Annotated in this window: 55 protein-coding genes (1 of these 55 only partly in view); 26 read left to right on the top strand and 29 right to left on the bottom strand. The window is 71.7% G+C overall.

Annotation, left to right across the window (positions count from 1 at the left end; all coding sequences use genetic code 11):
• Positions 1–4: 4 nt before the first annotated feature.
• The 6 genes from typA (at position 5) to ABT095_RS02640 (ending at position 7908) form a co-directional block, all read left to right on the top strand.
• A complete protein-coding gene (gene typA / locus ABT095_RS02665; protein WP_350527416.1) occupies positions 5–1906 on the top strand; it encodes a translational GTPase TypA in 1902 nt (633 codons plus the stop codon).
• A gap of 151 nt (positions 1907–2057) precedes the next feature.
• Entirely contained in the window at positions 2058–3692 is a 1635-nt protein-coding gene (locus ABT095_RS02660) for a peptide ABC transporter substrate-binding protein (protein WP_350527415.1), read from the top strand.
• Positions 3693–3758: 66 nt separating this feature from the next.
• Positions 3759–4682, top strand: a complete 924-nt coding sequence (locus ABT095_RS02655; RefSeq protein WP_350527414.1) for an ABC transporter permease — start codon at positions 3759–3761, stop codon at positions 4680–4682.
• A gap of 58 nt (positions 4683–4740) precedes the next feature.
• Positions 4741–5703, top strand: a complete 963-nt coding sequence (locus ABT095_RS02650; RefSeq protein WP_350527606.1) for an ABC transporter permease — start codon at positions 4741–4743, stop codon at positions 5701–5703.
• Positions 5704–5720: 17 nt separating this feature from the next.
• On the top strand, positions 5721–6785 hold the full coding sequence (locus ABT095_RS02645) for an ABC transporter ATP-binding protein (RefSeq protein ID WP_350527413.1): 1065 nt from the start codon (positions 5721–5723) through the stop codon (positions 6783–6785).
• A complete protein-coding gene (locus tag ABT095_RS02640; protein WP_350527412.1) occupies positions 6775–7908 on the top strand; it encodes an ABC transporter ATP-binding protein in 1134 nt (377 codons plus the stop codon). The genes ABT095_RS02645 and ABT095_RS02640 overlap by 11 nt, the downstream gene beginning before the upstream one ends.
• Positions 7909–7963: 55 nt before the next feature.
• Here the strand turns inward: ABT095_RS02640 and ABT095_RS02635 are convergent, their stop codons facing one another.
• The 10 genes from ABT095_RS02635 to ABT095_RS02590 form a co-directional block, all read right to left on the bottom strand.
• Positions 7964–9028 (bottom strand): ABC transporter ATP-binding protein, encoded by a 1065-nt coding sequence (locus ABT095_RS02635; RefSeq protein ID WP_350527411.1) that lies wholly within the window; start codon positions 9026–9028, stop codon positions 7964–7966.
• Between the two features lie 19 nt (positions 9029–9047).
• Positions 9048–10115: an ABC transporter ATP-binding protein gene (locus ABT095_RS02630; protein WP_350527410.1), complete on the bottom strand. Its 1068-nt coding sequence runs from the start codon at positions 10113–10115 to the stop codon at positions 9048–9050.
• A gap of 67 nt (positions 10116–10182) precedes the next feature.
• Positions 10183–11160, bottom strand: a complete 978-nt coding sequence (locus ABT095_RS02625; RefSeq protein ID WP_350527409.1) for an ABC transporter permease — start codon at positions 11158–11160, stop codon at positions 10183–10185.
• A 145-nt stretch (positions 11161–11305) separates the two neighbouring features.
• Positions 11306–13075 (bottom strand): ABC transporter substrate-binding protein, encoded by a 1770-nt coding sequence (locus ABT095_RS02620; RefSeq protein WP_350527408.1) that lies wholly within the window; start codon positions 13073–13075, stop codon positions 11306–11308.
• 109 nt (positions 13076–13184) lie between these two features.
• Complete coding sequence (locus tag ABT095_RS02615; protein ID WP_350527407.1) at positions 13185–14210, bottom strand: ABC transporter permease; 1026 nt, start codon at positions 14208–14210, stop codon at positions 13185–13187.
• Positions 14211–14748: 538 nt separating this feature from the next.
• Entirely contained in the window at positions 14749–16476 is a 1728-nt protein-coding gene (locus ABT095_RS02610; RefSeq protein WP_350527406.1) for an ABC transporter family substrate-binding protein, read from the bottom strand.
• A gap of 232 nt (positions 16477–16708) precedes the next feature.
• Positions 16709–19057 (bottom strand): peptidoglycan binding domain-containing protein, encoded by a 2349-nt coding sequence (locus ABT095_RS02605; RefSeq protein ID WP_350527405.1) that lies wholly within the window; start codon positions 19055–19057, stop codon positions 16709–16711.
• Positions 19058–19400: 343 nt separating this feature from the next.
• Positions 19401–19829: a DUF6113 family protein gene (locus tag ABT095_RS02600; protein WP_350527404.1), complete on the bottom strand. Its 429-nt coding sequence runs from the start codon at positions 19827–19829 to the stop codon at positions 19401–19403.
• A complete protein-coding gene (mshB, locus tag ABT095_RS02595; protein ID WP_350527403.1) occupies positions 19826–20707 on the bottom strand; it encodes an N-acetyl-1-D-myo-inositol-2-amino-2-deoxy-alpha-D-glucopyranoside deacetylase in 882 nt (293 codons plus the stop codon). Before mshB ends, ABT095_RS02600 begins: the two co-directional genes overlap by 4 nt.
• A 27-nt stretch (positions 20708–20734) precedes the next feature.
• Positions 20735–20929, bottom strand: a complete 195-nt coding sequence (locus tag ABT095_RS02590) for a DUF2304 family protein (RefSeq protein WP_350527402.1) — start codon at positions 20927–20929, stop codon at positions 20735–20737.
• A gap of 222 nt (positions 20930–21151) precedes the next feature.
• Between ABT095_RS02590 and ABT095_RS02585 the strand changes: the two genes are divergently transcribed.
• The 4 genes from ABT095_RS02585 (at position 21152) to ABT095_RS02570 (ending at position 26297) form a co-directional block, all read left to right on the top strand.
• Positions 21152–23266, top strand: coding sequence for a S9 family peptidase (locus tag ABT095_RS02585; protein WP_350527401.1), 2115 nt, complete (start codon positions 21152–21154; stop codon positions 23264–23266).
• Positions 23267–23395: 129 nt separating this feature from the next.
• Entirely contained in the window at positions 23396–24337 is a 942-nt protein-coding gene (locus ABT095_RS02580) for an ABC transporter ATP-binding protein (protein ID WP_350527400.1), read from the top strand.
• A complete protein-coding gene (locus ABT095_RS02575) occupies positions 24334–25056 on the top strand; it encodes an ABC transporter permease (RefSeq protein WP_350527399.1) in 723 nt (240 codons plus the stop codon). Before ABT095_RS02580 ends, ABT095_RS02575 begins: the two co-directional genes overlap by 4 nt.
• A gap of 8 nt (positions 25057–25064) precedes the next feature.
• On the top strand, positions 25065–26297 hold the full coding sequence (locus ABT095_RS02570; RefSeq protein WP_350527398.1) for a sensor histidine kinase: 1233 nt from the start codon (positions 25065–25067) through the stop codon (positions 26295–26297).
• An 8-nt stretch (positions 26298–26305) separates the two neighbouring features.
• On the opposite strand, the gene ABT095_RS02565 is transcribed toward ABT095_RS02570, so the two are convergent.
• On the bottom strand, positions 26306–26449 hold the full coding sequence (locus ABT095_RS02565; protein ID WP_350527397.1) for a hypothetical protein: 144 nt from the start codon (positions 26447–26449) through the stop codon (positions 26306–26308).
• Positions 26450–26720: 271 nt separating this feature from the next.
• Between ABT095_RS02565 and ABT095_RS02560 the strand changes: the two genes are divergently transcribed.
• Positions 26721–27326 (top strand): response regulator, encoded by a 606-nt coding sequence (locus ABT095_RS02560; protein ID WP_350527605.1) that lies wholly within the window; start codon positions 26721–26723, stop codon positions 27324–27326.
• A 10-nt stretch (positions 27327–27336) separates the two neighbouring features.
• Here the strand turns inward: ABT095_RS02560 and ABT095_RS02555 are convergent, their stop codons facing one another.
• Both ABT095_RS02555 and ABT095_RS02550 read right to left on the bottom strand, forming a co-directional pair.
• Positions 27337–28206 (bottom strand): transglutaminase family protein, encoded by an 870-nt coding sequence (locus tag ABT095_RS02555; RefSeq protein ID WP_350527396.1) that lies wholly within the window; start codon positions 28204–28206, stop codon positions 27337–27339.
• Between the two features lie 47 nt (positions 28207–28253).
• Positions 28254–29264: a GNAT family N-acetyltransferase gene (locus tag ABT095_RS02550; RefSeq protein ID WP_502884800.1), complete on the bottom strand. Its 1011-nt coding sequence runs from the start codon at positions 29262–29264 to the stop codon at positions 28254–28256.
• A gap of 128 nt (positions 29265–29392) precedes the next feature.
• Here ABT095_RS02550 and fdxA point away from each other — a divergent pair, with 128 nt between their 5' ends.
• Together fdxA and dapC are read left to right on the top strand one after the other, a co-directional pair.
• Positions 29393–29716 (top strand): ferredoxin, encoded by a 324-nt coding sequence (fdxA, locus tag ABT095_RS02545; protein WP_350527394.1) that lies wholly within the window; start codon positions 29393–29395, stop codon positions 29714–29716.
• Between the two features lie 17 nt (positions 29717–29733).
• Positions 29734–30885, top strand: coding sequence for a succinyldiaminopimelate transaminase (gene dapC, locus ABT095_RS02540; protein ID WP_350527393.1), 1152 nt, complete (start codon positions 29734–29736; stop codon positions 30883–30885).
• A gap of 219 nt (positions 30886–31104) precedes the next feature.
• On the opposite strand, the gene ABT095_RS38820 is transcribed toward dapC, so the two are convergent.
• Positions 31105–31818, bottom strand: a complete 714-nt coding sequence (locus ABT095_RS38820; RefSeq protein ID WP_502884799.1) for a hypothetical protein — start codon at positions 31816–31818, stop codon at positions 31105–31107.
• Between the two features lie 366 nt (positions 31819–32184).
• Positions 32185–33153 carry a hypothetical protein gene (locus tag ABT095_RS02530; protein ID WP_350527392.1) on the bottom strand — a complete coding sequence of 323 codons (969 nt, stop codon included), beginning with the start codon at positions 33151–33153 and terminating at the stop codon, positions 32185–32187.
• A gap of 284 nt (positions 33154–33437) precedes the next feature.
• On the opposite strand from ABT095_RS02530, the gene dapE reads away from it, so the two are divergent.
• Positions 33438–34511, top strand: coding sequence for a succinyl-diaminopimelate desuccinylase (gene dapE / locus ABT095_RS02525; protein ID WP_350527391.1), 1074 nt, complete (start codon positions 33438–33440; stop codon positions 34509–34511).
• Between the two features lie 87 nt (positions 34512–34598).
• Positions 34599–35423 (top strand): LOG family protein, encoded by an 825-nt coding sequence (locus tag ABT095_RS02520; RefSeq protein ID WP_350527390.1) that lies wholly within the window; start codon positions 34599–34601, stop codon positions 35421–35423.
• A gap of 11 nt (positions 35424–35434) precedes the next feature.
• Here the strand turns inward: ABT095_RS02520 and folP are convergent, their stop codons facing one another.
• Complete coding sequence (gene folP / locus ABT095_RS02515; RefSeq protein WP_350527604.1) at positions 35435–36247, bottom strand: dihydropteroate synthase; 813 nt, start codon at positions 36245–36247, stop codon at positions 35435–35437.
• A 167-nt stretch (positions 36248–36414) separates the two neighbouring features.
• On the opposite strand from folP, the gene ABT095_RS02510 reads away from it, so the two are divergent.
• Together ABT095_RS02510 and ABT095_RS02505 are read left to right on the top strand one after the other, a co-directional pair.
• A complete protein-coding gene (locus ABT095_RS02510) occupies positions 36415–36834 on the top strand; it encodes a DivIVA domain-containing protein (RefSeq protein WP_350527389.1) in 420 nt (139 codons plus the stop codon).
• Entirely contained in the window at positions 36831–37403 is a 573-nt protein-coding gene (locus tag ABT095_RS02505) for a DNA-3-methyladenine glycosylase I (RefSeq protein WP_350527388.1), read from the top strand. Before ABT095_RS02510 ends, ABT095_RS02505 begins: the two co-directional genes overlap by 4 nt.
• Before the next feature lie 36 nt (positions 37404–37439).
• Here the strand turns inward: ABT095_RS02505 and ABT095_RS02500 are convergent, their stop codons facing one another.
• The gene (locus ABT095_RS02500; RefSeq protein WP_350527387.1) at positions 37440–37859 is read right to left on the bottom strand and encodes a VOC family protein; all 420 of its coding nucleotides are present in this window, start codon (positions 37857–37859) and stop codon (positions 37440–37442) included.
• Positions 37860–37893: 34 nt separating this feature from the next.
• Positions 37894–38694: an enoyl-CoA hydratase-related protein gene (locus ABT095_RS02495; RefSeq protein WP_350527386.1), complete on the bottom strand. Its 801-nt coding sequence runs from the start codon at positions 38692–38694 to the stop codon at positions 37894–37896.
• Between the two features lie 308 nt (positions 38695–39002).
• Between ABT095_RS02495 and ABT095_RS02490 the strand changes: the two genes are divergently transcribed.
• Positions 39003–39170, top strand: coding sequence for a DUF3117 domain-containing protein (locus tag ABT095_RS02490; RefSeq protein ID WP_014137929.1), 168 nt, complete (start codon positions 39003–39005; stop codon positions 39168–39170).
• A gap of 92 nt (positions 39171–39262) precedes the next feature.
• Here the strand turns inward: ABT095_RS02490 and ABT095_RS02485 are convergent, their stop codons facing one another.
• The gene (locus tag ABT095_RS02485; RefSeq protein WP_502884811.1) at positions 39263–39937 is read right to left on the bottom strand and encodes an O-methyltransferase; all 675 of its coding nucleotides are present in this window, start codon (positions 39935–39937) and stop codon (positions 39263–39265) included.
• Between the two features lie 280 nt (positions 39938–40217).
• On the opposite strand from ABT095_RS02485, the gene sigE reads away from it, so the two are divergent.
• The 6 genes from sigE to ABT095_RS02455 all read left to right on the top strand — a co-directional run bounded on the left by sigE (position 40218) and on the right by ABT095_RS02455 (position 44567).
• On the top strand, positions 40218–40928 hold the full coding sequence (gene sigE / locus ABT095_RS02480; protein WP_502884798.1) for an RNA polymerase sigma factor SigE: 711 nt from the start codon (positions 40218–40220) through the stop codon (positions 40926–40928).
• Positions 40925–41962, top strand: coding sequence for a zf-HC2 domain-containing protein (locus ABT095_RS02475; RefSeq protein ID WP_350527384.1), 1038 nt, complete (start codon positions 40925–40927; stop codon positions 41960–41962). The genes sigE and ABT095_RS02475 overlap by 4 nt, the downstream gene beginning before the upstream one ends.
• A 146-nt stretch (positions 41963–42108) precedes the next feature.
• On the top strand, positions 42109–42528 hold the full coding sequence (locus ABT095_RS02470; RefSeq protein WP_350527383.1) for a sec-independent translocase: 420 nt from the start codon (positions 42109–42111) through the stop codon (positions 42526–42528).
• Between the two features lie 200 nt (positions 42529–42728).
• The gene (locus tag ABT095_RS02465; RefSeq protein ID WP_350527382.1) at positions 42729–43418 is read left to right on the top strand and encodes a hypothetical protein; all 690 of its coding nucleotides are present in this window, start codon (positions 42729–42731) and stop codon (positions 43416–43418) included.
• Between the two features lie 36 nt (positions 43419–43454).
• Positions 43455–43985 (top strand): hypothetical protein, encoded by a 531-nt coding sequence (locus tag ABT095_RS02460; protein ID WP_350527381.1) that lies wholly within the window; start codon positions 43455–43457, stop codon positions 43983–43985.
• Positions 43986–44105: 120 nt separating this feature from the next.
• Positions 44106–44567, top strand: a complete 462-nt coding sequence (locus ABT095_RS02455) for a hypothetical protein (RefSeq protein WP_350527380.1) — start codon at positions 44106–44108, stop codon at positions 44565–44567.
• Between the two features lie 64 nt (positions 44568–44631).
• On the opposite strand, the gene ABT095_RS02450 is transcribed toward ABT095_RS02455, so the two are convergent.
• From ABT095_RS02450 to ABT095_RS02430, 5 genes are all read right to left on the bottom strand, one after another.
• Positions 44632–45792: an Mrp/NBP35 family ATP-binding protein gene (locus ABT095_RS02450; RefSeq protein ID WP_350527379.1), complete on the bottom strand. Its 1161-nt coding sequence runs from the start codon at positions 45790–45792 to the stop codon at positions 44632–44634.
• 67 nt (positions 45793–45859) lie between these two features.
• Complete coding sequence (locus tag ABT095_RS02445) at positions 45860–46402, bottom strand: DUF1003 domain-containing protein (protein WP_350527602.1); 543 nt, start codon at positions 46400–46402, stop codon at positions 45860–45862.
• A 76-nt stretch (positions 46403–46478) separates the two neighbouring features.
• Positions 46479–47777 carry a magnesium transporter MgtE N-terminal domain-containing protein gene (locus tag ABT095_RS02440; RefSeq protein WP_350527378.1) on the bottom strand — a complete coding sequence of 433 codons (1299 nt, stop codon included), beginning with the start codon at positions 47775–47777 and terminating at the stop codon, positions 46479–46481.
• Positions 47778–47876: 99 nt separating this feature from the next.
• Positions 47877–48695: a MerR family transcriptional regulator gene (locus ABT095_RS02435; protein WP_350527377.1), complete on the bottom strand. Its 819-nt coding sequence runs from the start codon at positions 48693–48695 to the stop codon at positions 47877–47879.
• A 67-nt stretch (positions 48696–48762) separates the two neighbouring features.
• On the bottom strand, positions 48763–49323 hold the full coding sequence (locus ABT095_RS02430; RefSeq protein WP_350527376.1) for a pyridoxamine 5'-phosphate oxidase family protein: 561 nt from the start codon (positions 49321–49323) through the stop codon (positions 48763–48765).
• Positions 49324–49459: 136 nt separating this feature from the next.
• On the opposite strand from ABT095_RS02430, the gene ABT095_RS02425 reads away from it, so the two are divergent.
• Positions 49460–50389, top strand: a complete 930-nt coding sequence (locus ABT095_RS02425) for a DMT family transporter (protein WP_502884797.1) — start codon at positions 49460–49462, stop codon at positions 50387–50389.
• Between the two features lie 7 nt (positions 50390–50396).
• Here ABT095_RS02425 and corA read toward each other — a convergent pair whose 3' ends face one another.
• Positions 50397–51512 (bottom strand): magnesium/cobalt transporter CorA, encoded by a 1116-nt coding sequence (gene corA, locus ABT095_RS02420; RefSeq protein WP_350527375.1) that lies wholly within the window; start codon positions 51510–51512, stop codon positions 50397–50399.
• Between the two features lie 384 nt (positions 51513–51896).
• Between corA and ABT095_RS02415 the strand changes: the two genes are divergently transcribed.
• Positions 51897–52550, top strand: a complete 654-nt coding sequence (locus tag ABT095_RS02415) for a suppressor of fused domain protein (protein ID WP_350527374.1) — start codon at positions 51897–51899, stop codon at positions 52548–52550.
• Between the two features lie 116 nt (positions 52551–52666).
• On the opposite strand, the gene ABT095_RS02410 is transcribed toward ABT095_RS02415, so the two are convergent.
• The 4 genes from ABT095_RS02410 to ABT095_RS02395 all read right to left on the bottom strand — a co-directional run.
• Positions 52667–53266: a MarC family protein gene (locus tag ABT095_RS02410; protein WP_350527373.1), complete on the bottom strand. Its 600-nt coding sequence runs from the start codon at positions 53264–53266 to the stop codon at positions 52667–52669.
• Between the two features lie 72 nt (positions 53267–53338).
• Positions 53339–54199, bottom strand: coding sequence for a PHP domain-containing protein (locus ABT095_RS02405; protein ID WP_350527372.1), 861 nt, complete (start codon positions 54197–54199; stop codon positions 53339–53341).
• A gap of 70 nt (positions 54200–54269) precedes the next feature.
• On the bottom strand, positions 54270–54908 hold the full coding sequence (locus tag ABT095_RS02400) for a DUF6758 family protein (RefSeq protein WP_350527371.1): 639 nt from the start codon (positions 54906–54908) through the stop codon (positions 54270–54272).
• Positions 54909–55159: 251 nt separating this feature from the next.
• Positions 55160–55263 carry the 3' portion of a DUF8834 family protein gene (locus tag ABT095_RS02395; RefSeq protein ID WP_350527370.1) on the bottom strand. It continues 43 nt past the right edge of the window, so 104 of the gene's 147 nt are visible here — the last part of the coding sequence; its start codon lies beyond the right edge, outside the window; its stop codon occupies positions 55160–55162.

The following is a 55263-nucleotide window of genomic DNA, read 5'->3' as shown; positions in this document are numbered from 1 at the left end:
AGGCATGCCCACGCGCAATGACATCCGCAACGTCGCCATCGTCGCCCACGTCGACCACGGGAAGACCACCCTCGTCGACGCGATGCTGAAGCAGGCCGGCGCCTTCGCCGCCCACCAGCAGCTCGACGACCGGATGATGGACTCGAACGACCTGGAGCGCGAGAAGGGCATCACCATTCTCGCGAAGAACACGGCGGTCAAGTACCACCCCAAGGACGGCGGCGCGCCGATCACCATCAACATCATCGACACCCCGGGCCACGCCGACTTCGGTGGCGAGGTCGAGCGTGGTCTGTCGATGGTCGACGCCGTCGTGCTGCTGGTCGACGCCTCCGAGGGCCCGCTGCCGCAGACCCGCTTCGTGCTCCGCAAGGCGCTCTCCGCCCGCCTCCCCGTCATCCTGTGCATCAACAAGACGGACCGCCCGGACTCCCGGATCGACGAGGTCATCAACGAGACCTACGACCTGTTCCTGGACCTGGACGCCGACGAGGACCAGATCGAGTTCCCGATCGTCTTCGCCTGCGCCCGTGACGGCGTCGCCTCGCTGACCAAGCCGGAGAACGGCACCGTCCCGGCCGACTCGGACAGCCTGGAGCCGTTCTTCTCCACCCTGCTGGAGCACGTCCCGGCCCCGACCTACGACGAGGACGCGCCGCTCCAGGCCCACGTCACCAACCTGGACGCCGACAACTTCCTCGGCCGCATCGCTCTGCTCCGCGTCGAGCAGGGCTACCTGAAGAAGGGCCAGACCGTCGCGTGGATCAAGCGTGACGGCTCGATCCAGAACGTCCGCATCTCCGAGCTGATGATGACCGAGGCGCTCACCCGCAAGCCGGCCGAGCAGGCCGGCCCGGGCGACATCTGCGCCGTCGCCGGCATCGGCGACATCATGATCGGCGAGACCCTGGCCGACCCGGAGAACCCGGTCGCGCTGCCGCTGATCACGGTCGACGAGCCCGCCATCTCGATGACCATCGGCACCAACACCTCGCCGCTGGTCGGCAAGGGCGGCTCCGGCAAGGGCGCCGACGCCAAGTCGGCCGTCAAGGACCGCAAGGTCACCGCGCGCCAGGTGAAGGACCGCCTGGACCGCGAGCTGATCGGTAACGTCTCGCTGCGCGTGCTGGAGACCGAGCGTCCGGACGCCTGGGAGGTGCAGGGCCGTGGTGAGCTGGCGCTCGCCATCCTCATCGAGACCATGCGTCGCGAAGGCTTCGAGCTGACCGTCGGCAAGCCGCAGGTCGTCACCCGCGAGGTCAACGGCAAGACCCACGAGCCGGTCGAGCGCCTGACCGTCGACGTGCCCGAGGAGCACATGGGTGCCGTCACCCAGCTCATGGGCATCCGCAAGGGCCGGATGGACAACATGTCCAACCACGGCTCGGGCTGGGTCCGGATGGAGTTCGTCGTCCCGTCCCGTGGTCTGATCGGCTTCCGCACCGAGTTCCTCACCAACACCCGCGGCACCGGCATCGCGCACTCGATCCACGAGGGCTACGAGCCGTGGTTCGGCACCCTGACGACCCGTAACAACGGCTCGCTGGTCGCCGACCGCTCGGGTGTCGTCACCGCCTTCGCGATGACCAACCTGCAGGAGCGCGGCGTGCTCTTCTGCGACCCGGGTACCGAGGTGTACGAGGGCATGATCGTCGGTGAGAACTCGCGCTCCGACGACATGGACGTGAACATCACCAAGGAGAAGAAGCTCACCAACATGCGTTCCTCGAACGCCGATGTTGCCGAGTCGATCGTCCCGCCGCGCAAGCTCTCGCTGGAGCAGTCCCTGGAGTTCTGCCGCGAGGACGAGTGCATCGAGGTGACCCCGGAGACCGTGCGCATCCGCAAGGTCGTCCTGGACGCCAAGGACCGCGGCCGCACGGCCTCGCGCGCCAAGAAGGCCTGACCTTCCGTCAGCCCGTCGGGCCCACAGTCCTCGCGACTGTGGGCCCGACGGCGTTTCAGGCGGCACCCATCCGGCGGTACTGCGGTCGCGCCGCCGTCGCCCGGCCCTTCTCATGGGGTGTGATGCGTCATACATCCCGAGGAGGAGTTCCATGCCTGCAGCTGTCCGAGTGCGCTGGGCCGTGATCGCGGCAACATCCGTGGCCCTGGTGGCCACCGGGTGCAGCAGTAGTAAGAGCAGCAGCGGTGGCGGCGGAAATGCCAGCGGCATCGTCCAGGCGTGGTGGGGTGACCCGCAGAACCCGCTCGAGCCCGTCAACACCAACGAGGTGAACGGCGGCGCGGTGCTCAACATGATCTTCACGGGCCTGGTCGCCTACGACCCCAAGACCAGCAAGCCCAGCAACGCCAACGCCGACTCGATCACCTCGTCCGACCAGCAGAACTGGACGGTCAAGCTGAAGCCGGGCTGGAAGTTCAGCGACGGCACGACGGTGACCGCGAGCTCCTACGTGGACGCCTGGAACTACGGCGCGCTCGCCACCAACAAGCAGCTGAACAGCAGCTTCTTCCAGTACGTCCAGGGCTATGACGACGTCGCGCCCGCCAAGGGCAGCCCCAAGGCCCAGACCATGTCCGGCCTCAAGGTCGTCGACGACAACACCTTCACCGTCGCGCTGACCCAGAAGTTCTCCACCTGGCCCTCGACCCTGGGCTACTCGGCCTTCTACCCGGTGCCCAAGGCCTTCTTCTCCGACCATGCGGGCTACCTCAACAAGCCCATCGGCAACGGCCCGTACGAGATCACCTCGTGGACGCGCAGCCAGAAGATGCAGCTGCGGCCCTTCGCCGGCTACAGCGGCGACCAGAAGGCCAAGAACGGCGGGGTGGACCTCAAGGTCTACACCGACACCAACGCCGCCTACGCGGACCTCCAGGCGGGCAACCTGGACATCGACAACGGCATCCCGAACAGCGCGCTGAAGACCATCCAGACCGACCTCAACGGCCGGTACCTGAACGTCCCGGCCGGCATCATCCAGACCATCTCCTTCCCGCTGTACCAGCCGCAGTGGAGCACCGACGGCGCCAAGCTCGTCCGCCAGGGCCTCTCGATGGCGATCGACCGGCCCACCATCACCAAGGTCGTCTTCAACGGCACCCGCACCCCGGCCACGGACTGGACCTCGCCGGTGCTCGGCGCGGCCGGCGGCTACAAGGAAGGGCTCTGCGGCGACGAGTGCACCTTCAACGCGGCGAAGGCCAAGCAGCTGATCCAGCAGGGCGGCGGCATCCCCGGCGGCCAGCTGACCATCAGCTACAACGCCGACGGCCCGCACAAGGAGTGGGTCGACGCGGCCTGCAACAGCATCAACAACGTCATGGGTGACACCAAGTCGTGCGTCGGCCGGCCGGTGGGCACCTTCGCGGACTTCCGCAACCAGGTCACCACCAAGCAGATGACCGGTGCCTTCCGGACCGGCTGGCAGATGGACTACCCGCTGATCCAGGACTTCCTGCAGCCGCTCTACTTCACCAACGCCTCGTCGAACGACTCGCACTACAGCAACCCGCAGTTCGACGACCTGGTGAGCAAGGCCAACGCCAACGGCGACCAGGCGGCGGCCGTCGGCCAGTTCCAGGACGCCGAGAAGCTGCTGGTCACCGACATGCCGGTGATCCCGCTCTGGTACCAGAACGGCACCGTCGGCTGGTCCTCGAAGGTCTCGAACGTGACGCTCGACCCGTTCAGCGTCCCGGTCTACAAGGACATCACCGTCAAGTAGTCGGCAGCGGCGGCTGGGCCCGGTGGGTCCGGCCGCCGCCTTTCCGGCGGCCCCCTGGAGGTTCGCATGGGACGCTACGTCATCAGACGCCTGCTCCAGATGATCCCGGTGTTCATCGGGAGCACCTTCCTCATCTTCGTCATGGTCCACGCGCTCGGTGACCCGGTGAACGCGCTCTTCGGGGACAAGGCCCCGGACCCGGTCATCGCGGCACAGATCCGTGAGCAGTACAACCTCAACGACCCGCTCTGGCTCCAGTACCTCAAGTACATGGGCAAGCTGTTCACCTGGGACTTCGGGAACACCTTCAGCGGCCAGTCGGTCACCTCGCTGCTGGCCATCGCCTACCCGGCGACGATCAAGCTCACGGCGGTCGCCTTCACCATCGAGGTGGTCTTCGGCATCGGCTTCGGCCTGATCAGCGGGCTCCGCCGCGGCGGGATCTCGGACAACAGCGTGCTGGTCCTCACCCTGGTCGTCATCTCCATCCCGACCTTCGTCACCGGTTACGTGCTGCAGTACCTGCTGGGTGTGAAGTGGAACTGGTTCCCCGCCACGGCCGGCGAGGACCTGACGCTGGACTCACTGATCATGCCCGGCCTGGTGCTGGCCTCGGTCTCGCTCGCGTACGTCGCCCGGCTCACCCGGACGACCGTCGCGGAGAACTCCAAGGCCGACTACGTGCGCACCGCGACGGCCAAGGGCCTGCCGCGCCGCCGGGTCGTGATCAACCATCTGCTGCGCAACTCGCTGATCCCGGTCGTCACCTTCCTCGGTACCGACCTGGGCGCGCTGATGGGCGGTGCGCTGGTGACCGAGCGGATCTTCAACATCCACGGCGTCGGGTTCTACCTGTACCAGGGGATCGTCCGCCAGAACACCAACACCGTGGTCGGGTTCGTGACCATCCTGGTCATCGTCTACCTGGCCGCCAACCTGCTCGTCGACCTGCTCTACGCGGTCCTGGACCCGAGGATCCGGTATGCCTGACCAGGACAAGTACAACGAGTCCGACCCGCTCGCGGAGGCCGGCAACGAAGAGCTGGACATGCCGAGCGCGGTGGAGAGCCGGCAGTTCGACCTCGGCACCATGGAAGCGCAGACTTTAATCAAGGCGGAGCGGTTGGAGGACCACCCGGAGACGCCGACCGTCGACGAGCGGGTCGAGGCGCGCAGTCTCTGGCAGGACGCCTGGCGGGACCTGCGCCGGAACCCGATCTTCATCATCTCCGGGCTGCTGATCATCTTCCTGGTCGTGATGGCGATCTGGCCGGGCCTGTTCACCTCGGTGGACCCGCTCAAGTGCGACCTGTCGAAGTCCCAGCAGGGCGCCGAGTCGGGGCACCCGTTCGGCTTCGACAACCAGGGCTGCGACGTCTACTCCCGTACCGTCCACGGTGCCCGCGCCTCCATCACGGTCGGCGTCTGCGCCACCGCCGGAGCCGCGCTGACCGGCACCGTGCTGGGCGGTCTGGCCGGCTTCTTCGGCGGCTGGACGGACTCGGTCATCTCGCGGGTCGCCGATGTCTTCTTCGGCATCCCGATCCTGCTCGGCGGTCTGGTCTTCCTCTCGGTCGTCCCGAGCAAGTCGATCTGGATCGTGGTGGCCTTCATCGTGGTGCTCGGCTGGCCGCAGCTCGCCCGCATCGGCCGGGGCGCCGTCATCACCGCCAAACAGCAGGACTACGTGACGGCGGCGAGAGCGCTCGGGGCCGGCAACGCCAGGCTGATGCTGCGGCACATCCTGCCCAACGCCGTCGCACCGATCATCGTCGTCGCCACCATCGCACTGGGGACCTACATCGCGCTGGAGGCCACCCTGAGCTTCCTCGGGGTCGGGCTCAAGCCGCCGACGGTCTCCTGGGGCATCGACATCTCCTCGGCCGCGGAGACCTTCCGCAACGCGCCCCACACGCTGCTGTACCCGGCCGGGGCGCTCAGCCTCACCGTGCTGGCGTTCATCATGCTCGGTGACGCGGTCCGTGACGCTCTCGACCCCAAACTGCGCTGAGAGAGGCCAGACCAGCCATGAGTACCAGTCTGAGCAGTCCGTCGCACGCCCCCCGGGGGGAGACGGTCGACACCCAGGACGCTCCGCTGCTCGACGTCCGCGACCTGCACGTGGAGTTCCGGACCAGGGACGGTGTGGCCAAGGCCGTCAACGGGGTGAACTACTCCGTGCGGGCCGGTGAGACGCTCGCGGTGCTGGGCGAGTCGGGCTCCGGGAAGTCCGTCACCGCGCAGGCCGTCATGGGCATCCTGGACAGCCCGCCCGGCCACATCACCGAGGGCGAGATCCTCTTCAAGGGCCGCGATCTGCTCAAGCTGGGTGCCGAGGAGCGCCGCAAGGTCCGCGGCGCCCAGATGGCGATGATCTTCCAGGACGCGCTGTCGGCGCTGAACCCCGTGCACAGCGTCGGCGCGCAGCTCGGCGAGATGTACCGGGTGCACCAGGGCGCCTCCAAGAAGGACGCCAAGGCCAAGGCGGTCGAGCTGATGGACCGGGTGCGCATCCCGGCCGCCAAGCAGCGGGTCGGCGACTACCCGCACCAGTTCTCGGGCGGCATGCGCCAGCGCATCATGATCGCCATGGCGCTGGCCCTGGAGCCGGACCTGATCATCGCCGACGAGCCCACCACCGCCCTGGACGTCACCGTGCAGGCGCAGGTGATGGACCTGCTCGCCGAGCTGCAGGCCGAGTACCACATGGGCCTGATCCTGATCACCCACGACCTCGGCGTGGTCGCCGACGTCGCCGACAAGATCGCCGTGATGTACGCCGGCCGGATCGTCGAGACCGCCCCCGTGCGCGAGCTCTACGCCCGGCCCGCGCACCCGTACACCCGGGGGTTGCTGGACTCCATCCCCCGCCTGGACCAGAAGGGCGAGGAGCTCTACGCGATCAAGGGCCTGCCACCGAACCTGTTGCGGATCCCGCCGGGTTGCGCCTTCAACCCCCGCTGCCCGCGCGCCCAGGAGATCTGCCGGCAGGAGATCCCCAAGCTGTTCCAGGTGACCGAGGACGACGGGACGGAGCCGGCCGGGCGTGGCAGCGCCTGCTTCTTCTGGAAGGAGACCCTCCATGACGAGTAACGGAGCCAGCGCACTGGGTGCTCCAGTGCCGCAGTCGGCGGCGTTCGAGAAGGAGGTGGCGTCCGGCGAGCCGATCCTCGAGGTCCGCGACCTGGTCAAGCACTTCCCGCTGACCGAGGGCATCATCTTCCGGAAGCAGGTCGGCGCGGTCAAGGCCGTGGACGGCGTCTCCTTCGACCTGGTCCAGGGCGAGACGCTCGGCATCGTGGGGGAGTCGGGCTGCGGCAAGTCGACGCTGGCCAAGGTGCTGATGAACCTGGAGCCGGCCACCAGCGGCTCGGTCCGGTACAAGGGCCAGGAGATCTCCAAGCTCTCGGGTGCCGCCCTGAAGGCCGTCCGCCGGAACATCCAGATGGTCTTCCAGGACCCGTACACCTCGCTCAACCCCCGTATGACGGTGGGTGACATCATCGGCGAGCCGTACGAGATCCACCCGGAGGTGGCCCCGAAGGGGGAGCGGCGCAGGGCCGTGCAGGACCTGCTGGACGTGGTCGGGCTCAACCCGGAGTACATCAACCGGTACCCGCACCAGTTCTCCGGCGGGCAGCGCCAGCGGATCGGCATCGCCCGCGGGCTGGCTCTGAAGCCCGAGATCATCATCTGCGACGAGCCGGTCTCGGCCCTGGACGTCTCGGTGCAGGCCCAGGTGATCAACCTGCTGGAGAAGCTGCAGGACGAGTTCAACCTGTCCTACATGTTCATCGCCCATGACCTCTCGATCGTCCGGCACATCTCCGACCGGGTCGGCGTGATGTACCTGGGCAAGATGGTCGAGCTCGGCACCGATCTGGAGATCTACGAGCACGCCACCCACCCGTACACCCAGGCGCTGCTCTCGGCGGTGCCGGTGCCGGACCCGACGGCGCGCGACTCCCGGGACCGGATCGTGCTGGAGGGCGACGTCCCCTCGCCGGCCAATCCGCCCTCCGGCTGCCGGTTCCGGACGCGGTGCTGGAAGGCCCAGGAGATCTGCGCGGTGGAGGAGCCCCCGCTGATCGTCCGGCCGGGGCTCCAGCAGCTGGCGGCGCACGACTCGGCCTGTCACTTCGCCGAGGAGCGCGAGATCGAGCTCAGCGCGGAGGAACGGCTCGGGAAGCCGGACCCGAACGCGCAGGAGCAGTAGGAAACCCCGGAGGGGCGAGGAACCAGGTTCCTCGCCCCTCCGGGGTTCGTGCCGCTTACTTCGCGTCGCGCGGGGCCGGGACGGCCGCCGCCCCCTCCTCGGGGAAGTGGCAGGCCGTCAGGTGGCCCTCGGCGTTGCCGGAGAGCTGGACCAGCGGCGGCTCCTCCGTCACGCACTTGTCCTGCGCCTTCCAGCAGCGGGTGCGGAAGCGGCAGCCGGACGGCGGGTTGATCGGGGAGGGCACGTCGCCGTTGAGGCGGATCTGCTCGCGGTGGTCGTCCGGGTCGGCCTCGGGGACGGCGGAGAGCAGGGCGTGGGTGTACGGGTGCCGGGGGCTCTCGTACAGCGACTTGCGGTCGGCGATCTCGACGATCTTGCCGAGGTACATGACCGCGACGCGCTGCGAGAAGTGCCGGACGACCGCGAGGTCGTGGGCGATGAAGAGGAAGGCGATGCCGAGGTCCTTCTGCAGCTCCTGCAGCAGGTTGACGACCTGGGCCTGGATCGAGACGTCCAGGGCCGAGACCGGCTCGTCGGCCACGATCAGCTTCGGGTTGAGCGAGAGCGCGCGGGCGACGCCGATGCGCTGGCGCTGACCGCCGGAGAACTCGTGCGGGAAGCGGTTGTAGTGCTCGGGGTTGAGACCGACGGTCTCCAGCAGCTCCTGGACCCGGCGCTGGACGCCCTGCGGCGGGTTGATGCCGTTGATCTCCATCGGCGCGCCGATGATCGCACCGACGGTCTGGCGCGGGTTCAGCGAGGAGTACGGGTCCTGGAAGATCATCTGGATCTCGGACCGGATCGGAGCGAGCTCCTTGCGGTTCGCGTGCGAGATGTCCTTGCCCTGGTACTTGATGGTGCCGGCCGTGGGCTCGTAGAGCCGGGTGACCAGGCGGCCCAGGGTCGACTTGCCGCAGCCGGACTCGCCGACCAGGCCGACCGCCTCCTGGGCGGAGACGGTCAGGTCCACGCCGTCGACGGCGTGCACGGCGCCGACCTGGCGCTTGAACAGGAAGCCGTCCATCACGGGGAAGTGCTTCTGCAGCCCGGAGAGCTCCAGCAGGGTCTCACCGGCAGGGGTCTTGGCGCCGGCCTTCTCGAGGGTCAGTTCGTTGCTCATGGTGGTTAACCGGTCCCTCTCAGCCGAGCCGCGGCTGGATCTGGTCGATGAAGATGTCCTGCTTCTGCCCGGAGGACAGGTGGCAGGCGGTGGCGTGACCGCCCTGCGGGGAGAGCGGCGGGCGCTCGGAGGTGCACTTGCCGCCCACGACCTGCTCCATGTGGTCGCAGCGCGGGTTGAACGGGCAGCCCGTCGGCAGGTTGATCAGGCTCGGCGGGGTGCCGCGAACCGGGGTCAGCGGGACGTCGACCGGGCCGGAGAGGCTGGGCATCGAGGAGAGCAGGCCCCAGGTGTAGGGGTGCTGCGGCTTCTTGAGGACCTCGCGGACGGTGCCGCGCTCCACGGCGCGACCCGCGTACATCACCATGACGTTCTGCGCGGTGCGGGCCACCACGCCGAGGTCGTGGGTGATCAGGATGATCGCGGTGCCCATCTCCTGCTGCAGGTCCTTGAGCAGGTCGAGGATCTGCGCCTGGACGGTCACGTCGAGCGCGGTGGTCGGCTCGTCGGCGATGACCAGGGCCGGGTTGCAGACCAGCGACATGGCGATCATCGCGCGCTGGCGCATACCGCCGGAGAACTGGTGCGGGTAGTTGTCCACCCGGGTCTTGGGCTGCGGGATGCCGACCTTGGTCAGCATCTCGATCGCGCGGTCCCGGGCCTCGGACTTGCTGGCGCCGGTGTGCTTCTGGAAGGTCTCGCCGATCTGCTTGCCGATCGTGTGGAACGGCGAGAGCGCGGTCAGCGGGTCCTGGAAGATCATCGACATGGTGTGGCCGCGGAGCTTCTCCAGCTCACGGTTGGTGGCCCCCACCAGCTCCTGGCCCTGCAGCTTGATGGACCCGGTGATCTCGGTGTTGACCGGGTTGTGCAGGCCCAGGATGGCCAGGTTGGTCACCGACTTGCCGGAGCCGGACTCACCGACGATGCCGAGGGTGGTGCCCGCCTCCAGCTCGAAGGAGAGGTTGTCCACGGCCCGGACCACGCCGTCCTCGGTGCTGAAACGGACCGAGAGGTCGCGGACGGAGAGGAAGGACGAGCTGCCGCCGGAGGCGGTCGCTCCCTCGGGCTTGGCCTGGGTGGTCATGGACAGGGCTCCTCGGTGTGGTACGTGAGGTCGGAACTGCGGGGCGGCCAGGTGTGTCGGCCGGGGGTCAGGCCAGACGGATGCGCGGGTCGATCATGGCGTAGACGGCGTCGACGATGATGTTGAACAGCACGATCAGGAAGGACGCCACCATGGTGACACCGACCAGCATCGAGAGGTCCGACTGCTTGTACGAGTCGATCGCCAGGCCGCCGAGGCCGTGCAGGTTGAACGTGGTCTCGGTGATCACCGCGCCGCCGAGCAGGACACCGAGGTCGATGCCGAAGACGGTGACGATGGTGCCCATCGCGCCGCGCCAGGCGTAGCGCAGGAAGACCGCACGGCCCGACATGCCCTTGGCGCGCGCCGTCCGGACGTAGTCCTCGGAGAGCTGCTCGACCATCGAGGAGCGGGTCATACGGGTGTAGTTGGCGGTCCAGATCAGCGAGAGAACGATCCACGGCACCAGGAGACCGCCGGCCCAGCCCAGCGGGTCCTCGGTGAAGTTCACGTAGGTCGGCAGGCTCAGCCAGTCGGTGGAGTAGCAGAACGCCCAGAGGGCCAGCGGGCCGGCGACGTAGATCTGCATCGAGGAGGCGAGCAGCGAGGCGGAGCTGGCGATCTTGTCCACGGCCTTGCCCTGCTTGAGGGCGGCCAGCATGCCGGTGCCGACACCGAAGATGACGAAGATGATCGCGGAGCCGATGGTCAGCGACAGCGTGGTCGGGAACCGGTCGAGCAGCGTGTGGGTGATCATCTCCTTCTTGTCGAAGGAGTAGCCGAAGCAGGGGGCGCTGCAGTGGCCCGCCGAGTAGTCACGCCCGACGAAGATGCTCGTCAGCCAGTCCCAGTACTGCTCGGGGACCGGCTTGTCCAGGTTCATGCTGTGCCGGATGAGGGCCAGGTTCTCGGGGGTGCAGACCTTGCCGCAGGAGAGGCGCGCCGGGTCCGCCGGGATGGCGAAGAAGAGCGCGAAGGTGACCATGCTGATGATCAGCAGGATGACGATGGCGCCGAGTGAACGGCGGACGAGGAAACGGAGCATGGGTCGGGCTCTCCTGATCGGGGCGCCGGCTGCGAGTGCGGTGGGCGGAGCAGGGCGGGTGGGGCAGATGGGCCGGAGGCCGGGGCCCGGCGCGCCAGGGTGAGGCGCGCCGGACCCCTGCCGGGGTTACCGCGAGGTGCTGAGATCAGCTCTTGACGAAGATGTTCAGCGGGTACTGCAGGCCCTGCATGGAGTCGAAGGTGACGCCACCGAGGTTGGAGCCGTACAGGCTCAGCGAGCGCTGGTACACGTCCGGGATGGAGACGGCCTTCTTCTGCAGCATCTGGTCGATCTTCGCCCAGGCCTTGCCCTGCTCGGTCTGGTCGGCGATCTTCACCGCGGCGTCGATGGCCGAGTTGATCTCGGGGTCGTTGACGTGCGCGTAGTTCGAGGCGCCGTCAGCGATCGCGCGACCGTCCCAGACCGGCTGCAGCGAGGTGTAACCGGTCGGCCAGTCGGCGCCCCAGCCACCCCAGTACAGGTCGTACTCGTTCTTCACGACACCGATGGCGTCGTAGTAGGTCTTCGGGTCGAGCGGCTTCGGGACGAACTTGAAGCCGGCCGCCTCGAGGGCGATGCGGATCGCCTCGGTGACCTTCTGGTTGGTCGGGGTGTTGTTGTAGGCGTAGACGATCGTCTGGCCGGACTTGCCCGCGTCGGCGAGCAGCTTCTTGGCGGCCTCCGGGTCACCCTGCGGCTTCTTCAGGGTGTCGAACGGGTCGGACGCCTCGTAGCCGAGGACGGTCGGGCTCATGTAGGTCGTGGCGTAGTCACCGTAGCTGGTGCCACCCTCGATCTGACGGGTCTGCTGGTGCGGGAAGGCCCGGATGAGCGCCTCGCGGACCTTCGGGTCCGTGATGCGGGTGTTGTTGATGAAGTAGTAGTCCACGTACGGCGTGAGGCCGTTGAGGGTACGGTCCTTCAGCTTGGTGTCGTTCTTGACCTTGTCCACGAACTCGGCCGGAACGGTCAGGTGGAACGAGAAGGCGTTCTTGTCCGTGCCGTTGTCGGCCATGAAGCGCTGGGCGCCGTCCTTGCCCTGGACGCCGAACTCCATGTGCCACTTGTCCGGGTACGCGTTACGGATCGGGTCCGTCTTCGGGTCCCAGTTCGGGTTGCGCTCGAGGTCGAGCGACTTGTCGGTGACGTGCTCGACGATCTGGTACGGGCCCGAGGAGAACGGCTTCTTGTCGTACGCCTCCTTGGTGTCGTGCGCCTTCGGCACGATGCCGTAGCCGGTCATCGCGAAGGTGAAGTTCGCGTCCGGGTGGGCGTCCTTGAAGGTGTAGACGATCGTCTTGGCATCGGGGGTCGCGACACCCGGCAGGTCGCCGGCGTCGGGGCCCGCGTAGGCCTTGCGGTAGTCGTCGCCGGCCAGCCAGGTCTGCAGGTAGGTCGGGCCGGACTTGATGAACGACTGGAAGGTGCGCTCGATCGAGTACTTGACGTCGGCCGAGGTGATCGCGGTGCCGTCCTGCCACTTCACGCCGTCCTTCAGCGTGAACTTCCAGGACTTGCCACCGTCGGTGGTGGTGCCGGTGTCGGTGGCGAGGTCACCGACGAGCTTCTGCGAGCCGTCCGCGGCGACCTTGTAACCGGTCAGGCCACGGGTGAAGAGGAGGGAGACCTCGGCGTTGGTGTTGAGGTACACCTGGGCCGGGTCGAGGTGCGAGAAGTCGTCACGGTCGATCATGTTGACCGTGCCGCCCGGCTTGGCACCCGCCTGCGGGACGGCCGGGCCGGTCGAGTCGGCAGCGTTGCCGACGGCGATGGAGGCGACCTTCGCGGTGGGGGTGGCGGCAGCAGCACCGTTGGCGCCGCCACCGGACTTGCTGCTGGAGCAGGCGGTGGTGACGGTGAGAGCCCCGACAACCATGACGGCGGCTGCGAGCCTCGCCGACTTACGTGCGTTCATGTTCATCCTGCCTGTTATGGAAGATGCCTGGTGATTCGGTGGGTTGCCCGGGGCGGGCGTGCCGATCCCCCCGGAGACTTTGGGTGGTGAAGCCGCGACTGGCGGACCGTCAGCGCTTGGTCTTCGGGTCGAAGGCGTCTCGCACGGAGTCGCCCAGGAGGTTGAAGGCAAGCACGAAGATGATCATCGCGAGACCGGGGACGAGGAGGAAGGTGATGTCCGTCTGCAGGTAGTCCGCTGCGTTGGCGAGCATCCGGCCCCAGTCGGGGGTCGGCTCGGTGATGCCGACGCCGAGGTAGGACAGACCCGCCTCGGCGGTCACGAAGGCCGGGAGCGCCAGGGTGGACTGCACCAGGATCGGGGTCCACAGGTTGGGCAGGAGCTCCTTGAAGATGATCCGCATCGGCGAGGCGCCGGTGACCTTGGCGGCCTCGACGAACTCGCGCTCACGCAGTGAGAGCGTGGTGGCGCGAAGGATGCGGGCCAGCGACATCCAGCCGAGGCCGGAGAGCACCAGGGTGACCGCGATGAACGGCAGCCAGGTCGGGGTGGCCTCGTCGTTGGCGACGAACAGGCCCAGCACGATCGGCATGGTCGCGACCAGGAAGATCTGCGAGGGGAAGGACATCAGGATGTCGATCACCCGACCGATGAAGTAGTCGGTCTTGCCGCCGATGTAGCCGGCCACCAGGCCGAAGACGATGCCCAGCGCGGTGGTGAGCAGCGTGGTCGCGAAGGCCACGATCAGCGAGGTGCGGATGCCGTAGACCAGCTGCATGAAGATGTCGCGGCCGAGCTGCGGCTCCAGGCCGAGCCAGTGGTCGCCGCTGATGCCGCCGGTGCCGAACGGCATGCCGGAGTCGCTCAGCAGGCTCGGGTCGTTCTGCCCGTACGGCGTGGTGGCGTCCTTGCCGTAGAGCATCGAGATCAGCGGGGCCGCGATCGCGATCAGGATGAACAGCAGCACGACGATGGCGCTGATGACACCCGTGCGGTCGCGCTTGAAGCGGCGCCACATGAGCTGGCCAGGGGACAGCCCCCGGAAGACCGCGGCGTTGGTGGCCTCGGTCTGGCTGGGGGTGTCGGCCGTCCCGAGGGTGTCGGCCTCGGTCTCGGCCTGAGTGGGGTTAGTCATGGTGCTGGAGCTCCCGCCCGGCGTGTAGCGGCTGCAAAAAAGGTGATCGCACGGACTCTCGCAAGTCGTTTATCGAACGTCAAGAGTTCCTCAGTTGCTGGCCGCGCATTTCCTGCATTGTGCTGGAATGTCAACCACTTCGTAGTTCCAGACCTCTTGACAAGCCTCGACTGAGACGGACAAATCCGGACATACCGGCATCAGAGCTGTTCACGCGTCCGTAACGCGACTCGGCCGGGTCCGTTATCAGGACGCGATGGCCGCCCTTGGGTCGACTTGACGCGCGTAGATCAAGTGCCCGATATGTCCCGAATCCGCCGTATGCCCCTGGGCTTCAGGTGTCCGACTATCGGACAGTGCGGTTTTCGGGTGCATCGGAGGAAATTCCGGCGCTCCGAAGGTGGCGTGGACCATAATCAACCAGCCGCTTCTTACGGTGCCCCGGCTGGCAATTTCACGCCAGTGGCGAGTATTCGCCGTGTATTCCCCCGCTGCCGAGCCCCCCTCCCGCATCCGCTTCCGCCGACCCCCGGCCCCGCTACCGCTCGAACCCGACGTTCTCGTAGACGACGTCGGACAGACCGGGGGCGCCCAGATTGGCCACCGACTTGCGGACCCCGTAGACCGAGGGCCGCTGGTACAGCGGCACCAGCCCGGCGACCTGCCACGCCTCGGCGTCGGCGCGGTTGAGCGCGGCCGCCTCGGTCTCGGGGCTGTCGGCCGCAGCGGCGTCCGCCATCGCCTTGTCCAGCGCCGCGCTGCCGGTCTGGGCGTAGTTGGAGCCGGCCCCCTGCTGGTAGGTCGACGTCCCGTTGGTGGCGGGGAAGGGCGTGCCGAGCAGCGCGAAGACGGTCAGGTCGAACTGGTGCGGGTAGACGTACTTGCTGAAGAAGTCACCCGCGTCCACCGGGGTCACGTCGATCTTCACGCCGACCTTCGCCAGCATCGAGCTGATCAGCTTGCCCTCGTTGGCCGCCAGTGCGTTGCTGGCCGGCACGACGAAGGTGAGCTCCAGCGGCTTGCCGTCCTTGGTGCGCACCGCCCCGTCGCCGAGCTGCCAGCCGGCCGCCTGCAGGGCCTGGGCGGCGGCGTTCGGGTCGTACCGGCTCAGGCCGCCCGAGTTGTCCTGGTAGCCGTTCTGGCCGGGCACCAGGAAGTGGTTGTTCATCGGGGTGTAGGGCCAGTCGAGGCCGTCCAGGTCGGAGCGGGTGATGGTCTCGCGGTCGATCGCCTGGAAGAGCGCCCGGCGCACGGTCGCGTCGTCCATCGGCGGGCGCTTGGCGTTGAGCACCAGCTGGCGCAGGTTCGGCCCGCCCGAGCGGCGGGCCACGCCGTCCGGGGTGGCCAGGATCTTCTTGTACCCGGCCGCGTTGGGGCCGTTGTTGAAGAAGTCGACCTGGCCCTTGGCGAAGGCGTCCGCCATGTCCCCGGTGTTGACCGCCTTGAAGACGATCCGGTCGAGCAGCGGCTTGTCGCCCCACCAGGAGGGATCGGCCACCACGGTGACCGTACGGGCGTCCCGGTCCATCGTCTCGAGCTTGAACGGGCCGCCGGAGACGGGGATGTTGCCGGCGAACGCCGTGTTGAACAGCTCCGGGGTGCCGGCGTACGCGGCCGGGAGCAGCGGGGAGTTGGCGGCGTTGTTGAACATCGACTGCCACTCGGAGAACGGCGAGCTGAAGGTCATCACGGCCTGGCGGTCGTCCTTGCCGGGCTCGACGCTCTCGACCTGGTCGAAGCCGGTGGTCGAGCCGGTCCGGTACGCCTTGTCGGTGCCGTTCTGGGCCTGCCACGTGGCCTGCAGGTCGCGCCAGGTGATCGGCTTGCCGTCGGACCAGTGGGCGGCCGGGTTGAGCGTCCAGGTGACCACCTGCTTGCCGCCCTTGGTGCTCACCTCGACGGAGCTCAGGTAGGCCTTGTTGGGGGTCTGGGTGCCGCCGGCGTCGGAGCGCCAGAAGGTCGGCAGCAGGGACTTCATGACGTCGTTGGTGGAGGCCTCGGAGCCGTCCGCGTGCAGCGGGTTCCACTGGGTGGAGAACTGGTCGATGGCCCAGGTGAGGGTGCCGCCCTGGCGCAGCGCCGAGCGCGGGTGCGGGTTGGTGTCGGACTGGGTCATCCCGGGGGCGTCGTCACCCCGGCTGATCGCGGTGCCGTGGCCGGTCGGCCCGGTGGTGTCCCCCTCGCTCGCGCAGGAGCAGAGCGTCAGGGAGAGCGCGAGCGCCGAGACGGTGGCCGTCAGGGCGTGCGGGAGCCGGGACTTGGACAACGGGGGTTCTCCCTGCGGAGCGGGCGGGCCGACGCGCCGGTGGCCGACCGGCGTCGGTCGAAGTGGCTGACGCTGGCACATCCTGCTGACGGGGCTCCGGCTTGTCGACCGAGCGGCGATCAAGTCTTGGTAACACCGTCGGATTGTCCGGTTATGGCCCGCCAGTGGCGAGGATTGGCCAGTGGCCCCGGTGGTGCTCACGAGCACCGCCGGGGCCACTGGGCCGGGTCGGTCAGGCGGGGAAGCGGAAGGTCCGCTCCTTGGCCGTGGTGCCGCCCAGGACGGAGGCGATGCCGTCCGCCACGTCCTGCGGGGTGATCGGCGCCAGAGCACCGCTCTTCTTGGTCTTGGACTTGTCGAAGGTGCCCTTGAGCGCCTCGTTCAGCTTGTCCAGGTCCCACTTGAGGGCGAGCTTGCCGGTGGCGTCCGGGGCGATCGTCAGCGCGTTCGCCGCGGTGGTCTTGCCGAAGTCGAAGCGCCTCGTCCCGGCGTAGACCGCGACCGGCCCGGCCAGCACCTGCTTGCCGAGGCTGTCGGCGGCGGCCTGCAGGGCCTCCTGGCCGAACTTCGGCTGAGCCGCCGTCACCGGCACGGTCAGCACGGTGTCCTGCTTGCCCGCGGCGCGGTCGCGGTAGGCCTGCTCGACCTGGTCGAGGGCGGCGGCGCCGTCCACCTTCTGGCCGGGCTTGCCGGGCACGACCTCGGTCTGCCCGTCCGGGGTGAAGCGGACGAAGCCCTCCTGCAGGCCCTGCCCGGCCGAGCTGCCGAGCGCGTCCAGCGCGGCCTTCAGCTTGGCGCGGTCGACCTTGACCTCGGGGGCGACGGCCTTGCTGCCCCCGGCGATCGAGCTGATCACGTCCACCGGGTTGTAGCTGTGGGCGGTGAGCGAGTCCACGGTGGCCGTGGTGTCGAAGCTCAGCCCGGCGGTGGCCGGGTCGAGGTTCACGGTCTGCGCGCCGACCTTGAGCTTGATCGGCTGCTGGCCGATCTTGCCGACACTGCCGTCGAGCACGCTGACCGCCTGGTCACGCGCGTCGCCGCCGATGTCGGTGCCGAGCACGGTGGTGCCCTTGGGGATGTCCGCCTGGTTGAGCATCAGACCGGTGCCGTACGCGGCGGCCCCGGCGAACAGCAGGCCGCCGACGGCGTACGCCGCCAGCTTGGGTGCCTTGCTCGGGCGGCGCTTCGCGGCGGCGGGCTCGTCGTCGACGTCCGGGTCGGGCTCCGGGACGATCTCGACCGGCGGGGTGGCGCCGTTGCCGAGCGAGCCGGGGAAGGGCGGCGCGGGCTCGAAGGCGTGCTCGGCGAACCGGCCGCCACCCGTGGGCGACTTGGGCGCGGCCGTGCCGAACGGGTCGGCGGGCGCGGCGGTGCCGAACGGGTCCGCCGCGGGCGGGGCGGTGCGGGCCGCGGCGCCGAAGCGGTTCGCGGTGGGCAGGCCGGGTATGGCCGCGGTGTCCTCGCGGATCGGCTCGAAGCCGCCGATCTGGGTGTCCTCGGGCTCGCCCTGCGGGCCCTGCGGCATCCGCAGCTCGCGGGTGGCCTCGGCGCCCGGGCGGCCCTGGCCGCCGAACGGGTCGCCGCCGCCCTGCGGCCCCTGGGGCATCCGCAGCTCGCGGGTGGCCTCCGCGCCGGGGCGGCCCTGGGCGGCGAACGGGTCCCGCGCGGCCGGGCCGCCGGTGGCGAAGGGGTCGCCGCCGGGTCGGCCGCCCTGCTGGCCCGGGTAGGGGCTGCCGCCCTGCGGACCGTACGGGCCCCCCTGGCCGGGCCGGTTGCCCGGGCCGCCCTGCCCGGGCCGCTCGCCGGGGCCGCCGGCGAAAGCCTCGCGGCGGGGGGCGCCCTGGCCGTTCGGACCGCCCTGGCCGTTCGGACCGGCCGGGCGCTGGGTGGCGAACGGGTCGTTGCCGTACGGGTTGGTGGCCGCCGGCGGGGGAGTCTGCGGGAGCGGGTGGCTGCCGGTGTCGCCGCCGAACGGCGAGGCGGGAGCGCCGGTGGGCAGCGGGCCGCCCTGGGCGTTGCCCGGGCCCCCGGGCTGGCCGCCGCCGCCCTGGCCGCCGTTCTGCGCGGCGGGGCGCGGGGCCCCGGCGGCGGCCGGGACCGGACCGGCCTGGCTCTGGGTCTTCTGGCGCGGGCGGAACCACTCGCCGGTCGACTCCGAGGAGGAGGAAGCGGCGGTGGGCGCGGCGGCCTCGGTCTGCTGCCACTCGGCGGGCAGGTCCGGCGCGGGCGTCCGGTGGCCCGGGTCGACCATGCCGTGCACGGGGGAGGGGCCGGCGGAGGAGCGGTGCCGGGGGCCCGCGGGCTCGGCCGGGGGCTCCTCGTTCTTCTCGTTCTTCACGGTGGACCGCACCACGACCGGCGGGATCGGCCGCGAACCGGGGATGTTGATCCGCACCCGGGTGGTCAGCGTGGTCTCGGTCTTGGGCAGGTCCTCCTCCGGCGCGGAGCCCTGCGGGCCGCGGTCGGGCAGCCCGGTGCCGTACGGGGGGGTGCCGGAGGGGTACGCCTCCGGGCTGCCCTCGGGCCTGCGGCCACCCTGGCGGGGGGACGGGTACGCGCTGTCAGATTCGCGGCTGCTCAATGCTGCTCTGCTCCGGGTTCGCGGCCGCGCCGTGGGCGGCGACCGCGGGTTGTGGGGCGCCAGACCTCCTCGGCGGCGACTGCCACCGCGCGTGGAACCTGACGGGCCCCTCCGACACCAGCTCTCTCATTCGTGTGGGCGTGCGGCAGGCCGCCCGCCTCGCGATTGGGCTGAAGGTACCTGCTGTGCCTTCCTCCGCGCCCGCCGGGGCCGACTGTCGCGGCACCACCTTACTGGGAAGACCAGCACGGCGAACTGGTTCGGACAGATCCTGATACGTCCGACCCGTCCGGTATGAGCCTACGGGCCAAGGGCCCTGACTGCGCGTCGCCCCGGGCCGTGCTCAGCGCTCCGGGCCGGGCACGCCGAAGCCGAAGCCCGAGCGGGTCGGCAGCGTGGCGCAGATCACTCCGCCGACGGCGCCGAGGAAGAGGTAGCCGTAGGAGGTGAGGCTCGCCGACAGCACGAAATCGCCCTCCGGCCTGGGCGACATCAGCACCAGGAGCACCGCGAACCAGCCCGCCAGCGGCGCCCCGGCGCCCAGCTTGGTGCCGGTCACCCGAAGCCCGCCGTAGAAGACGCCCCACGACCCGGCCAGGGCGAGCAGCAGGCCGCCGGGGGCCCACAGCGTCTGCACGAAGCAGCCGGCCAGCGAGGCCGCCGCACCGAGCGCGAAGAACAGCACGTACGCCACGATCCGGCTCCCGCGCGGGGGCTGGGACTCGGCCAGCCGCTCGGAGCGGGTGCCGAGCAGGGCCGTCCAGGGAGTCATGCGCGAGCCTCCAGGCCTGCGAAGAGATCGGTCTCGGGCAGCTCCGGGCCCGGGGTGCCGCGGGCCAGCTGGTAGTACTCGGTGGCCAGCAGCGGCTGCCCGAGGTCGTTGCTCAGGGCGAAGGCCGTACCGGCCACCGTGATCTGGGTGGCGTGCGCCGCCATCGCGGCCGACTTGGCTCCCGCGTACGCCGTGCCGTCCACCACCGTGGTGATCACCTCGGGCTCCACCACGCCGGGCAGGTCGCCGAGCGCGGCGACACCGGGGAAGACGCCCTTGGCGGCGGCCAGGCCCGCCTCGACCACCGGGCGGGGCAGGCGGTTGTAGTAGACCTTGGCGATCCGCCAGGGAGCGCCGAGCTCGGGCCGGTAGGCCGGGTCGGCGGCCAGCTCGAAGGCGCGCAGCGCGACCCGGTGGGTCTGGATGTGGTCCGGGTGGCCGTAGCCGCCGCGCTCGTCGTAGGTGACCAGCACCTGGGGGCGGACCTCGCGGACCACCTCGACCAGGTGCGCGGCGGCCTCGTCCACCTCGGCCTGCCAGAAGCAGCCGGGCACGTCGTTCTCCGGGACACCCATCATCCCCGAGTCGCGGTAGCGGCCCCGGCCGCCGAGGAAGCGGTGGTCGGTGACGCCGAGCTCGCGCATCGCGGTGGCCAGCTCGCCGACCCGGTACGGCCCCAGGGTGTCCGTCCGATCGGCCGTCAGCTCGGCCAGCTCGGGCGGGATCACCTCGCCACCCTCGCCGAGGGTGCAGGTCACCAGCGTGACCAGGGCGCCCTCGGCGGCGTACCGCGCCATGGTGGCGCCGTTGTTGATCGACTCGTCGTCCGGGTGCGCGTGCACCAGGAGCAGGCGGCGGTGCGGCAGGTCGGCAGTCATGGACGGCAGCCTACCGACCGGGCCCGCTCAGAGCTTCAGACCATTGATCATCCCCGCGACGTTGCTGGTCACCTGCTGGATCGACGGCGCGATCGAGCTGGAGGCGAGGTAGAAGCCGAGCAGCGCGCAGACGACCGCGTGCGAGAGCTTCAGCCCGGAGCGGCGGATCATCACCACCACGATGACCAGCATCAGTACGGCTGCGGAGATCGTCATCGGCATGACGGTCACACTCCTTCGAACAGGACGTTCCGGGTCCGGATCGTCGAGACAACCAATACCCGATCAGTGAGGGTTGCATTACTTACCGTGAGGCCCGGTTCGCCGGAGTACGGGAGCGTCCAGGGGCGCGTACCTGGGCCGTAGGGCCGTCCGGGGGGCTGCGGGGCGGGATCTGACGGCTGCTCCGAACGAGTGAGCGGTCCGAGGCCTAAGGTCTTGGGCATGAGCACCGATACCCCCGCCGCCACCTTCCCCCGGCAGAGCGCCCGCACCCTGCGCTACACCGTGGGCGCGCCCCGGTCCTTCGCCGTCGCACCCGACGGCTCCCGGGTCGCCTTCCTCCGCTCCCGCTCGGGCACCGACCGGGCCAACCTGCTCTGGACCCTCGACCCCGCCACCGGCGAGGAGCGGGTGGCCGCCGACCCCGTCGCCCTGCTCGGCGGCGGCGAGGAGGACCTCTCGCCCGCCGAGAAGGCCCGCCGCGAGCGCAGCCGGGAGGGCTCGGCCGGCATCGTCGGCTACGCCCTCGACGCCTCCGGGAGTTTGGCCGTCTTCGCGCTCTCCGGCCGCCTGTTCACCACCGACCTGGTCACCGGCGCCGCCCGCGAGCTGCCCGCCGCCGGCCCGCTGGTCGACCCGCGCCCGGCGCCCGACGGCAGCCTGGTCGCGTACGCCAACACCGCCGGCGAGCTGCGGATCAGCCGCACCGACGGCACCGAGGACCGCGCGCTGGTCACCCCCGAGCGGGACGGCGTGATGTGGGGTCAGGCCGAGTTCATCGCCCAGGAGGAGATGGACCGCGACCGCGGCTACTGGTGGGCCCCCGGCAGCGACCGGCTGCTGGTCGCCCGGGTGGACGACGCGCCCGTCCAGCGCTGGTGGATCGCCGACCCGGCCAACCCCGGCACCACCCCCGCCGAGGTCGCCTACCCGCAGGCCGGCACCGCCAACGCCGAGGTCACCCTCTGGTCGGTCGGCCTGGACGGCTCCCGCGTCGAGGTCGTCTGGGACCGCGCCGCCTACCCGTACCTGGCCCGGGTGCACTGGTCCGGCAACGGCGCGCCGCTGCTGCTCGTCCAGGCCCGCGACCAGCGCTCGCAGCAGCTGCTCAACGTCGACCCGGCCACCGGCGCCACCGAGCTGCTGCTCGCCGAGCAGGACGACATCTGGCTGGAGCTGTTCGGCGGGGTGCCCGCCTGGACCCCGAACGGCGAGCTGGCCCGGATCAGCGACGAGGGCGGCGTGCGCGCCCTGGTGGTCGGCGAGCGCCGCGTCACCGACGAGAAGCTGCACCTGCGCTCGGTACTCGCGCTCACCGAGGAGGCCGTCTACTTCACCGCCTCCGCCGGCCCCGCCGACACCGAGCTGCCCCCGGGCTGGACCGGCGTCTTCCGCGCCGACGCCAAGGGCGTCGAGCCCTTCGGCCCCGAGGGCGCGGCCACCGCCGTGTTCGGCGGCGCCACCGCGGTCGTCTCCACCGTCTCGCCCGCCTACTCCGGCGCCGTCGCCCACGTGCTGCGCGACGGCGCCGAGGCGGCCGTCGTCACCTCCTACGCCCACACCCCACTGCTCACCGCCCGCCCCGAGTTCCGCTTCGCGGGCGAGCGGCGGATCCCCAGCGCCGTCTTCCTGCCCACCGGCTACGACCGCGAGCGCGACGGCCTGCTGCCCGTCCTGATGGACCCGTACGGCGGTCCGCACGGCCAGCGCGTGGTGCAGTCGCACAACCCGCACCTGACCTCGCAGTGGTTCGCCGACCAGGGCTTCGCCGTGGTCGTCGCGGACGGGCGCGGCACCCCCGGGCGCAGCCCCGAGTGGGAGAAGTCGATCGCCTTCGACTTCGCCGGGGCCACCCTGGACGACCAGGTCGAGGCACTGCAGGCGCTCGCCGAGGAGTTCCCGCTCGACCTCGGCCGGGTCGGCATCCGCGGCTGGTCCTACGGCGGCTACCTGGCCGCGCTGGCGGTGCTGCGCCGCCCGGACGTCTTCCACGCCGCCGTCTCCGGCGCGCCGGTCACCGACTTCGCGCTGTACGACACCCACTACACCGAGCGCTACCTCGGCCACCCGGCCGAGCGCCCCGAGGTGTACGAGGCCAACTCGCTCATCCCGCTGGCGGCCGGTCTCGAGCGGCCGCTGATGATCGTGCACGGCCTGGCCGACGACAACGTCGTCGCCGCGCACACCCTGCGGCTCTCCTCCGCCCTGCTCGCGGCCGGCCGCGCGCACACCGTGCTGCCGCTCTCCGGCGTCACGCACATGACCCCGCAGGAGCAGGTCGCGGAGAACCTGCTGCTGCTCCAGGTCGAGTTCTTGAAGGAGCACCTGAGCGCGTGATCTGACCGGCGTCGTGTCCTGGGTCTGACATTCGTCATACCGAGGACACGACGCCGCACACTGACGCCGCACACCCCCTCGGCGGGACTCTTGAGTGGTTGAACCGACCACGTGAGAGAGGACCGGGGGATGAGTACGGAAGAAGTCGCCGCCTTCCGGCAGGTGAGCAAGAGCTACGGCCAGGTGAAGGCCGTGAACGGTCTCGACCTGGTGCTGCGGCCCGGCGAGACGGTCGCGCTGCTCGGCCCCAACGGCGCCGGCAAGTCCAGCAGCCTCGACCTGCTGCTCGGCCTGCGCGAGCCCGACCAGGGCAGCGTCTCGCTGTTCGGCGGCACCCCGCGCGCCGCGATCGAGGCCGGCCGGGTCGGCGCGATGCTGCAGAGCGGCGGGCTGATGACGGACGTCAAGGTCCGCGAACTGGTCGCGCTGGCCTGCGCGGTGCATCCCCGCGGGCATGCCGTTCCGGACGTACTGCGCAGCGCGGGCATCGAGGAGCTCGCCGAGCGCCGGGTGGACAAGCTCTCCGGCGGCCAGGAGCAGCGGGTGCGCTTCGCCCTCGCCATCGCCGGGGCCAACGACCTGATCGTGCTCGACGAGCCGACCACCGGCATGGACGTCTCCGTCCGCCAGCAGTTCTGGGCCACCATGCGGGCCCAGGCCGACGCCGGGCGCACCGTCCTCTTCGCCACCCACTACCTGGAGGAGGCCGACTCCATCGCCGACCGGGTGCTCGTCCTGCACAAGGGCCGCCTGATCGCCGACGGCACCTCCGCCGAGATCAAGGCCAAGGCCGGCGCCCGCCGGATCACCTTCGAGCTGGAAGCCGGTTTCGTGGACGAGGCGGCGCTGCGCGCCCTGCCCGGCACGGTCAGCCTGGACGTCACCGGCCACGCGGACGGCGTCCGCACGGTGCGGATCCGCTCGACCGACGCCGACGCGGGCGTCGCGGGCCTCTACAAGGCCGGGCTCTACCCGCGCGGCCTGGAGGTCACCAGCCTGGGCCTGGAGCAGGCCTTCCTGACCATCACCGGCGAGGCCGACGACATCGAGAACGCGGAGCGTGCGCTGTGATCACGTTGATCAAGCTGGAGATCCTGCGCACCCTGCGCAACAAGCGGTACGTGCTCTTCACCGTGCTCTACCCGGCGCTGCTCTACGTCTTCTTCATCAGCGCCTACAACGGCGGCACGGTCTCCGGGGGAGTGCCGGCCAAGTCGTACTTCATGGTCTCGATGGCCACCTTCGGCGCGGTCGGCGCGGTGCTCACCGGCAGCGCGCAGCGGATCTCGCTGGAGCGCAAGACCGGCTGGGTGCGGCAGCTGCGGCTCACCGCACTGCCCGGGCGGGCGTACACCGTGGCCAAGATCGCGGCCTGCGCCGTGACCACGCTGCCCGCGATCCTGGTGGTCTTCGTGATCGGCGCCTTCGAGGGCGTGTCGCTGAGCGCCGCGCAGTGGCTGGGCCTGGGGCTGGCGCTCTGGCTGGGCAGCTTCGTCTTCGCGGCCCTGGGCGTCGCCCTCGGGTACGCGGCCCAGCCGGACGCGGTGCAGCCGATCGTGATGATCACCTACATGCTGATGGCGCTGTTCGGCGGCACCTGGTTCCCGGTCGGCGACTCGCTCAAGAAGTTCGCCCAGTTCAACCCGGTCTACCTCTACAACCAGCTGGCCACCTTCATCCGCCCCGGCCAGTCGCTCGACCTCGCCGCCGTGGCCGGCCTGGGCGGCTTCCTCGCCCTGTTCGTCGGTGCCGCGGCCTACCTGTACCGCAAGGACACGCGGCAGGCATGATGATCGACATGTCCTCGTCGCAGCCTTCGATCCCCAGCTCCGCCGACTCCGGGTCGGCGGGGCGGGGCGGCTTCCTGACCTCGCCCGGGCAGCCGGTGGAGAACCGCCGCCAGCTGGTGGTGAAGCTGGCCTGGATGTCGATCTGGATGCTCTACCTGCTCTACCCGCTCGCCGACCTGACGAGTGGTGAGCACTCCACCCCCGCCGTGGTGGCCGGGTCGATCGCCCTGGGCGGCTTCCTGCTGGCGTACCTGAGCCTGATCGTGGTCCGCTCGGTCAAGCCCGCGCAGTGGCCCGGCGGGTACGTCATCATCGGAGTGCTGATCGCGGTGGCGCTGGCCACCGCCTTCGGGCTCGGCGAGGCCTGGCTGACGCTCTTCACCTACTGCTCGGTCTGCACCGGCGTGGCGCTGCCGTCCCGGTACGGGATGCCCGGCGTGCTCGCGGTGACGGTCCTGGCGGCCGCCACCGGGTTCCTGATCCGGGCCGACGGCGTCACCATGCTGTCGATCGTGCTGCCCTGCTTCCTCGGCGGCCTCGCCATGACCGGCCTGCAGCGGCTCATCGTCACCATGCGGGAGCTGCGCGAGGCCCGGGCCGCCGTGGCACACCTGGCCGCCGCCGAGGAGCGGCTGCGCCTGGCCCGTGACCTGCACGACCTGCTCGGGCACTCGCTCTCGCTGATCACGCTCAAGAGCGAGCTGGCCGGGCGCCTGATGGACCAGAGTCAGAGCGAGGCGGCCCGGGCCCAGATCGCCGACATCGAGTCCGTAGCCCGGCAGTCCCTGGTCGACGTCCGCGAGGCCGTCGGCGGCTACCGCCGCCCCACCCTGCCGGTCGAACTCGCCGCCGCCCGCACCGCACTGAGCGCCGCCCAGGTCACCCTGGAGGCCGACCCGGCGGTGGCCGACGGCCGCCCCGGCCTCGGCAACGAAGAAGCCGGCGCCCTCGCCTGGGCCCTGCGCGAGGCCGTCACCAACATCGTCCGCCACGGCGAGGGAGCAACCACCTGCCACGTCGGCCTGGACGAGACCTGGGAGGGCGAGGGCGAGCGCTACGCCGTCCTGGAGATCTCCGACAACGGCCGCGGCCCCGGCAAGTCCACCCCCGGCAACGGGCTTTCGGGCCTGCAGGAGCGCCTGGCCCTGGTCGGCGGACGCCTGGAGACCGGCCCGGGCCCACGCGGCAAGGGCTTCAAGCTCCGGGCACTCGTACCCTTGCGGACGATCAGCGGGTCATGACCGGGCGGCTACCGTCGGCTCAGCAGGGCCACGACGGTGCTTCCGCCCGCGGTGGCCGTGGTGATGAGCCATGCCGGGATGCGCTGGATGGTCAAGTGCACCCCGCCGATGCGGAGTTCGACGGCCGGCTGGCTGTCAGACTTCTGGGTCATGGCTTGCCCCTCCTCTGGCTACGGATGGACGCTAGAGGCGGCGCCGGGTTTCCGGTAGGGGCGTTGGCCGAACTGATCGGGTTCCAGCGGTGTTTGGTTTCAGTGTGAGAACACATTGAGCAGAGCATGAAGAAATTCTCGACCGCGGATGCCCGTGAATGCTTCGGAAGTGACCGGGGATTTTCGCGGGCAGGGCCCATGGTTCGGGCCGGGTCCCGGGCGGGGGCTGGGTGTTGCCTAGGCTGACGGCATGACAGACGAGAAGCCGGAGATGGTGCGGGTCCTGCTCGCTGAGGACCAGGGCATGGTCCGGGAGGCGCTGGCCGCGCTGCTCGGGCTCGAAGGGGACATCGACGTGGTCGCCCAGGTCGGGCGGGGGGACGAAGTCGCGGACGCCGTGGTGGCGAACGGCGTGCAGGTCGCGGTGCTGGACATCGAGATGCCCGGGATGACCGGGATCGACGCGGCGGCGGAGGTGCGGCGGCGCAGCCCGGGGACGAAGGTGGTCATCGCGACCACCTTCGGGCGGCCCGGGTACCTGCGGCGGGCGATGGAGGCGGGGGCGGACGGCTTCCTGGTGAAGGACGCTCCGGCTTCGGAGCTGGCGCAGGCGATCCGGCGGGTGCTGCGGGGCGAGCGCGTCATCGACCCGACGCTCGCGGCCGCCGCCCTCGCCGAGGGGGCCAACCCCCTGACGGCCCGCGAGCGCGACATGCTCGCCGCAGCGGCCGACGGCGCGGTCAACGCCGACATCGCCCGCCGGCTCCACCTCTCCGAGGGCACCGTCCGCAACTACCTCTCGATGGCGATCCAGAAGACCGCCGCCCGCAACCGCGCGGAGGCCGTCCGGATCGCGAGGGAGAAGGGCTGGCTGTAGGGGTGCTGGGTCAGTTCAGCCGGTGCCGCGCGGCCCGCGCGTCCTGGCGGACCTTGGTAGCGGTCTCCGGGTCGAAGGCGTCGAGGATCTCCGCGTAGGCGTCCATCTCGGCTGCGCCGGAGAGGAAGTCGCCGGTGCGGACGAGGAGTTCGGCGCGTTCGAGGCGGAGTTGGGCGGGGTGGCGGGGGAGGAGGAGGGAGAGTTCGGTGGCCCAGAGCTGGGTGCGGGCGTGTTCGGGGCGGTCGGTGGCCCAGCTGCGGATGTTGCCGAGCACCCGTAGGACGATGTCCAGCGGCTGGGCCGGGGTGAGCAGTTCGGGCGAGAAGTGGTGGCCGGTCCGAAGGACCAGTTCGCCGACGTCGTCCAGGTCGAGGAGGCGGCCCCCGTGGTACGGGTCGGCCAGGACGTACTCGTTCCCCGCCTCGGGCCCGCCCACCGCGACGATGAAGTGGCCCGGCAGGGCCACGCCGTGCACGGTCAGCCCGGCCCGCGCGGCCACCGCCGTCCAGACCAGCGAGAGCAGGATCGGCAGCCCGCGGCGGCGCCGGAGCACGTCCGGCAGCAGCGAGGACTCCAGCCGCCGGTAGTCCGCCGGCCGCCCGTGGAACCGCTCCCGGCCGCCGAGCACGGCGGCGAGCAGCGCGGCGGTCTCCTCGGGCGTGCCCGGGGTCCGCTCCGCGACGGCCAGCCGGACGGCCGCCGCGTGCCGGTCGATCGCCGCCTGGCAGGCCGCCAGCAACTCCTCCAGGCTCGGCGGCGGTTCGCCGCCGGGCTCTTCGGCGAGCGTGTGCTCGGCGGCGGCCAGCAGGCAGAGCAGCACCGCGTCCGGGTGCTCGGCCCTGGCCTCGGTACGGAATCGTGCTCTGCTCTGCTCGGTCACAGCAGCCTTCGGTATCTGTCCGGTGGTTCGCTACTACAGCACTACCGCTACCGCTGGGGAAGACGGGCGTAGTGGTAAGTGTGACTGGTCGTGAAGCCGAGTCGGCCGTAGAGGGCGAGCGCGGCGGTGTTGTCCTCCTCGACCTGCAGGTAGGCGCCGGTGGCGCCCTCCTCGGCGGCGCGGGCGGCCAGGACGGCCGTCATGGCGGTGGCCAGGCCCTGGCGGCGGGCCTCGGGGGCCGTCTCCAGGGCGCCGAAGTGGACCCAGGGCCCGTCGACCACGCAGCGGCCGATCGCCAGCGGCGCGCCGCCCCCGGGGGCGGGGACGGTGGCGAACCAGACGGAGGGGCCGCCGTGCAGCAGCTCCCGGGCCGCGGCCTCGGCCTCGGGGCCGCCGCCGACCCGGTGGTAGCGCTCGAACCAGCTCTCGCTCGCCGTCCGGGAGAGCCGCACCCGCTCGTGGCCGCTCCCGGCGCGGACCAGTGGAGCGAGTGGGGCGGTCAGCACCTTGGCGGGAGTCAGCCGCTCGGGGTCGAGGGCCGCGGCGACCGCCGGGTCGGTGCCCGGGAAGGTCACCTCGACCAGCGCGGGCAGCCCGCGCTCCGCGTACCACTCGCCGACGGCGGCCAGCGCCTCCGGCACCGGGAGCCCTGGGTCGCCGAGCGCCTGGCAGGAGTTGGCGCGGCTGGTGAAACCGGCGCTGGCCCGCAGCAGCCAATCGCCGAGTCGTGCCTGGTCACGGGCGGGCCAGGCCCGGGTGGCGACCCGCTGAAGGGCCGTCGGGTCCGTTTCGGGAAGGGGTGCCCGACGGGCCGGGAAGAGAGGTACGGTCTTGGCAGCGATCATCAGCTCAGCGGGGAAGGAGACAGGTTCACCGGCGCGCGGAATCACCGTGACCTGACACGCGTCGTCCCAGGATGCGAGCACTCCGATCACATCGCGGTACACCGGCCGGCCTGCGACGACCTCGGACACGCGCCGGACGGAGACCCGTCGTCCCACGTCGGAGCGGTCTATCCGGACCTCCGGACGGCCGCCTCCCGGGGCTTCGCCGATCATCTGGGGCACCTCCTGTGCATTCGCGGTCTCTGACCCGCGATACTAGGGGCGGGCATCGACGACGCCGCGCGCACCCGCGCACGCATCAAACAGTTTGGGCACTTGCCCTTTCGAGGAGGAACGACAGCGTGACCTACGTCATCGCGCAGCCTTGTGTCGACGTCAAGGACAAGGCGTGCATCGAAGAGTGCCCGGTCGACTGCATCTACGAGGGGCAGCGCTCTCTCTACATCCACCCGGATGAGTGTGTCGACTGCGGGGCGTGCGAGCCGGTCTGCCCGGTCGAGGCCATCTTCTACGAGGACGACACCCCGGAGGAGTGGAAGGACTACTACAAGGCGAACGTCGAGTTCTTCGACGACCTCGGTTCGCCCGGTGGTGCCTCCAAGCTCGGCATGATCGAGCGCGACCACCCGTTCATCGCGGCGCTCCCGCCGCAGGCCGGCGAGTGATCGGCAGACACTCGGCTGTGAGCACCAACGAAGCTCAGCGCGCGCCGCTCCCGGGCCACCCGGGGGCGGCGCGCCGCGTATCGGACCTGTTGCCCGTCTTCCCGTGGGACAAGCTGGAGCCGTACAAGGCCACCGCGCTCGCCCACCCGGGCGGGCTCTGCGACTTCTCCGTCGGCACCCCGGTCGACTCCGTCCCGGAGGTGATCCAGAAGGCGCTGGCCGCCGCCACGGACACCCCCGGCTACCCGACGGTCTGGGGGCCGCTGGAGCTGCGCCAGGCCATCGCCGGCTGGCTGCACCGGCGCCTGGGCGCCGAGATCGGCCCGGAGGCCGTGCTGCCCACGGTCGGCTCCAAGGAGCTGGTCGCCTGGCTGCCCGGCCAGCTCGGCCTCGGCCCGGGGGACCAGGTGGCCTACCCGCGCCTGGCGTACCCCACCTACGAGGTCGGCGCGCGGCTGTGCGGCGCCGAGCCGGTGGCCTACGACGACGTGTCGGAGCTGGATCCGTCCCGGGTCCGCCTGCTCTGGGTCAATTCGCCCTCCAACCCGACCGGTCGGGTGCTCGACGCCGCCGAGCTGCGGCGGGCGGTCGAGTGGGCGCGGGAGCACCGGGTGCTGCTGGTCAGCGACGAGTGCTACCTCGAGCTCGGCTGGGAGGCCGACCCGGTCTCGGTGCTGCACCCCTCGGTGTGCGGCGGGGACCACGAGGGCCTGCTGGTCGTGCACTCGCTCTCCAAGCGCTCCAACCTGGCCGGCTACCGCGCCTCCTTCGTGGCCGGTGACGGCGTGGTCGTCCGCGAGCTGCTGGAGATCCGCAAGCACGGCGGAATGATCGTTCCGGCGCCGGTCCAGGCCGCCACCGTCGCGGCCCTGGGCGACGACGCGCACGTGGCCGAGCAGCGCGAGCGGTACGCCGCCCGCCGGGCGGCGCTGCGGGGCGCTCTGGAGGCCTACGGCTTCCGGATCGAGCACTCCGAGGCCAGCCTCTACCTGTGGGCCACTCAGGACCGGCCCTGCTGGGAGACGGTGGCCGAGCTGGCCGCCCTCGGCATCCTGGTCGCCCCGGGCGACTTCTACGGCCCGGCGGGCGCGCAGCACGTCCGGGTGGCGTTCACGGCCACGGACGAGCGGGTCGCCGCCGCGGTCGAGAGGCTCTCGCAGGCGCGGTAGCACCCTCCGGAGCCCGGGGAGCCGTAGGCAGCCGGGCAACAACAACGGGGGCGCGAGGAACTGCGCGACCAGCCACCCACCGGGCGGTTGCTCGCGCAGCCTTCCTCGCGCCCCTCTTGGATGCGTGCTGCCAGGGGCGCCAGCTGCGCTGGTGCGGGCCGGTGGACTCCCGCTTTCGCGCAGTTCCTCGCGCCCCCGAGCAGGCAGTGCAACTGACTGTCAGCCGCCGAGCCCGCCGAGGCCGAGCACGCCGGCGCCCTTCAGCACCTGGGCCAGCGAGTCGACCGGGCTGCCGCCGCCCATCGCGGGGAGGCCGCCGAGGCGGTGCTCGTCGCCGTGGGCGCCGGTCAGCGAGCCGAGGGTGTCGCCGCCCGGCAGGGACTTGGTGGGCAGGCCGCCGGCGAGCGGGCCGGTGGGCAGGGCGTGGGTCAGCCCGGCGGTCGGCAGGGCGCCGGTCAGGCTGCCGAGCGGGTTGCTCGCGGTGGCCGAGCGCTGGCCGGAGACGGGGGTGAGCTTGGAGGTGAGCGCCGGGCCGGCCCGGTCCACCAGGCGGGGCGCGACGGTGGTCGCGATGTTCGCCAGGGTGCCGGTGGTCGCGGCGGTCTTGGCGGCGGGCCCGGTGATCCCGCCCAGCGCCTTGTCGGCGTTGGGCAGCGCGGCGGCGACGGTGTGCCCGGTGGCGTCGGCGGTGGCCGGCACGCCCGTGGCCACGGTGGTCGCGGCGGTGGCTCCGGTCGACTGCCCGAGCTCGTGGGTGGCTCCCTGCACCGTCGCGGCCGGGTCCGGCGCGTCGGCCTGGGTGATGCCGGAGGCCAGGTCACCCTGCGGCACCAGGTCAAGGGCGGACGCCGACCCGGCGGCGAGCAGCGGAGAGGCTCCGGCCGCGACGAGCAGTGCCGCCTGGGCGATCCGGCGCGAGAGGGGGAGGGACATGGTGCTCCTATAAGAGTGAGGTCGCCCCGTCCGGTCGTGCACGGGGGTCGTCCGCACGGGCGGACGACTGATTACCGCTGGAGCAGCCAGAAGGTTTCGGGCCGAAAGGGTAAAGCGCTGCTAAAGATCAGACGATCCTTTTTCCGGCAAGCCGGACATTTCCCTCCTTTCGCGACGGCCTGAGGAAACGTCACTCCCCTTGGGGCGGAAGGGCAAGGCCGACCCCCGCCCGGTCCGCCCGCGAGGGGCCCGCCGAAGGGTCCCGTCGTCCACGTACGTTGACCGGAATCACCCGTCGGACGGTACCTCGGACACCAGTCCGTCAACCCGGACTATGCCACCGGCGGGTCTTCCGGCCGGCCCGCCCTACCGCTTCGCGGGCGGTGCGCCGAGGGTGACCAGCACCTGCTGGTCCGAGCTGCTCGGCTGGGGCTTCCAGCCGTCGGCCGGCCGGTCGAAGCGCCAGACCTTGCCGTCGTAGGCCACCGCGCCGATGCCGAGGTCCGGCGCGTGCGCCACCGCCCACTGGGCGGCCGCCCAGCCGCCCTGGCGGCGGGCGTCCGGGCCGCCGTCGGTGCCGGTGGCGGGCTGCGGGGTGACGGCGAGCACCGTACGCGGGTCCGCCGCGGCCTTGGCGGCGGGCGCCACCGTCACCGAGCGGCCGAACTCGCGCTGCACCCGGGCCGACACGTCCGGGGCGGCCGCCGCGGGCGCGGCGGCGGCCTGGTCGCCGGGCGCGGCGACCGGATCGGTCCAGAAGGCGTGCACCACGCAGTTGAGCGCCGAGCCCTCGCGGCCGGCGAAGACGGAGGCGAGCAGCGTCGCGTTGCCCTCGTGCTTGGCGTAGGCCTGCGGGTAGCCGGACTTCTGCACGGCCTGGGCCGCGTCGGTGAGCGGCAGCCGGGCGTAGCCGGGCACCTTCACCAGGCCGTCCAGGAACTTGTTGGTCGCGTAGACCGGGTCCTTGATCTGCTGGGCGGTGCCCCAGCCCTGCGAGGGGCGCTGCTGGAAGAGGCCGACCGAGTCGCGGTCGCCGCCGTCCAGGTTGCGCAGCTTGGACTCCTGCATCGAGGTCGCCAGCGCGATGGCCGCCGCCCGCTCGGGCAGGCCCCGGGAGAGGGTCACGGCGGTGATGGTGGCGGCGTTCTGCGCCTGGGCGAGGTCGAGGTTGCCCTGGCCGGCCGCGGTGGTGACCTTGCAGCCCTCCGGCAGCGAGGCGGAGTCGTCGCGGTTCAGGTACCAGTAGCCGCCCCCGCCCGCGAGCGCCAGCACGACCACCCCGGCCAGCACGGCCTTCCAGGGCCGCCGGCGCGCACCCTCCTCGAACTGCTCCACCGCACTCCCTTTCCTCGCCTCGGTGCCCGCACACCGTACCTACTCGGACGGTTGTACGGGGAGCCCGGTTGCGGTGGCGGACCCCCGGAGGGCGGCGGACGCCCCCGTCAGGGCTTGCCTTCCGGATCACGCCGGGTGGGCGCCGCCGGGGCACGCACCTCGCCGGCTTCTCGTCGGTCGCCGATGCTCCGCATGGACTCCCTCCTCGGCGCCGCCGATGCACGCACCCCAACGACGCCCACTGACCGACGTGATCCGGAAGGCAAGCCCTAGGCTGGGGCACCATGAGCAGCATCGACACACCCCTTGACCTGACCCTCGACGGCGGTGCGCTGACCGCCCGGCTCGTGGACTTCCCCTCCGTCAGCGGTGACGAGCAGGCCCTCGCGGACGCGGTGGAGACCGCGCTGCGCGCCTACCCGCACCTGCGGGTGGACCGGTACGGCAACAACGTGGTGGCCCGCACCGGGCTGGGCCGGGCCGAGCGGGTGCTGATCGCCGGCCACCTGGACACCGTGCCGATCGCCGACAACGTGCCGCACCACATCGAGGGCGACCTGCTCTACGGCTGCGGCGCCTCGGACATGAAGTCCGGTGTGGCGGTGGCGCTGCGGCTCGCGGCCGGGCTGACCGAGCCGAACCACGACATCACGTACGTGTTCTACGACTGCGAGGAGATCGAGGCCTCCCGCAACGGCCTGGGCCACCTGGCCACCGCCCACCCGGACTGGCTGGCCGCGGACTTCGCGATCCTGATGGAGCCGAGCGGCGCCATGGTCGAGGGCGGCTGCCAGGGCACCATGCGGGCGCAGATCACCCTCACCGGAACCCGCGCCCACGCGGCCCGCAGCTGGCTGGGTGACAACGCGATCCACCACGCGGCCGAGGTGCTCGGCCTGCTGGCCGCCTACCAGGCCCGGGAGGTGGAGATCGACGGGCTGAAGTACCACGAGGGGCTCAACGCGGTGCGGGTCGACGGCGGTGTGGCGGGCAACGTCATCCCCGACGAGTGCGTCGTCACCGTCAACTTCCGCTTCGCGCCGGACCGCAGCGTGGCCGACGCCGAGGCACACCTGCGTGAGGTCTTCGAGGGCTTCAAGCTGGAGATCACCGACTCCGCCCCCGGCGCCCTGCCCGGCCTCGGCCAGCCGGCCGCCCAGGCCTTCCTGGCCGCCACCGGCGGCCAGGCCCGTGCCAAGTTCGGCTGGACCGACGTGGCCCGCTTCAGCGCCCTGGGCGTACCGGCCGTCAACTACGGCCCCGGCGACCCGGACCTCGCCCACAAGCGCAACGAGTACTGCTCGCTCGCCGCGATCGCCCTGGTGGAGGAGCGCCTGCGGGCCTGGCTCACCGACTGAGCCCGCGCCCGCCGGGCTCCTGACCGTCACCTCGCGTTCGTCCGGATATTGCCGGAAATCGGCCCGTCCCAGGCGTAGGGTTCCGTCATGACAGGCACTGGAGACGAAACGCGTAACGACCGTGCCCAGGAGGGCTTCGAGGGCTTCGCGCCGGAGCCGGGCGATCGCAAGCGGGCCTGGCCGGAGAAGCAGAAGGGGCCCGTGCTGCTCCGGCGGGACCAGGTCGGCACCAGCACCACCGACCAGCGGCTGCTGGACACGACGGGCCCCACCGACTGGCTCCACACCGACCCGTGGCGGGTCTGGCGGATCACCTCCGAGTTCGTCGAGGGCTTCGGCGCCCTCGCCGAACTCCCCACCGCGATCAGCGTGTTCGGCTCGGCCCGGACGGCGGTGAACTCCACCGAGTACGCCGCCGGGGTGGCCATCGGCCGGGCGCTGGCCGAGGCCGGGTACGCGGTGATCACCGGCGGCGGCCCCGGCGCGATGGAGGCCGCCAACCGCGGCGCCTCCGACGCCGGCGGCCTGTCGGTCGGGCTCGGCATCGAGCTGCCCTTCGAGCAGGGGCTCAACGAGTTCGTCGACCTCGGGCTGAACTTCCGTTACTTCTTCGTCCGCAAGACGATGTTCGTGAAGTACTCCCAGGGCTTCGTGGTGCTGCCCGGGGGCCTCGGCACCCTGGACGAGCTGTTCGAGGCGCTCACGCTCGTCCAGACCAAGAAGGTCACCAGGTTCCCGGTGATCCTCTTCGGCACCGAGTACTGGGGCGGCCTGGTCGAGTGGATCAAGGGCACGCTGGTCGCCCAGGGCAAGGCCTCGCCGGCCGACCTGGAGCTGTTCCACGTGACCGACGAGGTGGACGAGGTGCTGCGCATCCTGGAGGAGAGCCGCCGCCCCAACGGCGAGATCTGATCCGCTCCTCGCTACGCCAGCCCCCGGCGGGCGACCGCCGGGGGCCGGGTGCCGCGGATCGAGGCGACCATGTCGAGCACCTGCCGCGTCTCGGCGACCTGGTGCACCCGGTAGACCTGTGCGCCGAGCCAGGCCGAGACGGCGGTGGTGGCCAGCGTGCCGAGCAGGCGCTCGTTCACCGGCTTGTCGAGGGTCTCGCCGACGAAGTCCTTGTTGGAGAGCGAGACCAGCACCGGGAAGCCGGTGGCCGTCATCTCCGGCAGCCGCCGGGTGGCCTCCAGCGAGTGCCGGGTGTTCTTGCCGAAGTCGTGGCCCGGGTCGATGATCAGCGCGTCCCGGCGCACCCCGAGCGAGGCGGCCCGCTCGGCCAGCCCCACGGTGACGTCCAGGATGTCGGCCATCACGTCCGGGTAGCTCACCCGGTGCGGCCTGGTCCGGGGCTCGGCGCCGCCCGCGTGGGTGCAGACCAGCCCCACGTCGTACCGGGCGGCCACCTCGGCCAGCTTCGGGTCCACCCCGCCCCAGGCGTCGTTGAGCAGGTCGGCGCCGACTTCGCAGACGGCCTCGCCGACCTCGTGCCGCCAGGTGTCCACGCTGATCACCACGCCCGGGTGGCGCTTGCGCAGCTCCGCCACGAAGGGCACCGTCCGCCGCAGCTCCTCCTCGACCGTGACCTCCTCGCCCGGCCCGGCCTTCACCCCGCCGATGTCCAGGATGCCCGCGCCTTCGGCCACCGCCTTGTCCGCGGCGGCGAAGGCGGCTTCGTCGGCGAAGGTCGCGCCCTGGTCGAAGAACGAGTCGGGGGTGCGGTTGACGATGGCCATGATCACCAACTCGTCGTCACCGAACTCCAGCGGGCCCAGACGCAGTGCCACCGGTCTCTCCTCCACAGCTCCCCCGGGTGCAATGATGGGCCCCGGCCGTATGCAGGGACCATGCTCGCATCCCCGGGGCCGACCGGAGTGGCGGGCAGCCAGCAGGAGGACAGCACGTGTTCTGGGTGATCGTGGCCGCGATGGCCGTGGTGGTCGGCGGTACCGCTCTGGTGGCGCTCGGCGGCGGCACGGTGCTGCCCGAGACGGTGCACGACCGGATCGCCGCGCGCCTGCCCCAGGACCGCCCGCTGGGCCGCGCCGACGTGGACGAGCTGCGGCTGCCGATGGCGCTGCGCGGCTACCGGATGGACGAGGTGGACGACGTGCTCGACCGCCTCGGTGTGGAGCTGGCCCGCCGGGACGAGCGGATCGCCGAGCTGGAGGCGGCCGCCGCCGTCCGCGGCGCGGTCGAGGCCACCGGGCCCGCCGGGTCGCAGCCGCTGCCCGGCCTGGAGGACTTCGCCCAGGTGGTCAGTGTGGAGAAGGAGCCCGTCGTCGGGCGGCCCGCCGTCGACACGCCCGAGCAGCGGCAGTGACCGGCGCCGTCCCGGGCACCGACGGCGTGCCGCGCTGCGGCTGGGGCAACTCCGCCGAGGACTACCGCGAGTACCACGACACCGAGTGGGGCCGCCCCGTCCACGGCGACCGGGAGCTGTTCGAGCGGATCTCGCTGGAGGCCTTCCAGTCCGGCCTGTCGTGGATCACCATCCTGCGCCGCCGGGAGGGCTTCCGGGCCGCCTTCGCGGGCTTCGACATCGCGGCGGTGGCCGCCTTCGGGCCGGCCGACGAGGAGCGCCTGCTCCAGGACGCCGGGATCATCCGCAACCGCGCCAAGATCTCCGCGACCGTCGCCAACGCCAAGGCCGCCGCGGCCCTGGCCCCCGGCGAGCTGGACGCCCTGGTCTGGCGCCACGCCCCCGACCCGGCCGGCCGCCCGGCGCCCCGGACGATGGCCGACGTCCCGGCCGTCACCGCCGAGTCCACCGCCCTGGCCAAGGAGCTCAAGAAGCACGGCTTCCGCTTCGTCGGCCCCACCACCGCCTACGCCCTGATGCAGGCCTGCGGCCTGGTCAACGACCACCTGGCCGACTGCGCGGCCCGCTAGGCCTCTCCGGGCCTTCCTAGGCCTTCCTAGGCCTTCCTAGGCCTTCCAGGGCCGCGAGCAGAGCACCAGGCGGTACCCGTCGGGGTCGGCCACCGTCACGCCGTAGGTGTCCCAGTACGGGTTGTGCGCCGCCACGCGGGTGCCGCCGGCCGCGACCAGGCGCTCGACCAGCGCATCGTCCACCGGCCGCCCGAGGTACACCACGAACAGGTCGTCCACCGTCGGCGTGGGCTCCAGCGGGCGCTCCGGATCGTGCGTCAGCTCGAAGTGCCACGACCCGCCCGGCAGGCCGACCATCACCAGGTCGTGCTCCCCGGGCACCCGCTCCTCGGTGCGCCACAGCACGGACAGCCCGAGCCCGTCCACGTAGAACCGCTCGGCGGCCGCGAGATCCCGCGAGGGCCGGGCCAGCCGGACGTGGGTGTCCGCGCCGATCGGGTGCTGGTCAGCAGTCATGACCGGGACCTTACCGGCGCGGACGGACAGTCGGTCAGCGGCCGAGGTAGTTCGGCTTCTCCTTGGCGATGAAGGCCTGGACGGCGATCCGGTGGTCCTCGCTGTCGCCCGCCAGGGTCTGCAGCTCGTCCTCCTTGTCGAGCAGCTCGGAGAGGGAGTGCGAGGCGGCGAAGGCCAGCGACTCCTTGATGGCGCCGTAGGCGACCGTCGGGCCCTCGGCCAGGGTGCGGGCGAAGGCGCGGGCGGTGCCGGCCAGCTCGGCGGCGGGGACGACCTGGGTGGCCAGGCCCAGGGTGAGGGCCTCGGGGGCCTTCACGGTGCGGGGGAGCATCAGCAGCTCGGTGGCCCTGGCGTGCCCGACCAGCCGCGGCAGCGTCCAGGAGGCGCCCGAGTCGGCGGTGAGCGCGATCCCGGCGAAGGCGGTGTTGAAGCCGGCGGTGTCGGCCACGATCCGGAAGTCGCAGGCGAAGGCCAGCGAGGCCCCGGCCCCGGCGGCCACCCCGCCGACGGCCGCCACGGTGGGCTTGCGCATGCCCGCCAGCGCCCGCACCAGCGGGTTGTAGTGCTCGGCGACGGTGCGCAGCGCGCCCTCACCGGTCTCCTTGGCCCGCTCCAGGTTGCCCAGGTGCTCCTTGAGGTCCTGCCCGACGCAGAACGCCTTCTCCCCGGCGGCGGTCAGCAGCACCGCCCGGACGGCGGTGTCCTCGGCCGCGGCGACCATCGCGTCCCGCAGCGCGACCTTGGTCGCGGTGTCGAGCGCGTTCATCGCCTCGGGCCGGTTGATGGTGATGACGGCCAGGCCGCCGTCGAGCTCGTACAGCACGGAGTCGGACATCGGCGAGGGCTCCCGGAGGGTACGTGCGGGCAGGTCGTGCCTCAGCATGCCCGAGTGCGGAGCGTGATGGGGAGTGTGAGGTGCGGCACCTTCGCGCGGGGCGCGAACGGAGGCGCGAAAGGCGGTGCGAGCGGGGTCTCCGTTGGGTATGAGGCACCTCGGAGGGGTGGTCCGCACGGTGACCGGGACAGTGACGTTGGTCATCGGGCCGCCGCATGCGGGATAATGGCTTCCGATCAATGCGTTCGATACCGGCGGTGGACGGACTGCCGGTACGTAGCTTTGCGGTTGCAGGAAGGGGAACGAGCATGGCGGCCATGAAGCCGCGGACGGGTGACGGCCCGCTCGAGGTCACCAAGGAAGGGCGGGGCATCATCATGCGCGTTCCGCTCGAAGGCGGCGGGCGGCTCGTTGTGGAGCTCACGCCGGACGAGGCGGATGCCCTGGGCGAGGCCCTGAAGAAGGCCTGCGGCTGACGACAGCAGGTGCTCTTCCAGCTTCTGGAGACACGCGCGAGCCCGGGTGTCGGTGACCATCACCGGCCCCGGGCTCAGTCGTGTCCGGGGGCCTATCGCTTCACGGCGCAGAGCAGCCCGTCGGAGACCGGCAGCAGCGCGGGCAGCAGCAGCTCGCTCTCCCGCACCACGCGGACCAGCTCGCGCAGCGCGTGGGTGCCGGGGTCGTGGTGGCCGGGCTCGGCCAGTCGGCCCTGGTGGAACACCCCTTCGAAGCAGACCATCCCGCCAGGTCGGAGCAGACGCAACGATTCTGCAAGGTACGAAGCGGACTCCGCCGGGTCGCCGTCGCAGAACACCAGGTCGTACTGGCCGTCGGCCAGCCGGGGCAGCACGTCCAGCGCCCGGCCGGGGATGAAGCGGGACCTGTTCGCGGCGAAGCCGGCCGCCTGGTACGCCTCGCGGGCGTACTGCTGGTGCACCGGCTCGGAGTCCACGGTGGTGAGCACGCCGTCCGGCCGCATGCCGCGCAGCAGGTAGACCCCCGAGACACCGGTGCCGGTGCCGATCTCGGCCACCGCCTTGGCGTCCAGGGCGGCGGCCAGCAGTCTCAGGCAGGCGCCGCCGCCCGCGCCGATGGGCCGGACACCCACCCGGGCGGAGAGCGCCCGCGCGTAGGTCAGCACCGTGTCCTCACCGACATAGGTGTCGGCGAGTGCCGCCTGGGCGGACCCGAACTCGGTGATGGCTGCCTCTCCTGGCGGTCGGAAGCGGTCGGATGTCGATATTTCCAGCCACAGATTACTGGCCGGGCGGGAACCGCGTCCGGCGACCGGCCGTTGAGCCCTGCGGGACGGGGTGATCGGCCCACGCACGATCGGCGGCGGCTCGCTGCGAGCCCCGCCGCCGGCGGCGATCGAGCACTTTTATCCAGATCCGACGGGTGAGGTGGATATGGTGGTGGCCCTGCTGGGCAGAAGAGCCGACCGAGGAGGTGTGGCCGAGGGCGACGTCCCTGTGCTGCGGCCAGTCCGCGGCCTCACGTCGGCCCGTAAGCCGAAGCCCGTGATGAACAAGTCTGCGCAGACCGATCTGGACGAGACGACCGCGACCGACGACACGGCGGCTGCCGCCGCTGCTCCGCGCGTCGCATTCGACACCGACGCGCAGACCTGGACGCCCCCCAGCTGGGAGGAGATCGTCGAGGCGCACAGCGCCCGGGTCTACCGCCTCGCCTACCGCCTGACGGGCAACCAGCACGACGCCGAGGACTTGACCCAGGAGGTCTTCGTCCGGGTCTTCCGTTCGCTGTCGACCTACACCCCCGGGACCTTCGAGGGCTGGCTGCACCGCATCACCACCAACCTGTTCCTCGACATGGTCCGCCGCCGCCAGCGGATCCGCTTCGACGCGCTGGCCGACGACGCCGCCGAGCGCCTGGCCAGCCGCGAGCCGAGCCCGGCCCAGCACTTCAGCGACACCCACTTCGACGCCGACGTCCAGCAGGCGCTGGACACCCTGGCGCCCGAGTTCCGGGCCGCCGTGGTGCTCTGCGACATCGAGGGCCTCAGCTACGAGGAGATCGCCGCGACGCTCGGCGTCAAGCTCGGCACCGTGCGCAGCCGTATCCACCGTGGCCGTTCGCACCTGCGGGCCGCCCTCAAGCACCGGGCGCCCGGCACGGCCCCAGGCCGCGTCCGCCGTGGCGGTACGGCCGAGCCGGTCGCGGTCGGAGCCGAGGCGGGTCCCTCCGGCGGTGGTGAGCGGGGGCGCTCGTGAGCAGCGCCAACCCCTCCGGCCCGACGGGCCTCGAACCGCCCGCCCGCTCCCGCCGTACACCCGGCTGGGCCCAGCTGGGCCGCCGGAGCGAGCCCGCGGAGCCCCTCGAACAGCTGGGCACGCTGCGCGCCATCCCGGTGAACCTGGCCGAGCCGGTCGAGGAGCACCACCTCGGTGAGCGGCTGTCCGGCTTCGTCGACGGCGAGCTGGGCCACGACTCGCGCGAGCGCGTCCAGGCCCATCTGGCGACCTGCCCCGAGTGCCTCGCCGAGGCCGACGAGGGCCGCGCCGTCAAGCACCTGCTGACGCACAGCGGCACCCCCGGCCCCTCGGCCACCCTGATGTCCCGGCTGCTCGCCGTGGCGGCCCTGCCGGACGACGACCTCGGCGGGCCCGGTCCTGGCGCGCTGCCCGGTGACCCGGGAGCGCTCGGCATAGGGGGCAGCCGGCTGACCGGCGGCTCCTTCGGCCAGGGCGCGGGCGCCTCCTTCGGCGCGGGCGCGCTCGGGGCGCACGCGCCGCTGCCCGGGGTCGACCCGCGGGCGGTCACGCCCGCGCGCGGCCGCCGTCCGCGCTCCTCGGCCGCCGCCTGGCCGCCGGTGCAGGACGGTCCGGTGCCGGACGGCTCGGTCACCCCGCTCGCGGAGCGGGCCGCCCGGCCGCACGGCCGGGTGCGGCCGGCCGAGCGGTTCTCGCCGCTGGCCGCGCTGCTGCCGCCCGCGGCCGCCGCCCGTCCGACGCCGCCGCGTGGGCGCCGTTTCGTCTTCGCCGCGGCCGGCGCCTTCTCGGTCGCGGCCGTCACCCTGGGCGGGGTCGGCACCCTCTCCCTGGCGGGCGACGCCCAGCGCCAGGGCAGCACCGTGACCCCCGCCCACGGCGGGGGCGGCCCGGTGGTGCCGATCTCGGGCGAGGTGTCGGTCGACTTCCCGGTCTACCCCGTGCGGGCGTCGCACGGCGCGGGCGCCGTGCCGCAGGCGCCGTACAGCGCGCCGGCCGCCGTGGAGGCGGCGATCCCGCAGCACCTGCTCCGTTAGACGGGTGGTGTGTGCCGGGCCATCGGCTGAACTTTGCACCTGCTTCATCAACTCAGGGGTCAAAGCGCAGCCGGTGGCCATTACGCTGTAGTGGACCGCCGAACTGCAAGCTCTGCGGGTTCGTCCAATAAGAGCCGGGAGTTCAGGTGTTTTCCGACATAGGCCCCCTCGAGCTCGTCACGCTCGTCATCATGGCCATCGTCATCTTCGGGCCGGACAAGCTGCCGAAGCTGATCCAGGACACCATGGGCTTCATCCGGAAGATCCGGTCCTTCGCGGACAGCGCCAAGCAGGACATCCGGGCCGAGCTCGGCCCGGAGTTCAAGGACTTCGACTTCGAGGACCTGCACCCGAAGACCTTCGTCCGCAAGCAGCTGCTCGGCGGCAACGAGGACCCGCTGGGCTTCAAGGAGATCCGCGAGGGCCTGGACTTCAAGTCCGTCCTCAACGACGAGCCCACCAAGCCCGCGCCGCCCGCCGCGAACCCCGCCAAGCCGGCGGCCCCCGACACCGGCGCGCCCCTGGCCAAGGGCGAGCGCCCGCCGTTCGACCTGGACGCCACCTGATCCTCCGCACGACCGCGCCCGGCGCGGGCTGACACCAGTCGGCCTGGCCGGGCTTCGTGCTGTGCGCCGCTATTGTGCATTTCGTGCTCCCGGTGTGGGCCAGGTCACCGAAGTCTCGGGCCTGACCTGCCCGGCTGGGGCGTCGTCGTACGCCACGATGGAGCCCGCACACGGCGAACAGGTGTCGAGGAGGCCCGGGGATGGACACGACGAGCAGTGCGAGAACCGCCACGGCGGGGGAGCAGGGCACGGCAACGGTCGGCGCCCAGGCCCGGCCCGCGGCCGATCCGCTGGAGCCCTACCTGGCGGCGGACTTCCCCTGGTACGGCCTGGACGAAGGCTGGACGGGCCGCCGCTGGCTGATGCAGGCGGGGGCCGGGCCGAGCGGCGCCCGCGGCTCGCAGCGCGGCAGCGTGGACTACGGCACCCTCGGGCACGGCGACGAGCCGGCCCGGCAGTTCGAGCCGCGGGACATGCGGCGCTTCGCCGTGGTCGTCACGATGGCCCGCCGGGACGTGCGGCGCAGCGCCGACAACACCGGCACCCTGGAGGCGACCTCCGCCTCCTCCGCCGCCTGGCTGGCCGGCTCCGGCCTGCTCGCGGCGACCTGGCCCGGCCAGCTCGACCGTGCCCTGCGCCAGGACTGGCTCGACCAGCAGACCGCCCTCGCCTGGGACTTGGCCGACGACCTCGACGGCCCCGGCTGGTCCACCCTCACCCTCCCCGTCAACGGCCTCCCGCAGCCCTTCCGCTACCGCGAGTCCGAGTACGGCTGGGTCCTGGCCGGCGAGGCCCCCGGTGTCCTCCTCGGCGCCTACGGCCGCGGCGTCAGCGCCTACGGCACCGGCTTCTGCGCCGTCCAGGACCTCACCACCTACAACGGCCGCTGAGCCCGCTGTCGGGGTGGCTCGCTAGGCTGCCCGGCCATGCGCGAAATCCTCGAGGAGGCCCTGTACCTCCAGCAGCACTGGTGCCCCACGAACACCCCGGAGACGGAACGCCGGGGTTTCGTGGTCCGCCACTCCCTGCCGCACTGGCTGCGCACCTTCGGCGGCACCCTCGCCGAGGAGGCCGGCGTCCCCCGTCGTCAGCTGAAGATCACCGGCACCGACGGCCAGAACCACCGGGCCGAGCTCCCCCGAGTCCTCCTCGCCACGGGCCACGACTGGTACGCGGCCTACCTCTTCAGCGCGCGCGGCGACCGCGCCTACCTGGCCCTCTGCCACCCGGCCCCACCGGCCGTCCCCGAGGCCCACCCTCTCCTCGCCACCCGCCCCTGGCAGACCACGGCCGATCTCTCCCCGTACCGCTCCCGCCTCGGCCGCACCTACGAAGCCACCGTCGCCCTCGCCCTGGAGTACCACCGCGGCAGCGTCCCCGAGACGGACACCCTGGCCGCCGACGCCGTCCTGACGGCCGCTCTGCTGCGAATACTCAACTGCGGCGTTGGCGGTTGATCTCTACCCTGGTGCCTTCACCACTTGGGGGGATCACCTGTGCAGCACCGTAGTACCTTCGCATTCGCCCTGGCCGCAGCCTGTCTGCTGACCGCCGGATGCAGTGCGGCCACCACACCCGTGGCAGCCGCGCCGAGCGCCGTAGCCACCAGCTGCCCGCCACCGACCTCGGAGCCGGAGCCGAGCGGCACCGAAGGCCCCGACGGATTCGTCTACGCGCCCCTCCCGGACGAGATCCGCTGCCTGCCGGGCGTCGCCCACGCGGTGTACTTCCGGCCCTCCCCGAGCGGCCCCGAGACCGCCGTCCCGGAGGAGCTCCGCAAGGGCCTCGCCGGCGGCCAGCTCCTGGTCGATGCCGTCGACGGTACGCCCGTCGCCGTCGCCGAGGCCCTCTGCCAGACCCTCACCCGCATGGGCTACGCCCCGGGCGGTGCCAAGCAGGTCACCAACCTCATGGTGAGCGCCGGCCCGTTCATCACGTACAGCTCCCTCCCGGACCGCCCCTCCTGCAGAAGGCTCCCCACCGGCCGGCCGACCCCGAACACCGGCCCCACCCAGAACCTGTTCAACCCGCCGTCGTAGAACAGCAAACGGGCTGGTCAGCAGGTCGGGGGAGTACCCCGCTGCTGGCCAGCCCGTTAGTCGATCAGAACTTGTTCTTGGGGGTGAGGCCCAGGGAGAGGCCGGAGAGGCCGCGCTGGCGGTTGCCGAGCTTGGCGGCGATGGCGTGGAGGGCGGTGCCGGCCGGGGAGGTGGGGGCGGCGAGGACGACGGGGGTGCCGTCGTCGCCGCCTTCGCGGAGGCGGACGTCGATGGGGATGGAGCCCAGGACGGGGACGGTGGCGCCGACGGAGCGGGTGAGGGCGTCGGCGACGGTCTGGCCGCCGCCGGTGCCGAAGACGTCGACGATCTCGTCGCAGTGGGGGCAGGGCATGCCCGCCATGTTCTCGATCACGCCGACGATCTTCTGGTGGGTCTGCAGGGCGATCGTGCCGGCCCGCTCGGCCACCTCGGCGGCGGCCATCTGCGGGGTGGTGACGATCAGGATCTCGGCGTTGGGGACGAGCTGCGCGACCGAGATGGCGATGTCACCGGTGCCCGGCGGCAGGTCGAGGAGGAGGACGTCCAGGTCGCCCCAGTAGACGTCGGCGAGGAACTGCTGGAGGGCGCGGTGCAGCATCGGCCCGCGCCAGACCACCGGCGCGTTGCCGGGGGTGAACATCCCGATCGAGATGACCTTCACGCCGTGCGAGGACGGCGGCATGATCATGTCCTGGACCTGGGTCGGGCGGCCCTCGACCCCGAGCATCCGCGGCACGCTGTGCCCGTAGATGTCGGCGTCGACGACGGCGACCTTCTGGCCCTGGGCGGCCAGCGCGGCGGCCAGGTTGACCGTCACGGAGGACTTGCCGACGCCGCCCTTGCCGGAGGCCACGGCGTAGACCCGGGTCAGGGTGCCGGGCTTGGCGAAGGGGATCTCGCGCTCGGGCGCGCCACCGCGCAGCAGCTGCGAGAGCTCCTTGCGCTGCTCCTCGCTCATCACGTCGAGCTCGACCTCGACGGAGCTCACCCCGGCCACGGCACCGACGGCCTCGGTCACCCGGGTGGTGATCGTCTCGCGCATCGGACAGCCGGACACGGTCAGGTAGACCCCGACGCGGACGGCGCCGCCGTCACCGATCTCGACCGATTTCACCATCCCGATCTCGGTGATCGGACGGTTGATCTCGGGGTCGTTGACGGTCGCCAGCGCCTCGCGTACGGACTCCTCCGTCACGCCGACCGCAACCTCTGTCTCGTTGGCCATGTGTTGATGGTACGGCGCAGCGGCAGGGCCAGAACTCACCGGTAGCGTGCCGCCGGTCACAGGGCCGTCACACGAGGTCGGAGGCGTCCCGCCGCTCGTCGAGCTCCTTGAGCAGTGACTGCAGCTCGGAGCGGACGAAGTCGCGGGTGGCGACCTCGCCGAGGCCCTGGCGCAGGGCCGCGACCTCGCGGGTGAGGTACTCGGTGTCGGCGATGTTGCGGTCGCTGCGGGCCCGGTCCTGCTCCATGTTGACGCGGTCCCGGTTGTCCTGGCGGTTCTGCGCGAGCAGGATCAGCGGCGCCGCGTAGGAGGCCTGCAGCGAGAGCGCCAGGGTGAGGAAGATGAACGGGTACTCGTCGAAGCGCACCGCGGGCGGCAGGAAGACGTTCCAGGCCACCCAGAGCAGGATGACGAAGGACATCCAGACGATGAACCGCCCGGTGCCCAGGAAGCGCGCGATCTTCTCGGAGAGCTTGGCGAAGGACTCGGGGTCGTAGGTCGGCAGGGTGAGCAGGCCGGGCCGCGAGGTGCGCGGCTGGTCGAGCCGGGCCCGGGCGGCGGAGCTCGAGGGCTGCTCGGTGCGGGTGGAGCCGCCCTCGCGTACGCGCAGCTCGCGGAGTTCGCGCAGCGACCGGAGCTCGCCCTGGAGGCGCTGGCGCGGGGATTCGTCCCGGCGGCCCTTGCGGTCAGCGTCCACGGACTTCCTCGCTCTCGTGCTCCAGCTCGGAGTTGCCCAGGCCGTGCAGCGCGGCCTCGCGCCAGTCGTCCGGCAGCAGGTGGTCCAGCACGTCGTCGACGGTGACGGCGCCGAGCAGGTGGTCCGCCTCGTCGACCACCGGCGCGGCGACCATGTTGTAGGTGGCCAGGTAGCTGGTGATCAGCGGCAGCGGGGTGTCCGGCGGCAGCGGGTCGAGGTCGTCGTCCACCAGCGAGCCGACCAGGGTGTACGGGGGCTCGCGCAGCAGCCGCTGGAAGTGCACGGTGCCCAGGTACTTGCCGGTCGGGGTCTCGTTCGGCGGGCGGCAGACGTACACCTGGGCCGCCAGGGCCGGCTTGTTGTCGGAGATCCGGACCCGGGCCAGCGCCTCGGCCACGGTGGCGTCCGGCTCCAGGACGATCGGCTCGGTGGTCATCAGACCGCCGGCGGTGTCCTCCGCGTAGGAGAGCAGGCGGCGCATCTCGGCGGCGTCCTCGGGCTCCATCAGTCGCAGCAGCCGCTCGGCGTCCTCCTCGGGGAGGTCGGAGAGCAGGTCGGCCGCGTCGTCCGGGTCCATCGCCTCCAGGACGTCGGCGGCGCGCTCCTCCTGGAGCTTGCCGATGATCTCGACCTGGTCGTCCTCGGGCAGCTCCTCCAGGACGTCCGCGAGACGGTCGTCGTCGAGGGCGGCGGCGACCTCGGCGCGGCGCTTGGCGGAGAGATGGTGCATCACGTTGGCGAGGTCGGCCGGGCGCAGCTGCTCGAAGGTGGCGAGCAGGTTGGCCGCGCCCTGGCCCTCCTCGGTGAGCGCGAAGCCGGTGACGGCGGACCAGTCGAGGGTGAGGGTCTCGCCCTTGGCCTTGCGCAGGCGGCTGACCTTGCCGGCCTGGACGAAGACCTTGGTGATCTCCCACTCGCGGACCCGGGTCTGCACCATGGCCACGTCGAGGACGGTGACCTCCTCGTGCGTCTTGGTCCGCGTCACCGTGCGGTCGAGCAGCTCGGCGAGCACCAGCGTCTCGGACGGGCGCTGCTCGAAGCGGCGCATGTTGATCACGCCGGTGGTGAGCACCTGGCCGGACTCCAGGCTGGTCACCCGTGTCATCGGCAGGAAGATCCGCCGCCGGGCCACCACCTCGACCACCAGGCCGAGCACCCGTGGCGGCCGCCCGCCGATCCGCAGGCTGACCACCACGTCGCGCACCCGGCCGACCTGGTCCCCGTTGGGGTCGAAGACGGCCACTCCGGACAGATGCGAGATGAAGACCCGGCTGCCTGGCCCTGCCATGGGACTCCCTCACGCTTCTCGGACGCTCCGGGCCAAGGCTACCGGGTGGCGATCAGCTGAGGCGGGGTCAGTGGCCCGACAGGGGGCGTGCCCCGTAGGTCAGTGCACCGCGAGCGGGGTTTGGAGCTCGGTGACCCAGGTGCTCGGGTCTCCCATGCACTCCAGGTAGAGCTCGCGGGCGTAGCCGGTGGCGCGGTGGCCGTTGCCGTCGATCCAGCGGGCCAGCAGCTGGGCGGTGGGCAGCACGGTGTCCATCGAGCCGTGGTGGACGATGGTCGCCGCGGTCTCGATCGCGGGCAGGTCGACCACGTCGAAGTCGTGGCCCTCGGTGCTGCCGAGCGCGACCGGCAGGGCCGCGTGCACCTCGACGCTGCCGTCGGCCCGCTCCTCGTAGTAGGCGATGCTCGGACCGACCGGGGTGACGCCGGCGGCGGCGAGCCGGCGGCACAGCTCGTCGAAGAGCGGGCTGATCACCGGGCCGATGTCCTCCGGCTCGTAGCCGGCGGCGGTGGCGCTCAGCTCCGCGACGCGGACGGCGGGGATGCTCTTGAGGACGACGTCGTTGCTGGGCATGTGCCCCTCACTCTCGATCGACCGGAGTCTCGCCTCGACCCTGGTCAGCCTGGTGGTCGTCTCCGACACCAGGGCTGCCAGCTCGGCGTGCCGCAGCCGCAGCATGCCGCGCAGCTCCTCCGCGCCGACCCGCTCGCCGAGGATGGCCCCCACCTGCTCCAGGGTGAAGCCGAGGTCCTTCAGGGCGATGACGCGGTTCAGCTCGGCGAGCTGGGCGGCCTCGTAGCCGCGGTACCCGCTGGCGGGGTCGACGTGGGCGGGCCGCAGCAGCCCGACGGCGTCGTAGTGGCGCAGCATGCGGACCGACACGCGGCCGTGCTTGGCGAACTCTCCGATGGTGAACATGGTGATTCCTAGGCAACGCCCTGACACGGTGTGAGGGTCAAGCGGGCCGCAGCCGACCGGGGCCGGCTCAGCCCCGGAGCTTGCCCTTGGCGACGAGCTTCGGGAGGCCGGCCGGGATGGGCCTGCGGGTGGTGGCGGGGGAAGCCATCGGGACGGCGTTGTGGGAGTCGTCCGGCATCGAGCCGGGCTGCTCGGTGAGCGGGCCGACCGGCTCGAGGCGCAGGACGCGGCAGTCGCGGGCCCAGCGCTCCTCGATGGTGTCGGTGTCCGGGGCGTTCAGCCGCTTGCCCTTGAGCTCCTCGACGGCGCCGAGCCAGGCCTCGCTGCGCGGGGTGAGCTCGCTCACCTTCGCCGGCCAGCCGGTGAGCCGGCCCCACTTGTCCTTGCTGCGCACGGTGATCTCCGCACCCGCCCCGGGGGTGAGCCCGTGCAGCGGCTGCTCGCCGCCCTCGCCGATCACGACCACGGCGCCGTCGTGCCAGGCGTGCCACAGCGCCCGGGCCTGCGACTGCCCATCGGCCCGCACCCAGAGCAGGCCGGACTTCTTGGCGGCCTCCTCCAGAAGGGCCCGGTCGTGCAGCGCTTGCTCGGCGGGGGAGGGGGCGGCGGCAGTCGTCGTAGGCTCCATGGCGCACCAGACTACGGCGTCCGGCGCCCGCTGTCCGGAGAGCGTCTCACCGCTCAGAACGACAGTTTCATGGCGCGCTGATACCCCTTACCTTGGTACGGTCCCCGCCACCGCGACCGACCACCCGAGGAGAGCTGTGCCCACCGCCGCCCGGCCCGATACCGCAGCTCAGGCCACCAGCACCGCTCCGGCGGCCCGCCCGGGCCTGCCCAAGCTGGACCTGCTGCTGCTGGCCGTCTCGATCGGCGGCATCTCGCTCTCCGCGCCACTGATCAGCGCCACCGCCGCCCCCGCCCTGGCCATCGCCTTCTGGCGCAACATCATGTCGGTGGGCGTCCTCGGCCCATACGCGCTGCTGCGCCACCGCGCCGAGCTGCGCGGGATCGGCCGCCGGCAGCTGCTGCTCGCGATGGCGGCCGGGGCGCTGCTCGCGGTGCACTTCGCGCTCTGGATGCCCAGCCTGCGGATGACCTCGGTGGCCTCGGCCACCGCGATGGTCACCACCACCCCGCTGTGGACCATCCTGCTGATGCGGCTGCTCGGCCACCGCGCGCCCCGCCTGGTGCGGGCGGGCATGTGCGTGGCCTTCGTCGGCGTGCTGGTGCTGACCGGGGTCGACCTCTCGCTCTCGCCGAAGGCGCTGGCCGGTGACGCCTTGGCGCTCGGCGCCGGGCTGGCCGCCGCCGGGTACATGCTGCTCGGCGCGGAAGTCCGCAAGACGGTGAGCACCACTGCGTACACGCTGGTCTGCTACACCACCACGGCCGTCGTGCTGCTCGGGATCTGCCTGGTGAGCGGCACCGCGCTGGCCGGCTGGCCGGCCACCGCCTGGTGGCAGATCGCGCTGCTGATGGTGGCCGCGCAGCTGCTCGGGCACTCGCTCAGCAACCGGGTGATCCGCACCCTCGGGCCTTCCATCACCTCCACCGCGATCCTGCTCGAGACGCCTGGCGCGGCCCTGATCGCGGCCGTCTGGCTGGGCCAGTGGCCGCCGATGGCGGCCTACCCGGCCGTCGCGGTGATCCTGCTCGGCCTGGTGCTGGTCGCCCGCGGCGGGCGGCGCTGACCGCCGGTCAGAGCCAGCCGTTGCGGCGGAAGCCCTTGTACATGCCGATACAGATGATCGTGATGACGCCGAGCACGATCGGGTAGCCGTAGCGGTGGTGCAGCTCCGGCATGTAGTCGAAGTTCATCCCGTACACGCCGGTGATCATGGTCGGTACCGCGAAGATCGCCGCCCAGGCGGTGATCTTGCGCATGTCCTCGTTCTGGGCCACCGAGACCTGCGCCAGGTTGGCCTGGAGCAGCGAGTTCAGCAGCTCGTCGAAGCCGTGCACCTGCTCGGTGACGCGGGCCAGGTGGTCGGCGACGTCGCGGAAGTACTTGCGGATCTCCGGGCCGATCGGGGCCTTCTCGGCCTCCGAGAGCAGCTGCATCGGCCGCAGCAGCGGGGCGACGGCCCGCTTGAACTCCAACACCTCGCGCTTGAGCTGGTAGACCCGGCCGACGTCGGCCCCGCGCCCGCCCCGGTTGGCGAACACGTCGAACTCGATCTCGTCCACGTCCGTCTGCAGCCGGTCGGCGACCAGCAGGTAGTCGTCCACCACCTGGTCGGCGATCGCGTGCAGCACGGCTGCCGGGCCCCGGGTGAGCAGGCCGCTGCCGTCGATGTCGTTCTCCAGGCGGCGGCGCAGCTCCTTGAGCGAGCTGTGGCCGCCGTGCCGGACGGTGATCACGAAGTCCGCTCCGACGAAGACCATCAGCTCGCCGGTGTCCACCACCTCGCTGGTCGGGGTCAGCTGGTCGTGCTCGACGTAGCGGATCGTCTTGAAGACGGCGAAGAGCACGTCGTCGTACCGCTCGACCTTGGGGCGCTGGTGCGCGTGCACCGCGTCCTCCACCGCTAGCGGGTGCAGGCCGAAGCGCTGGGCGATGCCCTCGAACTCGGCCTCGGTCGGCTCGTGCAGACCGATCCAGCTGAACGATTCAGCGCTCTGCTCCTTGGCGTTGCGCACCCGCTGGACGGCCTCGCGCGGGCTGCAGGTCTCGCCGTGGCGCTTGCCCTCCTGGTAGACCGCGCAGTCCACCACGGCGGAGGAGCCGTGCCCGGGGTGCAGCGGGTCGAAGGCCGCGTCGGTGCGGCGGCGCTGTGGGCGGACGGCGGCACGCAGGTTGTTGATCATCGACATGGCTGGCTCCTCGGGCAGGAGACGTCGCACGGCGGCAGCGGGCCGCGGCAGAGGCGACGTGAAGGGGACACCGACGGAAAAGCGCGGTGCTCCACCAGGCGCACATACGAAGAGGCTCGCCCGAGCGGGCCCGGCACGAGCCGGGTGAGGGGCCGTCAGATCAGCGGGAGCCGGCGGCGGTGGCGGGGCGGCGAGGACGAAGTGACCGGGCAGAGCTGCCGGTACTGCATGGTCGGCTGGTATCCACCGCAACCACCTCCTTCGAGCCGCGCCTTCGTCAGGGAAGAGCATCCCCGGAGGCCAGTCGCCCACACTAACACTGCCGGACCTCACCGTGCCGGGGTGTTGACCTGGTCTTGACGCACGAGGGCTAGGGTCGTGCCCATGGCGCACGACTTCCCACTCTTCGGCGACTTCTCCGACAGCTCCGCCGGCGGCTCCGACGAGCTCTCCCGCGAGGCCGTGCTGGCCGCGGTCGAGGCCCGGCTGCTCAGTACCTTCGGCGAACCCACAGGTCGGGCGGGGGTCACCTTCCTCGGGGCGGACCGGATCGAGGTGCTGCGGTTCGGGCCGGACGCGGACGGGCTCGTTCGGTACGCGACGCTGGGCATGGCCGCGGCGCCGATGACCGATCCGGGGGCGATGGTCGCCGATCCGGTACGGGGGCCGCGCGTCGAGTTGGTGCTCACCGTGCGCGGGGGGCGCGACGACGTGCTCCGCACGCTGGCCACCTTCGCGGCCACCCCGCAGGTCGAGGGCCTGATCGTCGCCCCCGGCGCCTCCCTCGACCTCGGCCAGCCCCTTTGGCCGGGCGCTCCCTTCACCTCCGTCCTCACCGCCGAACCGGGCGGACTCGTCCCCGACCTCGACCTCGCCGACCCGGCCGACCCGGTCCGCTTCCTGCCGCTGCTGCCGATGACGCCGAACGAGGCGGCCTTCAAGCGCGTCCAGGGAGCCGAGGCCCTGCAGGAACGCTGGCTCCGGCACGGCACGGACCTGAGGGACCCTCAGCGGCGCGGCGTCTCCCTCGACGGCTGAGTTGCACTACCCAGGGGCGCGAGGAACCGCGCGAAGCGGTAGGCGACAGGCCGTGCATGGTTGGCAGCGCAGTTCCCCGCGCCCCTGACAGTGCAACTGGATCGGGTGCCCAGAACCTACGGGTGGGTGTCGATGAAGCCGAAGACTCCGCTGGCGACCAGTTGCACGGCGATGGCGGAGAGCAGCAGGCCGGAGAGCCTGGTGATGAGCACGACGCCGCCCTCCTTGATGATCCGGATGATCACCAGTGAGAACCGCATGGTCAGCCACATGACCACGTGCATCGCCACGATCGCCACCCAGACCGCCGTGGTCTCCCCGGCCCCGTCCGCCTTCTGCACGGCGAGGATCACCGCGACGATCGCGCCCGGGCCGGCCAGCAGGGGCGTGCCGAGGGGGACGAGCGCGACGTTGACGTCCTTGGTCTGGGTGGGCTCCTCGATCTTGCCGGTCAGCAGGTCGAGGGCGATCAGCAGCAGCAGAATGCCGCCGGAGATCTGCAGCGCGGGGATGGAGACGTGCAGGTAGTCGAGGATCTGCTGGCCGAACAGGCCGAAGCAGGTGATCACGCCGAGGGCGACGGCCGCCGCCTGCCAGGCCATCTTCTTCTGGGTCCGGACGGCCCGCCCGGAGGTGAGCGCGAGGAAGATCGGGATCGTCCCCGGCGGGTCCATGATCACGAAGAGCGTGACGAAGAGCGAGCCGAAGGTCGTCATCGCACCGCTGTCCTGAGAACGTCGCACATATGACGAATTGTCCGGTCGCGGGCCCGAAGCCGCACGCCGCCCTCAGCGGCTGACCGGCTTCGCCCCCGTCGCCTGCGCGAGCAGTGCCTCGTACGCCGCCGGGTCGGTGGTGTGCTCGCCGAGGCGGACGGTCTTGCGGCTGCCGTGGTAGTCGCTGGAGCCGGTGGTGAACAGGCCCAGCTCGGCGGCCAGGCCGGCCAGGTGGGTGCGGGCGGCCTCGTCGTGGTCCGTGTGGTCGACCTCCAGACCGCCCAGGCCGGCCGCCGCGAGGTCGGCGATCACCTGGTCCGAGACGGTGCGGCCGCGCTTGACCGCACCCGGGTGGGCGAACACCGGCACGCCCCCGGCGGCGCGGACCAGCCGGACGGCCGTCGCCGGATCGGTCTCGTGCTTGCGGACGTCGGCCCGGCCGCCGTTGGCCAGCCACTGCGGGGTGAAGGCCTCCGAGACGGTCTCCACCACCCCGGCCTCGACCAGCGCGCTCGCGATGTGCGGGCGGCCCACCGAGCCGGCCCCCGCGATCCGCTCCACCTGCGCCCAGCTGATCGGCGCGCCCAGCTCCCGGCAGCGCTCCACGATCGCCCGGCCCCGGCGGAACCGGTCGGTGCGCACCAGCTCCCGCTCGGCCGCGAAGGCCGGCTCGGCCGGGTCGAAGAGGTACGCGAGCAGGTGCATCGAGATACCCCCGATGTGGCAGGACAGCTCGGCGCCCGGCACCAGGGTGAGCCGGCTGCCCTCGGGCAGGGCGTGCACGGCCTCGACGGCCTCGGCGTGCCCGGAGACGGTGTCGTGGTCGGTCAGCGCGACCACGTCGAGGCCGGCGGCCACCGCGTTGGCCACCAGCTCGGCCGGGGAGTCCGTGCCGTCGGAGGCGTTGCTGTGGGCGTGCAGGTCGATGCGCACGGGCGGGTCGCTCCCTGGGTCGGTGTCAGCCCAGGATAGATCGCGGGCCCCGGCGCGTTCGGAGAGTCCGTCAGCTGAGCAGCCGGGGGGAGAGCGCCCCGCAGGGCAGCAGCTCCAGCTCGGCCCCGGCGTCCCGCAGGTCGGTGAGCACCAGCTCGTCGTACATCATCAGCGCCGACTGCTCGGGCCAGACGATCGCCCACAGCCACAGGCCGCGGGCCTCGCCGACGAAGACGGCGCGGTCGGCCGGGGCGTCGGGCACGTGGAACATCGGGGTGGGCCGGCCGGCGGCCATCAGTTTGGCGTCGGCGGGCTTGTAGAGCGAGACGGACTCGCCCGGGTCGGGGCCGGGCAGGCCCGCGTACCGGGCGCCGAGGCCGACGCCCAGCTCCTCGGCGACCAGCACCAGCTCGCCGAAGCCGCCCAGCGGCGCGGGGCCGGAGCAGGCGACGGCGGTGGCCCGGGCGCCGGAGAGGTCGTCGCCCGCGTGGGCGATGCCGGTGAACAGCCAGCCCACCGGGAGCGGCCACGGCAGCCAGACCGGGATCTGCGACCTGGTGACGGCCACGCCGAGGGCCTCGACACTCGGGGGCAGCACCGGCTGCATCGGGTGCACTGCACCGTGCTGGTCGCACTGCCAGGTGTCGGAGAAGAGACCGGGCGCGCGGACCCGTCCGGCGCACCTCGGGCAGCTTGGCTCGCCCCTCATAACCGACAACGGTCCTCCCTCCGGAGCGCCGCGTCAAGGACGATCACCCGTACGGGGCGCGTCGTTCTCCCCCGAGTCCGGCGGTGCCGCGGCGGCACAGAGGGGATGTCCCGTGACGCGTACCGGCAAACGCCCGGCCGGCCCGGGACGCACTGACGCCCCGCCATCCGGCTCGGGGAGCAACAGGTGGATGACGGGGCGTCAGTGGGGTATCGGGGGCTCCGCCGCGGCCTTGGCCGGGGCGGACCCGGTCAGGCCGCCTTGCACGGACGGATGAGCAGACGCTCGCCGGTGACGGCGGCAGCCTCGACGAGTTCGCGCACGGTGGCGGCGTCGGCGATCAGGCTGTCGGTCG

Origin of the sequence: Kitasatospora sp. NPDC002227 (genome assembly GCF_040296285.1) — a bacterium.
Classification (GTDB): domain Bacteria; phylum Actinomycetota; class Actinomycetes; order Streptomycetales; family Streptomycetaceae; genus Kitasatospora.
This window is presented reverse-complemented; position numbering and strand designations above follow the sequence as displayed.

Excerpts from the sequence above, each read along its gene's own strand:
- typA (WP_350527416.1), top strand. The coding sequence starts at position 5 with ATGCCCACGCGCAATGACATCCGCAACGTCGCCATCGTCGCCCACGTC.
- ABT095_RS02660 (WP_350527415.1), top strand. The coding sequence starts at position 2,058 with ATGCCTGCAGCTGTCCGAGTGCGCTGGGCCGTGATCGCGGCAACATCC.
- ABT095_RS02655 (WP_350527414.1), top strand. The coding sequence starts at position 3,759 with ATGGGACGCTACGTCATCAGACGCCTGCTCCAGATGATCCCGGTGTTC.
- ABT095_RS02650 (WP_350527606.1), top strand. The coding sequence starts at position 4,741 with ATGCCGAGCGCGGTGGAGAGCCGGCAGTTCGACCTCGGCACCATGGAA.
- ABT095_RS02645 (WP_350527413.1), top strand. The coding sequence starts at position 5,721 with ATGAGTACCAGTCTGAGCAGTCCGTCGCACGCCCCCCGGGGGGAGACG.
- ABT095_RS02640 (WP_350527412.1), top strand. The coding sequence starts at position 6,775 with ATGACGAGTAACGGAGCCAGCGCACTGGGTGCTCCAGTGCCGCAGTCG.
- ABT095_RS02635 (WP_350527411.1), bottom strand. The coding sequence starts at position 9,028 with ATGAGCAACGAACTGACCCTCGAGAAGGCCGGCGCCAAGACCCCTGCC.
- ABT095_RS02630 (WP_350527410.1), bottom strand. The coding sequence starts at position 10,115 with ATGACCACCCAGGCCAAGCCCGAGGGAGCGACCGCCTCCGGCGGCAGC.
- ABT095_RS02625 (WP_350527409.1), bottom strand. The coding sequence starts at position 11,160 with ATGCTCCGTTTCCTCGTCCGCCGTTCACTCGGCGCCATCGTCATCCTG.
- ABT095_RS02620 (WP_350527408.1), bottom strand. The coding sequence starts at position 13,075 with ATGAACGCACGTAAGTCGGCGAGGCTCGCAGCCGCCGTCATGGTTGTC.
- ABT095_RS02615 (WP_350527407.1), bottom strand. The coding sequence starts at position 14,210 with ATGACTAACCCCACTCAGGCCGAGACCGAGGCCGACACCCTCGGGACG.
- ABT095_RS02600 (WP_350527404.1), bottom strand. The coding sequence starts at position 19,829 with ATGACTCCCTGGACGGCCCTGCTCGGCACCCGCTCCGAGCGGCTGGCC.
- mshB (WP_350527403.1), bottom strand. The coding sequence starts at position 20,707 with ATGACTGCCGACCTGCCGCACCGCCGCCTGCTCCTGGTGCACGCGCAC.
- ABT095_RS02590 (WP_350527402.1), bottom strand. The coding sequence starts at position 20,929 with ATGCCGATGACGATCTCCGCAGCCGTACTGATGCTGGTCATCGTGGTG.
- ABT095_RS02585 (WP_350527401.1), top strand. The coding sequence starts at position 21,152 with ATGAGCACCGATACCCCCGCCGCCACCTTCCCCCGGCAGAGCGCCCGC.
- ABT095_RS02580 (WP_350527400.1), top strand. The coding sequence starts at position 23,396 with ATGAGTACGGAAGAAGTCGCCGCCTTCCGGCAGGTGAGCAAGAGCTAC.
- ABT095_RS02570 (WP_350527398.1), top strand. The coding sequence starts at position 25,065 with ATGTCCTCGTCGCAGCCTTCGATCCCCAGCTCCGCCGACTCCGGGTCG.
- ABT095_RS02565 (WP_350527397.1), bottom strand. The coding sequence starts at position 26,449 with ATGACCCAGAAGTCTGACAGCCAGCCGGCCGTCGAACTCCGCATCGGC.
- ABT095_RS02560 (WP_350527605.1), top strand. The coding sequence starts at position 26,721 with ATGGTGCGGGTCCTGCTCGCTGAGGACCAGGGCATGGTCCGGGAGGCG.
- ABT095_RS02550 (WP_502884800.1), bottom strand. The coding sequence starts at position 29,264 with ATGATCGGCGAAGCCCCGGGAGGCGGCCGTCCGGAGGTCCGGATAGAC.
- ABT095_RS38820 (WP_502884799.1), bottom strand. The coding sequence starts at position 31,818 with ATGTCCCTCCCCCTCTCGCGCCGGATCGCCCAGGCGGCACTGCTCGTC.
- dapE (WP_350527391.1), top strand. The coding sequence starts at position 33,438 with ATGAGCAGCATCGACACACCCCTTGACCTGACCCTCGACGGCGGTGCG.
- ABT095_RS02520 (WP_350527390.1), top strand. The coding sequence starts at position 34,599 with ATGACAGGCACTGGAGACGAAACGCGTAACGACCGTGCCCAGGAGGGC.
- folP (WP_350527604.1), bottom strand. The coding sequence starts at position 36,247 with ATGGCCATCGTCAACCGCACCCCCGACTCGTTCTTCGACCAGGGCGCG.
- ABT095_RS02500 (WP_350527387.1), bottom strand. The coding sequence starts at position 37,859 with ATGACTGCTGACCAGCACCCGATCGGCGCGGACACCCACGTCCGGCTG.
- ABT095_RS02495 (WP_350527386.1), bottom strand. The coding sequence starts at position 38,694 with ATGTCCGACTCCGTGCTGTACGAGCTCGACGGCGGCCTGGCCGTCATC.
- ABT095_RS02490 (WP_014137929.1), top strand. The coding sequence starts at position 39,003 with ATGGCGGCCATGAAGCCGCGGACGGGTGACGGCCCGCTCGAGGTCACC.
- sigE (WP_502884798.1), top strand. The coding sequence starts at position 40,218 with ATGAACAAGTCTGCGCAGACCGATCTGGACGAGACGACCGCGACCGAC.
- ABT095_RS02465 (WP_350527382.1), top strand. The coding sequence starts at position 42,729 with ATGGACACGACGAGCAGTGCGAGAACCGCCACGGCGGGGGAGCAGGGC.
- ABT095_RS02460 (WP_350527381.1), top strand. The coding sequence starts at position 43,455 with ATGCGCGAAATCCTCGAGGAGGCCCTGTACCTCCAGCAGCACTGGTGC.
- ABT095_RS02450 (WP_350527379.1), bottom strand. The coding sequence starts at position 45,792 with ATGGCCAACGAGACAGAGGTTGCGGTCGGCGTGACGGAGGAGTCCGTA.
- ABT095_RS02440 (WP_350527378.1), bottom strand. The coding sequence starts at position 47,777 with ATGGCAGGGCCAGGCAGCCGGGTCTTCATCTCGCATCTGTCCGGAGTG.
- ABT095_RS02435 (WP_350527377.1), bottom strand. The coding sequence starts at position 48,695 with ATGTTCACCATCGGAGAGTTCGCCAAGCACGGCCGCGTGTCGGTCCGC.
- ABT095_RS02430 (WP_350527376.1), bottom strand. The coding sequence starts at position 49,323 with ATGGAGCCTACGACGACTGCCGCCGCCCCCTCCCCCGCCGAGCAAGCG.
- corA (WP_350527375.1), bottom strand. The coding sequence starts at position 51,512 with ATGTCGATGATCAACAACCTGCGTGCCGCCGTCCGCCCACAGCGCCGC.
- ABT095_RS02415 (WP_350527374.1), top strand. The coding sequence starts at position 51,897 with ATGGCGCACGACTTCCCACTCTTCGGCGACTTCTCCGACAGCTCCGCC.
- ABT095_RS02410 (WP_350527373.1), bottom strand. The coding sequence starts at position 53,266 with ATGACGACCTTCGGCTCGCTCTTCGTCACGCTCTTCGTGATCATGGAC.
- ABT095_RS02400 (WP_350527371.1), bottom strand. The coding sequence starts at position 54,908 with ATGAGGGGCGAGCCAAGCTGCCCGAGGTGCGCCGGACGGGTCCGCGCG.